General features: G+C 63.1%; 35 protein-coding genes (1 of these 35 running past the window's edge). 14 read left to right on the forward strand and 21 right to left on the reverse strand.

Annotation, left to right across the window (positions count from 1 at the left end):
* Positions 1 to 364: 364 nt before the first annotated feature.
* On the forward strand, positions 365 to 2,500 hold the full coding sequence (locus FV139_RS04555) for a winged helix-turn-helix domain-containing protein (RefSeq protein ID WP_187276401.1): 2,136 nt from the start codon (positions 365 to 367) through the stop codon (positions 2,498 to 2,500).
* Between the two features lie 29 nt (positions 2,501 to 2,529).
* The gene (locus FV139_RS04560) at positions 2,530 to 3,126 is read left to right on the forward strand and encodes a DUF2238 domain-containing protein (RefSeq protein ID WP_268939932.1); all 597 of its coding nucleotides are present in this window, start codon (positions 2,530 to 2,532) and stop codon (positions 3,124 to 3,126) included.
* A gap of 30 nt (positions 3,127 to 3,156) precedes the next feature.
* On the opposite strand, the gene FV139_RS04565 is transcribed toward FV139_RS04560, so the two are convergent.
* The gene (locus tag FV139_RS04565) at positions 3,157 to 4,836 is read right to left on the reverse strand and encodes a DUF5666 domain-containing protein (protein ID WP_148067089.1); all 1,680 of its coding nucleotides are present in this window, start codon (positions 4,834 to 4,836) and stop codon (positions 3,157 to 3,159) included.
* Between the two features lie 239 nt (positions 4,837 to 5,075).
* Here FV139_RS04565 and FV139_RS04570 point away from each other — a divergent pair, with 239 nt between their 5' ends.
* From FV139_RS04570 to FV139_RS04585, 4 genes are all read left to right on the forward strand, one after another.
* Complete coding sequence (locus FV139_RS04570; RefSeq protein ID WP_148067090.1) at positions 5,076 to 6,221, forward strand: class I SAM-dependent RNA methyltransferase; 1,146 nt, start codon at positions 5,076 to 5,078, stop codon at positions 6,219 to 6,221.
* A 446-nt stretch (positions 6,222 to 6,667) separates the two neighbouring features.
* Positions 6,668 to 7,261 carry a hypothetical protein gene (locus FV139_RS04575; RefSeq protein WP_148067091.1) on the forward strand — a complete coding sequence of 198 codons (594 nt, stop codon included), beginning with the start codon at positions 6,668 to 6,670 and terminating at the stop codon, positions 7,259 to 7,261.
* Between the two features lie 31 nt (positions 7,262 to 7,292).
* On the forward strand, positions 7,293 to 8,834 hold the full coding sequence (locus tag FV139_RS04580; RefSeq protein WP_148067092.1) for a S8 family serine peptidase: 1,542 nt from the start codon (positions 7,293 to 7,295) through the stop codon (positions 8,832 to 8,834).
* Positions 8,835 to 9,113: 279 nt separating this feature from the next.
* Complete coding sequence (locus tag FV139_RS04585) at positions 9,114 to 10,004, forward strand: metallophosphoesterase family protein (RefSeq protein ID WP_148067093.1); 891 nt, start codon at positions 9,114 to 9,116, stop codon at positions 10,002 to 10,004.
* 15 nt (positions 10,005 to 10,019) lie between these two features.
* Here the strand turns inward: FV139_RS04585 and FV139_RS04590 are convergent, their stop codons facing one another.
* Positions 10,020 to 10,517: a tellurite resistance TerB family protein gene (locus FV139_RS04590; protein WP_148067094.1), complete on the reverse strand. Its 498-nt coding sequence runs from the start codon at positions 10,515 to 10,517 to the stop codon at positions 10,020 to 10,022.
* Positions 10,518 to 10,740: 223 nt separating this feature from the next.
* Here FV139_RS04590 and FV139_RS04595 point away from each other — a divergent pair, with 223 nt between their 5' ends.
* Positions 10,741 to 11,637, forward strand: a complete 897-nt coding sequence (locus FV139_RS04595; protein ID WP_148067095.1) for an alpha/beta fold hydrolase — start codon at positions 10,741 to 10,743, stop codon at positions 11,635 to 11,637.
* A gap of 106 nt (positions 11,638 to 11,743) precedes the next feature.
* Entirely contained in the window at positions 11,744 to 12,853 is a 1,110-nt protein-coding gene (locus tag FV139_RS04600; protein WP_148067096.1) for a DUF2891 domain-containing protein, read from the forward strand.
* Between the two features lie 24 nt (positions 12,854 to 12,877).
* Here FV139_RS04600 and hemN read toward each other — a convergent pair whose 3' ends face one another.
* On the reverse strand, positions 12,878 to 14,272 hold the full coding sequence (gene hemN, locus FV139_RS04605) for an oxygen-independent coproporphyrinogen III oxidase (protein ID WP_148067097.1): 1,395 nt from the start codon (positions 14,270 to 14,272) through the stop codon (positions 12,878 to 12,880).
* 278 nt (positions 14,273 to 14,550) lie between these two features.
* On the opposite strand from hemN, the gene FV139_RS04610 reads away from it, so the two are divergent.
* Together FV139_RS04610 and FV139_RS04615 are read left to right on the forward strand one after the other, a co-directional pair.
* The gene (locus tag FV139_RS04610) at positions 14,551 to 15,414 is read left to right on the forward strand and encodes an alpha/beta hydrolase (protein WP_148067098.1); all 864 of its coding nucleotides are present in this window, start codon (positions 14,551 to 14,553) and stop codon (positions 15,412 to 15,414) included.
* Between the two features lie 16 nt (positions 15,415 to 15,430).
* On the forward strand, positions 15,431 to 16,540 hold the full coding sequence (locus tag FV139_RS04615; RefSeq protein WP_148067099.1) for a magnesium transporter: 1,110 nt from the start codon (positions 15,431 to 15,433) through the stop codon (positions 16,538 to 16,540).
* 6 nt (positions 16,541 to 16,546) lie between these two features.
* Here FV139_RS04615 and FV139_RS04620 read toward each other — a convergent pair whose 3' ends face one another.
* The 13 genes from FV139_RS04620 to FV139_RS04680 all read right to left on the reverse strand — a co-directional run bounded on the left by FV139_RS04620 (position 16,547) and on the right by FV139_RS04680 (position 44,434).
* Positions 16,547 to 17,302: a siderophore-interacting protein gene (locus FV139_RS04620; protein WP_148067100.1), complete on the reverse strand. Its 756-nt coding sequence runs from the start codon at positions 17,300 to 17,302 to the stop codon at positions 16,547 to 16,549.
* Between the two features lie 12 nt (positions 17,303 to 17,314).
* Complete coding sequence (locus FV139_RS04625) at positions 17,315 to 17,752, reverse strand: MarR family winged helix-turn-helix transcriptional regulator (RefSeq protein ID WP_148067101.1); 438 nt, start codon at positions 17,750 to 17,752, stop codon at positions 17,315 to 17,317.
* 95 nt (positions 17,753 to 17,847) lie between these two features.
* Complete coding sequence (locus tag FV139_RS04630; protein ID WP_148067102.1) at positions 17,848 to 18,330, reverse strand: thermonuclease family protein; 483 nt, start codon at positions 18,328 to 18,330, stop codon at positions 17,848 to 17,850.
* A gap of 91 nt (positions 18,331 to 18,421) precedes the next feature.
* Positions 18,422 to 18,763, reverse strand: a complete 342-nt coding sequence (locus FV139_RS04635; RefSeq protein WP_148067103.1) for a zinc ribbon domain-containing protein YjdM — start codon at positions 18,761 to 18,763, stop codon at positions 18,422 to 18,424.
* 33 nt (positions 18,764 to 18,796) lie between these two features.
* The gene (locus FV139_RS04640; protein WP_148067104.1) at positions 18,797 to 19,321 is read right to left on the reverse strand and encodes a mechanosensitive ion channel family protein; all 525 of its coding nucleotides are present in this window, start codon (positions 19,319 to 19,321) and stop codon (positions 18,797 to 18,799) included.
* Positions 19,322 to 19,420: 99 nt separating this feature from the next.
* Entirely contained in the window at positions 19,421 to 20,278 is an 858-nt protein-coding gene (locus FV139_RS04645) for a PA4780 family RIO1-like protein kinase (RefSeq protein ID WP_148067105.1), read from the reverse strand.
* A gap of 92 nt (positions 20,279 to 20,370) precedes the next feature.
* Complete coding sequence (locus FV139_RS04650; protein WP_148067106.1) at positions 20,371 to 21,213, reverse strand: efflux RND transporter periplasmic adaptor subunit; 843 nt, start codon at positions 21,211 to 21,213, stop codon at positions 20,371 to 20,373.
* Positions 21,210 to 22,673, reverse strand: coding sequence for a hypothetical protein (locus tag FV139_RS04655; RefSeq protein WP_148067107.1), 1,464 nt, complete (start codon positions 22,671 to 22,673; stop codon positions 21,210 to 21,212). The genes FV139_RS04650 and FV139_RS04655 overlap by 4 nt, the downstream gene beginning before the upstream one ends.
* A 9-nt stretch (positions 22,674 to 22,682) precedes the next feature.
* Positions 22,683 to 24,719 carry a site-2 protease family protein gene (locus FV139_RS04660; protein WP_187276402.1) on the reverse strand — a complete coding sequence of 679 codons (2,037 nt, stop codon included), beginning with the start codon at positions 24,717 to 24,719 and terminating at the stop codon, positions 22,683 to 22,685.
* A gap of 100 nt (positions 24,720 to 24,819) precedes the next feature.
* Entirely contained in the window at positions 24,820 to 26,646 is a 1,827-nt protein-coding gene (locus FV139_RS04665) for an HlyD family efflux transporter periplasmic adaptor subunit (protein ID WP_148067109.1), read from the reverse strand.
* Between the two features lie 45 nt (positions 26,647 to 26,691).
* Positions 26,692 to 27,054: a DUF3467 domain-containing protein gene (locus FV139_RS04670; protein WP_148067110.1), complete on the reverse strand. Its 363-nt coding sequence runs from the start codon at positions 27,052 to 27,054 to the stop codon at positions 26,692 to 26,694.
* 89 nt (positions 27,055 to 27,143) lie between these two features.
* Positions 27,144 to 42,767 carry an LEPR-XLL domain-containing protein gene (locus FV139_RS04675; RefSeq protein ID WP_148067111.1) on the reverse strand — a complete coding sequence of 5,208 codons (15,624 nt, stop codon included), beginning with the start codon at positions 42,765 to 42,767 and terminating at the stop codon, positions 27,144 to 27,146.
* A gap of 536 nt (positions 42,768 to 43,303) precedes the next feature.
* Complete coding sequence (locus tag FV139_RS04680) at positions 43,304 to 44,434, reverse strand: glucosaminidase domain-containing protein (RefSeq protein ID WP_148067112.1); 1,131 nt, start codon at positions 44,432 to 44,434, stop codon at positions 43,304 to 43,306.
* Positions 44,435 to 44,574: 140 nt separating this feature from the next.
* Here FV139_RS04680 and FV139_RS04685 point away from each other — a divergent pair, with 140 nt between their 5' ends.
* A complete protein-coding gene (locus tag FV139_RS04685; protein WP_148067113.1) occupies positions 44,575 to 47,001 on the forward strand; it encodes an AsmA family protein in 2,427 nt (808 codons plus the stop codon).
* Here the strand turns inward: FV139_RS04685 and FV139_RS04690 are convergent.
* From FV139_RS04690 to selD, 4 genes are all read right to left on the reverse strand, one after another.
* Positions 46,940 to 47,527 carry a hypothetical protein gene (locus tag FV139_RS04690; protein WP_148067114.1) on the reverse strand — a complete coding sequence of 196 codons (588 nt, stop codon included), beginning with the start codon at positions 47,525 to 47,527 and terminating at the stop codon, positions 46,940 to 46,942. The two genes, FV139_RS04685 and FV139_RS04690, sit on opposite strands and share 62 nt — an antisense overlap.
* A gap of 67 nt (positions 47,528 to 47,594) precedes the next feature.
* Entirely contained in the window at positions 47,595 to 48,494 is a 900-nt protein-coding gene (locus tag FV139_RS04695) for an AEC family transporter (RefSeq protein ID WP_148067115.1), read from the reverse strand.
* A 21-nt stretch (positions 48,495 to 48,515) separates the two neighbouring features.
* Positions 48,516 to 49,622 (reverse strand): tRNA 2-selenouridine(34) synthase MnmH, encoded by a 1,107-nt coding sequence (mnmH, locus tag FV139_RS04700; RefSeq protein WP_148067116.1) that lies wholly within the window; start codon positions 49,620 to 49,622, stop codon positions 48,516 to 48,518.
* Positions 49,619 to 50,671: a selenide, water dikinase SelD gene (gene selD / locus FV139_RS04705; RefSeq protein WP_148067117.1), complete on the reverse strand. Its 1,053-nt coding sequence runs from the start codon at positions 50,669 to 50,671 to the stop codon at positions 49,619 to 49,621. The genes mnmH and selD overlap by 4 nt, the downstream gene beginning before the upstream one ends.
* Before the next feature lie 139 nt (positions 50,672 to 50,810).
* Here selD and tadA point away from each other — a divergent pair, with 139 nt between their 5' ends.
* Both tadA and FV139_RS04715 read left to right on the forward strand, forming a co-directional pair.
* The gene (tadA, locus tag FV139_RS04710; RefSeq protein WP_328592272.1) at positions 50,811 to 51,266 is read left to right on the forward strand and encodes a tRNA adenosine(34) deaminase TadA; all 456 of its coding nucleotides are present in this window, start codon (positions 50,811 to 50,813) and stop codon (positions 51,264 to 51,266) included.
* An 86-nt stretch (positions 51,267 to 51,352) separates the two neighbouring features.
* A complete protein-coding gene (locus FV139_RS04715) occupies positions 51,353 to 52,207 on the forward strand; it encodes a TauD/TfdA dioxygenase family protein (protein ID WP_148067118.1) in 855 nt (284 codons plus the stop codon).
* Between the two features lie 7 nt (positions 52,208 to 52,214).
* On the opposite strand, the gene mltF is transcribed toward FV139_RS04715, so the two are convergent.
* Entirely contained in the window at positions 52,215 to 53,648 is a 1,434-nt protein-coding gene (gene mltF, locus FV139_RS04720; protein WP_148067119.1) for a membrane-bound lytic murein transglycosylase MltF, read from the reverse strand.
* Between the two features lie 140 nt (positions 53,649 to 53,788).
* Between mltF and purL the strand changes: the two genes are divergently transcribed.
* A protein-coding gene (purL, locus tag FV139_RS04725) for a phosphoribosylformylglycinamidine synthase (RefSeq protein ID WP_148067120.1) crosses the window boundary here: on the forward strand, positions 53,789 to 57,671 show its 5' portion. Its footprint extends 11 nt past the window's final position; only the first 3,883 of its 3,894 coding nucleotides appear in the window; it begins with the start codon at positions 53,789 to 53,791; its stop codon lies off the right edge, out of view.

Here is a 57,671-nt window from a genome sequence, read left to right on the forward strand (position 1 = left end):
ATCGTTATTACAGCCCCATTAAACAAAAGCCCCGGTCTTACGACCAGGGCTTTTGAAGGTACTTTGTCAGCAGTCTGAGCCCGCTGACCGCGGGCTTTTTCTTTTCTCCCGGTTATCTTCCCTCCTCAAGGGCGATACGGGCCTGTCGAAGCAGAACCGTTACCTGCCTCTCATTTCAGAAATTTTAGTTTTATCAGGCAGATACAAATCGATGCAATAATGGGTGGTCTGGTCGGATGAGTGGCCAGGTGTACGGCTGTTCAGGAAATGTCACTTTTGTGCGAGCGCAATGAGCAATTCTGGCGACACAGGGGAACGCAGCGGTAGGTCGGGTAGTGCGGGGGACGCGCAGTCCGCAGATGCGGTGCAATACCGGTTCGCTGCCTGGCGTTTCAAGGCCGATACCGGTGACCTGTATGAGGGGGCCTCGGTTACCCGGCTGGAGCCCAAGGTCGCCGCCCTCCTGGCCTATTTCCTCACGCATCAACACAAGGTCATTACCCGGGAGGAGCTGGTCGCTACCGTCTGGGAAGGGCGCACCATCACTGATGACGCCATCACCCGCTGTGTATCGATCCTCCGGCAACTGCTGTCACCCGACGACAAGAACCTCTACATAGAAACGGTCGTGCGCAAGGGTTATCTGGCGCATTTCCCGCCAGCGGAGGAACAAGCGTCATCGGGACGAATCCCGAGGGTGCGACAGCGTTTCCTGTGGCTGGTAGCGCTGGCTGTATTGGCGGCCCTTGCATTGCCGGTGCTGTTCGAGCGAATGGGTAGTGGTCCCGCCCTCCCGTCGCCACCTGCCAGGTCACCCGGCCCTCCCATGGTCGCGGTGTTGCCGTTCACAGCTTCGGGCGAGGAGGGCGACAGTACTTTCTTCGCCGACGGTATCTACGAGGACCTGCTCACCCAGCTCAGCAAACTGCAGGCAGTACGGGTGATTTCCTCGACCTCCACGCGGGAGTATCGCAATGTTGCACGCAACATTCGCCGCATCGGTGAAGAGCTGGGTGCGGACGTGATTATTGAAGGCAGCGTGCAGATCGCGGGTGCCCGAATCCGCATCAACGCGCAGGTGATCGACGCCCACACCGATGAGCACTTGTGGGCCCAGGGTTACGACCGGGACCTGACACTGGCCAATGTGTTTGATATCCAGAGCGAAATCGCCAGTGCCATCGCCAGTGAAATGAAGGCCTCCCTGACCCGGCAGGATCGCCAGCAGCTGGCCTTGATACCGACCGAGAACATGGCCGCCTACCGCGCCTATCACCGGGCCATGCGCATGCGCGAGAATGACTACGGTGTGCTCGACGAGCCGCAATACCGGCAGGCGCTGGAGGAGGCTGTGGCGTTGGACCCCAATTTCACCCGCGCCCTGGCGGAACTGGTCAGCGCCCTGACCTACACCGACTTTCACGGTGACCAGCCAGCGCTGACATTGCAGGCGGAGCAGGCCCTGGATCAACTGCAGAAAGTGGCGCCGGGCTCGGCGGACCACCTGATCGGCCAGGCGGCCTACGTGTATTACACGCTGCGGGATTTCGATACCGCGCACGATCTTCTCACCCGGGCCCTCAGCCTCAACCCGAGTGATGTCAATGCAATGCGGTTGAAATCCTGGGTCGAGCGTCGCCAGGGGAATTTCGAAGCCTATCTTGCAACCCGATACGCCACGCGACGCCTGAACCCGCGGGACCCTGAGAGTACCGACGAGTTGCTGTCGGCGCTTATGTTGATGCACCGCTACGAACAGGCCTGGGCGGAGAGTGCAGCGACTACGCTGAACACGTTTTACATTGCCTATGTCCGCCTGTTACACCGTTTCAGCAGGGATCGGGATCTCTCCACCCTGAGGTTGTCTGTCGAACAACTCTGCCAGCAATTCCCGCAGCCGGATTGCGGCTGGGACATGTATGTGGCGAACCGTGACTATGCGGCCGCGCTCGCTACGCTCAGCGAAACGGAGGAAGACCAGGACGCTCCCAACTCCAATCAGTCGCGGCGCTGGATGTTTACTGTGTGGCTTACGGGGGATTACTCTCCCCTGGCAGACCGGCTACCTGCCTGGAAAAATAGACTGACCGATCATGTGGAGTCGGTTGATGTTTTTCACCGTTCCCCCTTCTATCTGGGCTTGGGTCTATTGGAAGCGATTACGGGCAACCCCGAGGCAGCGACCAGCTGGATTGATCACTGGGAGCGACAGGTACCGGTAGACTGGGCCGAACGGATGATGCGCCGGCATGATGTCTGCCGTGTACTTGGCATCCTCGCCGATGTGTCGAAGGTTGCGCAATGCATTCGCGATGGACTGGCCGAGGCCAGTATGGTGATGCCATTTTTCGAACCGGCTATGCCTTTCTATGATGCGGTGAGGAATGAGCCGGAATTCATGGCGCTCGTTGCAGAGATTGAGAACACCTGGCCCTCTGGGTCCGGGGCTGCTGCCGGTGAGGGGCGCATTGGTTTGACAGCCGTTGGGCCGCAGGAATGAACAGATATCACGTTCCTCTGGTACTTTGGGTGACTGTTTACCTGGCGGTGCTGATCTGGTCCGGTATTCAACCCAGGGACGGGTTTACCTGGTTTCTCGAGGTGGCGCCGGCTCTCGCAGGTGGCGTTCTGCTCGCGGCGACCCGACGGAGTTTCCCCCTGACGCCACTACTTTACGTGCTTGTGCTGCTGCACTGCATCGTGCTGATGGTGGGTGGCCACTACACCTATGCGGAGGTGCCGCTGTTCGACGGCCTGTTCGGCGCCGAACGGAATAACTACGACAAAGTGGGGCACTTTTTCCAGGGTTTCGTGCCGGCAATCCTCGCGCGGGAGATCCTGATCCGCAAAGCGGTGGTCAACGGGGCTGCGTGGCGTAATGTCTATATCGTCAGTGTCTGCCTCGCCTTCAGCGCCTTTTACGAACTCATCGAGTGGTGGGTTGCACTGGGAGTAGGTAGCGACGCCGAGTCCTTTCTGGGTACCCAGGGTTACGAGTGGGATACCCAGTCGGACATGTTCCTGGCGCTGTCGGGCGCCGTGTCCGCGCTACTTCTCCTTTCACACTGGCACGATCGGCAACTCGATGAACTCGCCAAACCTACTGGAAAGCAAACGTCACGTTAGTCAGGTCTGCGGGGCCGGGGCCACGTTTGTTCAATCTTCCAACTCGATTCTGGCATTCCTGAGGGAACCTGCGCCGTCCCAGGTTGCATCCTCCGCGCTGACGACCGCCCCTTCGACCAGGCGCTGAAAGAAAGTTGCCCTGTCGATCAGTACGCCACTGCGATTGCGGAAGGCGCGTGCCGTATCAGTATCGATCCGAATCCCCAGAATACTGAAGCCGTTGCCATCGATGTCGCTTGCCGGGCCGCGCAGGCGAACGTCTCCTGCGTCGGGGTCACCGCGTTCGCGTAGTTGCTCGGCCACGACCCAGCCGGTTCCATCGAGGAATCCGCGTACCTCTACCTGGCGGCTGGAAAGTGTGTCCAGTATGCCGTCTTCGTCCTCGGTCACTGCTGTCACCAATAGTCGGATACCCAGCAGAGAAATCTGTCCACCGCTGGATTCCAGCGGTGCTTCTATCCGCACCCGGCTACCCTTGAACTTGATTTCCCTGGCAGTTAATACGCTGTTCACCGCGTCGAAAGTTCCTTCAGCTTCCAGTCTCGCCCCGGGAATGATGTCGCTGCGTGTGCCGAAGCGGAAGCGGGTATTGGACTTCAGGACCACCAACTGGCCATTGAACTCGAACCGTTCCGCGCTGATGACCCGGTTTACCACCCCCTCAAACTCTCCGGCCAACACGCTCGCGATGGGGTTGGCGGGACTCGGCAAGCCGCCGCCCTGACACTCGATGTCGGAGAGTGTGGCAAGCGCCTGGCCGGGCTGAAACCCGGGGTCTCGGGCAAAGCGGGCCTCTACCTGATCGCCAATCGCCAGGGGGCCGCTACAATCGCGGGGGGCAATGTCGCCCAGCAGGATCTCCTGACTACCGATGTTGAACGTCCCGGTGCCTACACCCGTTACCGTACCGGTGAGCTTCCAGACCGGGATGCCACCAGCCTTGCGCTGAATGCGCGTTGCATTGATTTCATTGTTGCCGCCTCGGAAACCGTGCACTTCCAGTTCGTCGCCTACAACCAGTGCGTTGAGTTGCCCGCCCGGGAGGTCTGCAAGTACGGTATCGCCCGTGCTGATAACCAGCTGTGCCAGCACGCGAAGCGGATTAACGCTGGTAATGGGCCCCTTCACTTCCGAGATGGCATCGACAGTGAGCGCAGTACCCGTGGCCAGGTTGTTGGTGGTGTCGTCTCCGCTGGTATAGTGCAGCACCATGCCCAGGGCGAGGTCGCTGGCGCTGGGGTTGTCGTCTCCATCCAGTCGTATTCGCGTGTTATCGTCGAGCGCAAGGTGGGTCTGTTCGTTAATGATCAGGCTGCCAAACCCGGTGAGTGTGCCACGGCCAAGCCCGGCCACTTCGCTTTCCCCCTGCGGCCAGAACTTCGGCTCTAGGTAAAACTCCTGGTCCGAAGCGAGAATGGCCAACAGGTTATCGTTGCCGGGGAACCCTGTTGTCGCAAGGCGGCAGTCGGACTGGCTGCCGCCACAGAGCCCCCGCGGAAACTGCCGCCAGCGCCACTGCAGTCCAGCTTCCGCTTCGACCCTGAACGTTTTGTCAAAATCGGTATCGGTAACGTCAATAGTGCAGGTCTCTCCCGCTTCGCAGGCGAAGTCTCCCGACAGTGACACTACACGACCACCTTCAGGGACGGACACAACTACCTTGCAGGCACCCAGAAACGCGAAGATCGAAAGTAGAATGAGCAGACGCATCGCACTGAACCTCACTCAATAGCGGCATTAACCATACTGATTGTGGGGAAATACAGCCTGACCTGTGGGCCCGTGCCAACTTATCGTTGGCCGTGCGCCACCAATTCAGGGTGTAGTCCTGTCGTGATAGCTTTGGCTGTTGATTGGCCGGGACGTTGTGAACGGGTGTCTTTCGACAGTCGGGGTAGTCAGAGTGTGTCGAGGATAATGATCTTGGCAGCGATACTGGAGGAACATTGATGTCACTGAGACAAGGTGCTGTATTCACCGCAACCGTCCGCGATCTCGGCAGCAATGGCGACGCGGTGATCGAACACAGTAGCGGTCGGGTCGTGTTCGTGCCGGGCGCATGGATCGGTGAAACGGTGACGGTCAAGGTCACGGAGCTAAAGAGCCGTTTCGCCCGTGGCCAGTTGCTCGCTGTGGATGAACCCTCGAGCGAGCGCCGGCAGCCCCCGTGCCAGTACCACGGTCAGGGTGCCGTGCAGTGTGGCGGTTGCCCCTGGCAATTCATGAGCTATGCGGCACAGTGTGCGGCCAAGCAACGTCGGGTTGAAGCGGAGCTCGCACGCGCAGGGATCGAGTCGGCGCTGGTGCATCCGCTGCTTCCCAGCAGCCTGGAGTTTGGATACCGCAATCGCGCCCAGTTGCGCACCGATGGGCGGCAACTGGGCTTTCTCGCCTCGGGTGGGCAGAAGCTGGTCGATATCGAACACTGCCCTGTTCTCGACCCGGCGACCGCGGCCCATCTGCAAGCACTGCGCGGCCGTCTTCCAGAGCGGCAGTGGCGGCCGTCCCGTCGCGGTAAGTGGACCCGGATCGATATCGATGCCGAGCTGGGTACCAGTCTTAACCAGCGCCTGCCCTTCCGCCAGGGTAATGACGGCCAGAACCGGCAGATGCAGGACTGGTTGCGTTCCCGGCTGGCGAGCCAGCCCCGGGAACGCAAGGTTATCGAGCTGTTTGCGGGTTCAGGCAACTTCACAGCGGTGCTGGCGGAGATGGGCTTTGTCGATATCGTGGCAGTGGAGGGGGTGGGCGAGGCCACCGAAGCGCTGGAGGGCCGCAAGCTTCCAGGTGTTGATGTGCTCACCAGGGACCTGTTCGCGGCTGACGCTTACCCCCAACTGATGCGGCTGCACGGCGACGCTGAAATACTGGTGCTGGATCCTCCGCGAGACGGATTGCAGGGGGCGGATTCCCTGTTCGGTGCCCGCAACCAACCGAGCCATGTGTTCTACATCTCTTGCGATCTTGCAACGTTCTGCCGGGACGCGCGGGTAATGATGGAGAGAGGGTTTGCTCCGGTCGAGGTGCAGCCGCTGGACCTGTTTCCACAAACACCCCATGTGGAATTGCTTGCGCATTTCTGTTGTGACCTCTGACAGGCCAGTGCCTTAACTTCGACGCCCTCGTGCGGCATTACCGTGGTTCGTCTCCGAAACCGCATACCTCTGCAGTGGTTGACCCTGCGGATAACCTTCTATGTGGGGGGGGGGGTGGTTTGGGGAGAGGGTTACAAGCCGATTTGAAAATATGGCGCTCGGCGCCACGTTGAAAACTACACCAGAATTTCGATCGAGTAAATCAATCAGGCGACATTTGGGCAAAAAAGTTTCAAAAAAAACTTGTTGTCGCCACTTCGATACGTACACTCCTACCCGCTTTTGAGGGGCAAAAAGGCTTGCAGAGTCGCAATGACGTATGCGCACAGCTTCTCTGAAACAAAAACTCATGGAAAAAATGCCGGTTCCAGAAGAAATTCATAACAAGTGCGTAACTTCTTCGATGATCGGTAAACAATGAAAATTCTGAAATTTGGAGCATCATCTTGAGACTTACACCTATGAAAAAGGGCCTGCTAGTGGTGGCAGGCTCCCTGGCCATGACCGGCTGCGTAAAAATGGACGGCACCGTCAGTGGCGGCGGCACCATGCATTCACTCGGCGGTAAGGGGAAAGCTGTATTTACCGTCAATGCGCAGCGCTGCGATGACAAGCCGGTCAAGGGGCATGTCAATTTCCGCGACGAAACGGCGATCGACTGGCAGGAGAAGGGCGGCGTTGCGTTCAAGGCGGACGTCATTGGCGCTGGACTGTGTGGCCCGGACATCGGCGACCCTGCCGACGATCCGCTGCTGGTATGTCAACAGGCCTGCGAAACGGGCATGTATCAGGTGGACTTCGAGTACGACTCCACTAACCCCCTGAATCCCGGTCCGGGTACCGGGTTTGCCTGCATGACGGATTTGGGCGAAGGCATCAACGGCTACAAAAAAATGCATGGCCTGGTCAACGTGATCGCGATTAATGCCGGCCCCTACCTCGGCTATGTCAATGGCGGTGTGGTGAGCGGCAATATCCAGACCAAGGAATGCCCGGGCGCCAAGAACGACGACACCGAAGCGACCGACGAGAACGCCTGAACGGCCACCCAATCAGTAGATAGGTAAATACATGAAGAAACAAGCTACCCTAATTGCCGCGGCCATGAGTGCGGCTATCAGCCTGCCTGCCATATCCGCAGATTCCATGCGTCTGGTCATTGAATACCAGAACGGTCAGGGCGACGCTGTTAAAGCGGCTCTGGCAGAGCGCGGCATCGACGTACTTCGCGATCTGGCGGATTATGACAGCCTGGCGCTCAACCTGACCAAGGAGCAGTTCGCCGATCTGCGCTCCGTAGCGGGCATTGCAGAAGCCTACCCGGACGTGCCTCGCAAGCTGCTCAGCACCGGTGAACTGGGCGAGATCTCCCCCTACGGCATCGCCATGACCCAAGCCAACAAACTGTCCTACAACGGCGGCACCAAGGTGTGCATCATCGACTCCGGCTATGACTATGGCCACCCGGATCTGCCAGCGGCCAACGTCTTTGGTGAGATGGGTCTCTCCGGTCCCTGGAATGAGGACGACCACTCGCACGGTACTCACGTCGCCGGAACGATCGCGGCCGTCGGTAACGGCGAGGGTGTGGTCGGCGTCAACTCGGACGCAAACATGAATTTGCACATCGTGCGGGTGTTCGATGCTGACGGTGGTTTCGCTTACGCCTCAGACCTGGTCGGTGCGGTGAATGATTGTGCCGCGGCCGGCGCCAATGTCATCTCCATGAGCCTCGGCGGCGGAATCCAGAGCCCGATTGAAGAGCGCGCCATGGATCGGGCGACTCGTGACGGCATCCTCATCATCGCTGCTGCGGGTAATGACGAGAACGCCGCTCACTCCTACCCCGCCTCCTACGACAGCGTCATGTCGGTGGCGGCCATCGATAGCGGAAACAACCACGCCTACTTCTCCCAGCGCACCGCGCAGGTTGAAATTGCCGGTCCCGGCGTCAACACCCTGTCCACTGTGCCCCGCGGCATGGGTACCGGTGGCGTAGGTCAGGTTAGTCAGGCTGAAAACGCCTTCGAAGCGGCCCCGGCAGTGGGCTCCGCTACTGGCAGTATTACTGCGCTGGTGACGGATTGCGGCCTGGGTACAGAGGCCTGCGCAGATGCCGCTGGCAAGATCTGCCTGATTGAGCGCGGTGAAATCGCCTTTGGTGAGAAAGTAGCCAATTGTGAAGCCGGCGGCGGTGTCGGCACTATCCTTTACAACAACGTTCCCGGTAGCTTTGGTGCTGATCTGGGTGGTGACACTGCGCTGGTTGCGGTATCTCTCAGCCAGGCCGAAGGTGAGGCAATGGTGGCAGGTATGGAAGCCAACATCACCATTCAGCCTATGGCGGACTATGACTACAAGTCCGGCACTTCCATGGCCACCCCGCACGTCTCCGGCATTGCGGCCCTGGTGTGGAGCCACTTCCCTGAGTGCAGCGGTACCGGCATTCGTCTGGCCCTGCGTGAAACTGCAAAGGACCTCGGCCCGGATGGCTACGACTACCAGTTTGGCTGGGGTCTGGTGCAGGCGAAGGATGCCTATGACTACATTGCCGCCAACGGCTGCAAAAGCCCCAAAGGTAAGATTCACGGGGGTGACGGCAGCGCGCGTTGAGCAGTTGTTGGACTAGTCGTTGTGAAGTGCAAGTGCAGTACCAACCATAAAATGCAATAGCAACGACCATTGATTGAAGCGGCCCTCCGGGGCCGTTTTTTTTGTGTGGGTGGGATCTTTTCAGCAGCTTCGCGTCAATACCTTGACTGTCATCTACACTCTTGGGGGCGGCGGAGCGTCAGGTCGCATGATAATTGCAACTCAGGTGTGCGGGGCGCCGATGGCGAGCCGGTCGGCCGGGAACGCTGGCCATGCACCAGTGAATGGGGAACAGCAGAAATGAGCCACCACCTTCGGGTCGACCGCAACGGCGTACGCCTGGGCATTGTCGGTGACCTTCACACCCACTGGGATCAGGTGGACGTGCACCAGTTGGCAGGCTGCGACTACGACCTGCTGTATTTTGTCGGTGACCTCGGTGGCGGCCTGCCCGACAGCACCCTGCGCATCGCGCGGTCGATCGCCCAGTTGAGCTGTCCCACCCTGGTGATGCCGGGCAACAACGACACCGTGGATATCAATGAACTGGCGGCAGAACTCGCGCTGCAACAGGGGGCGCGGCAATTGCTGGCGCTGGGCCGGGATGACACAGGCCCTCCTGATATTCGCCTGTGCGGCTACAGCCATCACCTGATCGAGGCGGTGGATTTCGCGGTGAGCCTGATTGCCGCGCGACCCCACAGCATGGGCGGTCCGACCCTCAGCTTCCCCGACTACATGGCCGATACTTACGGCATCGACAGTCTCGAGCAGTCGACTGAGCGGCTCTGCGCGCTGGTGGATGAGGCGGAGGCAGAGCATCTCGTTTTTCTGGCCCACAACGGGCCGCTGGGCTTCGGTGAGGCGCCGGATGCCATGTGGGGCAACGATTTCAAACCGGGGGGCGGTGATTGGGGGGACGTGGATCTCAGCCGCGCCATCGACCACGCCCGGGCGCGGGGAAAATCCGTACTCGCCGTTGTGGCAGGGCACATGCACCTGCGCACCAAGCAGGGTGCAGAGCGCCCATGGCTGGCCGATGTCGACGGCACCGTGTATATCAACGCCGCCAGGGTGCCGCGGATATTTTCCGGCAAGGATGACGTCTACCGCCATCACGTGTCGATGACCCTCGGCCCCGGGGGCGTGGCAGTGGAAGAGGTCCTGTTGCCGGAATACGGTGACGGCTAGACTGTGGTGGTGAAGCTAGAGGTCGCCCAAAATGGCGCTGGCGCGCCGGCTCGAGACGCCGTACCACTCGGCTACGCTGGCCACCAGCTCCTGCTCGCTGGGCTGGACCTGCTCGTCCGCCAGGGCAACCACCGCGGCCAGGGTGAAAGCGGTTTCACGGTCGGTGCTGTCGCCGCAAAGCTGCGCCCCGAGGGCTTGCAGGCAGACCTCCACACCGCCGGTGGCCACATTGTGCCGGCAGCGAGCCAGTAACTCATCGAGCTCGGATTGCTCCAGGTAGCCCTGTGCCAGCAGGTCGATAGCGCCGCGAATCACGTCCTTTTCCGCCGGGTCCTCGCGTCCGTCGGCCAGCATCATCAGGAACATCGTCTCCACGAACGGGGCTATGCGCGCTGCGGTCGCTTCCCGCTGGGCGGCGACAGGCGCCGCGGTAACCGTAGTAGGCAGGCGGCCTCTCTCTACCAGCGCATCGCGCAGTCGACGTATGGTCTGGGTGTCGATATGAAAGCTCAAGCTCGCTCCTGGGGCAATGGCGCGTTACCGGCATCGTGCCCCATTGTGACCTGAAATCTTTCCCCATGAAACGGGCGTCATCAAATGATCGTCGTGAAATGGTCGCCAGGAATCCGGCCTGGTGGGCCCGCGAGTGCAAAGGCGGCAGCATCGGCAGAGTCTTGCAGACGGGGCCTGACATGAATAACTATAGGCAAAACGGACTCACCCTCGGGAGGCAACTGTGCCGCGAGCTATCGCCAATGGCGTCGAACTGGAATACGAGCGTTACGGTAACCCCGAACATGAGACGGTACTGCTGATACAGGGCCTGGGCGCGCAGCTCGTGCACTGGCCGATGGCCCTGGTGGAGCTGCTGGTGGAGCGCGGCTTCCAGGTGGTCAGGTTCGACAACCGGGACATCGGGTTGTCGCAGAAGCTCAGTCACCTGCCGGTGCCGAATGGGCGGCGTTTGCTGTTCAGGACGATGCTCCGGCTGCCCTACCGCCCTCCGTACCGCCTGGATGATATGGCGGCCGACAGCGTCGGCTTGCTCGACGCACTGGAAATCGACGCCGCACACATCGTCGGTGCGTCCATGGGGGGGATGATTGCCCAGCTTGTCGCCTCGCACTATCCGGAGCGGGCCCTGTCGTTGACCTCCATCATGTCCACCACGGGCAACCCGCGGTTGCCCCGCCCAACCCGCGCGGCAGCGGCTGCCCTGGTGGCGCCGCGGCCAGACCCGGCGGATCATGAAGCGGTGGTGGCGCGCGGCCTGAAGTTGGCGAGGGCCATCGGCAGCCCGGCCTACCCGGCGGACCCTGAAGTCCTGCGCCAGGCCTCATTGGCAGTGGCCGCGCGCAGCTACCAGTCCGAAGGCCCGGGGCGCCAGCTGGCCGCCTCCCTCGCCGCCGGTGATCGCCGCCGTCACCTGCGGCGCCTCATGCTGCCGGTGACCGTGCTGCACGGCAAGGACGACCCGCTGATCCGTGTGGCCTGTGGTGTCGATACCGCGCGCAATATCCCGGGGGCCGAGCTGCGGGTCATTCCCGGCATGGGACACGATTTTCCCGAGGCCCTGATGCCGGAGTTTGCCGACGCCATCGAGGCGGCTGCCAGGCGCAGCCAGGCGCACTAGGATCGCGCTGTCCCGCGCCGGTCCACGCCGCCAGTTTTCCCTGTCCGTGGTATAGTCCCCGCCCGCGGCGGTGGCCGGAATATTGACCAGCTGACAAGGGGAAATCATGGAATACCTGCCGAGACGATGGCTACTGAGCCTGTTGCTCCTGGCGCTGTCTGCGCTGGCCCGGGGGGCGCCGGATGTCCCGCTGCCAGAGGCCCGACCCGGCGTTGCCGAAGATCGCTTTGCCACCCTGGCGCTGTCCTGCATTCATCGCCCTTATCCCACCAAGATTGCCCATGTGCTGCAGTCCGCGGCCGACGCCCTGCCACCACAGCAGATGACACCGGCGTTCTACGGCTGCTTCGACTGGCACTCCTCGGTGCACGGGCACTGGCTGCTGGTGAGGATTCTGAACACCGACCCCGAGTCACCCTTTCGCGGCGCCATCGAAACCGCCCTTGGCCAGAGCCTGACCGCCGACAACCTGCGCGGTGAACTCGCCTACTACCGGGGGGAGGGGCGCAAGAGCTTCGAGCGTCCCTACGGCATTGCCTGGTTCCTGCAGCTGGTGGTGGAGCTGGAGCAGAGCCCGCATCCGCTGGCGCCGCGCTGGCGAGCCAATCTACAGCCGCTGGAAGCGGCCATTGTGGCGCAGATCAAGAGCTGGCTGGGTAACCTGCAATACCCGGTGCGCGTGGGTACCCACAACCAGAGCGCCTTCGCTTTCACCCTGATGCTCGACTATGCGCGCGTTGTCGCAGACGTGGAACTGGAGGACGCGCTCACCCGCAAGGCCCTGGCCTTTCACCTCGAGGACAGGGCCTGTCCCCTGAACTACGAACCGTCCGGGGAGGATTTTCTCTCGCCCTGCCTGGAAGTTGCGGATCTCATGCGCCGGATCATGACGCCGGAGCGCTTTGCAAAGTGGCTGGAAGACTTCCTCCCGCAGCTGCCCACCACGGAAGTGGACGACTGGCTGGAGCCGGGCATTGTGACCGACCCGACCGACGGCAAGCTGGCGCACCTGCACGGTCTCAACCTGTCGCGGGCGTGGGCGCTGGAGGGTGTCGCCGGGGCGTTACCAGCAGCCGACAAGCGGCGGCCCGCCCTGCTGGCCAGTGCGCGACTGCACCGTGCCCGCGGCCTGGCGGCGGTGTCTGCTGAACACTATGAGGGCAGCCACTGGCTGGGGAGCTTTGCGACCTACCTGACCACCGGGCGCGGGCTGTGAGGGCCCGCGCGCCCTGGGCGGAACTCAGATAATGCGGGAGTAGCGCGGCTGCGCAGTGGCGCCGGGAACCGCAAGGTAGGCATCGAAGGTCATGCAGATGCGCCGGATCAGCAACCGGCCGCTATCGGTGACGCGCAGCCCCTGCTCCTCTCGCTGTAGCAGGCCGTCCGCCATCAGAGGTTCCAGCGCCGCCAGCTCTGCTGCGAAGTGGCGCTCGAACTCGATGCCGAAACTGCGATTGAAGGTGTCGAAATCCAGCTCGAAATGGCAGATCAACTGATTGATGACGGCGCGCCGCAGCTGGTCTTCCGCCGACAGCACTACGCCGCGGCAAGCCGGGTCCTGACCCTGCTCCAGGGAGTGGCCGTAGCGTACGATGTCCTTGTGGTTCTGTACGTAGACGTTATCGATAGCGCTGATGGACGATAGTCCGAAGGCCAGCAGGTCGCAGTCTCCATGGGTGGTGTAACCCTGGAAATTGCGGTGCAGGTAGCCCTCTGCCTGGGCCTGGGCCAGCCGATCGTCCGGCCGGGCGAAGTGATCCATGCCGATGTGCACGTAACCGGCTTCCAGCAGGGTGTCGATGGCGCTATGGAACATGGCCAGTTTCTCCGCGGGTGAGGGCAGGGCCTCCTCGGGAATCTGGCGCTGGCTCTTGAACAGTTGCGGCATGTGCGCGTAGTTGAACAGTGACAGCCGATCCGGGGCCAGAGCGATGACTTCCTGCAGGGTGCCGGCCAGGGTGGCTTCACTCTGGTGCGGCAGGCCGTAGATCAGGTCCATGTTCAGCGAGTGGAAACCCAGCCGGCGGGCCTCGTCACACAGGGCGCGGACCTCGGTCACACTGTTGAAGCGGTTGACCGCCTTCTGCACACGCGGGTCGAAATCCTGGATGCCCATACTGAGCCGGTTGAAACCCACCTCGCGCAGTGTGGCCAGCCGTTCCGGCGCCAGTCTCCCCGGGTGAACTTCAATCGCGTAGTCGCCGCTGTCGTCCTCCAGCAGCGAGAAACACTCCCGGGTCACATGCATCAGCTCGCGGATCTCGGCGTCGCTGAGAAACGTCGGGGTGCCCCCGCCCCAGTGCAGCTGCTGCACCGGACGGGCGGTGTGGAACTGCCAGGCCCGCAGCGACAACTCTCGCTTGAGCAACTCGAGATAGGGGCGCGCCCGGCGCTTGTTGGCGGTGACAATCTTGTTACAGCCACAGTAGAAGCAGATCGTGTCGCAGAACGGGATGTGGAAATACAGTGATAGAGGCCTGCCGCTGGCGTTGCTGCGGGCAATGGCAGAGTCCAGTTCGGCTTGCCCGAAGCGCTCCTGGAAAGCTGTCGCGGTGGGGTAGGAGGTGTACCGGGGGCCCGCCATGTCATAGCGTTCAATCATGGCCTGGTTCCAGGTGGTATTGGCAGCGCGCATCAGCTGTGACTCCGTAGCATGGGCTGGTGTTAGCTTCCATTGTAAGGCGCCCCCGACTCCGGGCCTTGATGTGGATCAAACCGTGTGCGGATTTCGCGGGAGTTGGGGACGGGGTATTTATGGCGGCCTGTTGCCGTCACGGTGGTGCTATAGTGGTAGTGCCCGTGGAAATTCACCGGTGTGAGGGGGCCAACCGCGCGGATGGCAAATCCCGTCACTTTTTATGTCGCTTTTGGCTTTTCGTCTTTCGCCCGCAAAGGAGCCTCCAGATCAACCCCATGCGCGTACTGACTTCGCTGACGCCGGCCCTGCTGACCAGCTTTCTGCTAACCGGTTGTGACGCGCTGGGCGCGTTCAATTTTGTCCAGGCCGGCGGTATTTCTCCCAGCTATGCGGATGTTGCCTACGGCGCCGGCGAGCGCCAGACCCTCGACCTGTACCTGCCCAAGGAGAATGGTACTCCGGCACCGCTCCTAGTCTGGTTCTATGGCGGCGCCTGGGACTCGGGCGACAAGGAACAGTATGCCTTTGTGGCGAGACGCTTCACCGCCATGGGCTACGCCGTTGCCATACCCAATTACCGCCTCGTGCCCGAGGTGCGCTTTCCCGCGTTCCTGGACGACGCTGCTGCGGCATTGGCACGCTTACGCAGCCTGATACGCGAGCAGCCTGGAAAAATCAGCACCCAGCCCATGGTGCTGGCCGGCCACTCCGCGGGCGCCTATATCGCGGTGCAGGTCGTTGCCGGGCCGGACTATCTGGCAAAGGTGGGGCTGGGGCCCGAGGATGTAGCCGGGATCATCGGCCTGTCGGGGCCCTATGACTTCTATCCCTACAAGGTCGATTCTTCCCGCGCCGCTTTTGGCGATACTCCCGCCCGCCAGAGCCAACCGGTAGAGCAGGAGCTTTCCCGTATGCCGCCCCTGCTGCTGATCAGCGGCAACGCGGACGAAACCGTCCGTCCGCGCAATTCCATCCGCTTGTCGGAGAAGGCGCCGCAGGCCCGCTTGCAACTGGTGGATGGGCTCGGCCATGCGGGGACCTTGCTGGCGCTGGGCCGTTTTATCACCTCAAACAAGGCAGTGCTGGAGCCTCTGGAGCAATTCCTGGTGACCGTTTCCTCCCCGGCACCACAATCGTGAGCGATGGAGCAAGACCATGGACAATAACGAACGGCGACTCCCGGTGGATGACGACGAGGAGATTTACGACGTCGAACTGACTGACGCTGACCTGACCTCGTTCGATCAGCCCGGCCCCCATACGGATCAGGCCCTGGCAAGTCTTGGTGACAGCGCTTTGACGATTGAATCGCTGCTGGTACCGCCGATCGGGGTTCTGCGCAGCGAGACCACGGTGGCGGGGGCCCTGGATCACCTGGTACATGCCCAGCCGGTAACCGGCATTACCTACCTCTACGTGGTGGACGACCGGGACCGACTGCTCGGCGTGGTCGCCATGCGTGACCTGCTGCTCGCCAGGCCGGGGCAGTTCCTCGACGAAATCATGACGCCGGAACCGGTCATCATGTCCCTGGATACCCCTCTGGTCGAAGCCATTCAGCTGGCGCTCAAACACCGCCACCGACTCTATCCGGTGGTGGACGAGGATGGGCGCCTGGAGGGCCTGGTTTACGGCTGGCGCCTGTTCGACTGCATGGCGCGTGAGATCAGCGGCCAGGTGGGCGCCGTGGTCGGTGTGGACAGGGAGGAGCGTGCGGCGACACCGGTACTCACTGCCTTTCGCATGCGCCATCCCTGGCTGCAGGTCAATCTGCTGACCGCTTTCGCCGCCGCCTTCGTGGTGGGTCTGTTCGAAAACACCATTACCCAGATTGTCGCCCTTGCCGCGTTCCTGCCGGTGCTGGCGGGCCAGAGCGGCAACACCGGCTGCCAGGCGCTGGCCATTACCTTGCGGGGCCTGACCCTGGGCGAACTGAAGGATTTTCCCGTGTCGCAGTTACTGCGTAAGGAAATTACCCTCGGGGCCATGAACGGTTTCTTTGTTGGTATCGTCGCGGCGGTAGCGATGTTCCTCTATGCCAGCATGACAGGTGCCGGAGGGAGTCCGATTCTGCTGGCGCTGGTGATCCTCATCGCCATGGTCGGTGCCTGTATCGGCAGTGGTATCTTCGGTGTGGCTGTGCCCCTGACCCTGCGCCGTTTCGGTGCCGACCCGGCCATGGCCAGCAGTATCTTCCTGACCACCTTCACCGATATCCTGGGCATGGGCCTCATGCTGTTGCTGGCGACGACCATCGTGCTGTAGCAAGGGCTAAGCCGGATTCCCCTCGTCCTCGCGGGCATCGGCCTGCTTGGCGACTTTGTGCTGGTCTTCGGTACTGCCACGTTTCCAGTAACTGGAAACGTAGAGGTGGCTCTTCGCCACGCCGCGCTCCTGCTTGAGATAGCGTCGCAGTTCCCGCATGTCCTGGAATTCGCAGGCTGCCCAGACAGCGGCCTGCCCGGCCAGCCAGGGCAGGTTCCTGACCCGCTGCGCCAGGCCGGTTTCCTCGCTCCCGGCGGCCGGGTTACTCACCCAGATCACCTCCATGCCCTGCGGCGCAACGAGTGGCCGCTGGTCTTCGGCGTCCACCACCTCGATGACCACGTAGCCGCGGGCGTTGTCCGGCAGTAGCTGCAAATTCACCGCAATGGCGGGCAGGGCGGTCATATCCCCTGCCAGCAGGTACCAGTCCGCCGCAGTGTTGATCAGTTTTTTCGGGCCCGGCCCACCCACCAGGATGCGGTCCCCGGGGCGCGCTTCGACGGCCCAGCGGCTGGCGGGGCCCGCCGCCTCATGGAGGGCAAAATCCACGTCGATGGCATCGCGACGTTGTCGGCTTACGGTGTAGGTCCTCATCAGGGGCGGCGCCTGGCCGGGGCGGGGAAACATCAGCTTGATGTAGGCGCTTTCCTGGTCGGTGGGAAAGTCATCGATCCCGCTGCCGCCGAGGGTGACCCGGCGCATGTGCGGTGTCAGCTGTTCGGTATCGATGACTTCGAGTGTACGGGGCGTGGGTCTGGGCATTCTGTCAGCTCTCTATTGGCAATCCGGGCGCTCAATGGCGTTCGCCATGAGATTGCTCATTTCAATGAATGAAGCCAGTTCACTGGCGTTGAGGTGTTGGGTCAACTGCTGTACGGCCTGCTCCTCGGCGCGGTCGAGCTGCGCCATGGTGACGAGCCCGCTGGCGGTGGGGCGCAGCAGCTGACTGCGGCGGTCCCGGGGATTGTCTTCACGGACCACCAGGCCGAGGCCGATCAGGTCGTTCAGGGCGCGGGTGATCTGGGCCTTGTCCCGCTGCATGCGCTGGGCAATGGATTGCGCGGTACAGCCGGGATCGTGGCAAACCCCTTTCAGTGTCCGGATGTGGGTAACCGGCAGGTCGATCCCTTCGGTCTGGATGCCTTCCCGCAGCAGGTGCCGGTAGGCGTGCATCAGCCGGTGAACGGCTTCGCTGAGAGAGGTTTTGGGCATGGCAGGGATTCGCTGAATTAGTTGACAGTAGCAACCATATTGCAATTGATTGATAGTGTCAACTAAATGTCTTGAGGTCCGGCCCCGGACCTGGCTCAGCGGCGAATGACGTTATCGACCGGAAAGCCCCAGATGCCGATGCCGCGATTGCGGGCAATTTTTTCCAGGGTCTGGTACTCGAAGGGGGCATCCGGCAGGGCGACGGCCCAGCCCCGTTCCAGCAGGTAGGCCGACAGGTCCTCCCCCTCGTCGAAGGAGGTGGCGTTGACCCGGCACCAGCCCACCAGGCTGCGGTCCGCGTTGCGCGAGAGGATCTCGCAGCGCACAAAGCCGTTGATCTTGAATTCCAGGGCAATATAGGCCCGGGAGCCGCAGACCGGGGGATTGACGTACTGCTTGCAGGTGCGGCCGGTATCGGGGATATGAATACCGGTGAGATGAATGCGATAGCCGTCGATTCTCAGGGTGCCGTCTTCATTGACCCTTGCGTAGCTGGAGATTTCCCTGGCCTGCAGGCCGGGCGAGGTCAGCAGCGCGGTAACAACGAGCAACAAGGTGAATAGCCGGCAGGATCTCATGGCGCCTCCGTCTGGGATCGCTTTGTGAACAGCTTAGTCCAGAACAGAATTACCGGAGAGGGGCTGCCCGGCCGCAGCCCCGAATGAGCGCTCAGGCCTTCTTCACAAACTCCGACTTCAGCTTCATGGCGCCGATGCCATCCACTTTGCAGTCCAGGTTGTGATCGCCCTCGACCAGGCGGATGTTTTTGACCTTGGTTCCGACCTTGACTACGGAGGAACTGCCCTTGACCTTGAGGTCCTTGATCACGGTGACACTGTCACCGTCAGCGAGACGGTTGCCGTTGGCGTCGAGCACCACGAGCCCGTCATCGGTCCCGGCTTCCGCTGCATTCTGGCTCCACTCGTGGCCGCATTCGGGGCAGACGTACTGGTCCCGGTCTTCGTAGGTGTACTGCCCCTGGCATTTGGGGCACGCGGGTAGGTCGCTCATGGGGTCATCCTTTGAGGTAGATAGTGCATCGGGTTATTCGGGGTGTCGCGGGGCAACTTTCTGGGGGAAGTCCGTGTTGCCCCGGTCCAGCTTGATGACCGGTTTTTGCAGGATCAGGTTGTTGGGGTAGGTGATCAGGTTGCCCTCTGCGGTCCGGATCAGCACGTGGAACAGGCTGATCTCCTCCACCGTGCCGGACAGGTCGAAATCGGCATCGGTCACCTTGATCTCATCGCCGACCCGGTAGGGGAAGCCGAAGAAGATGACCATGCTGGCGGTGATGTTGGACAGGATCGACCACTGGGCGAACAGGGCCACACCGATCACCGCAAAGGCCGAGGACAGGAACAGGGACACCTGCCCGTAGCCAAAGCCCAGGGTGAGACAGAGCACGATCACGAAGGCGACAAACAGCAGGATGCGGGAGGTCTTCTCAAGGTACTTGATACGCACTTCCGCTACCTCCTTGCTCCGGCCCAGGCGGCGGATGCTTGCGGAGACCGCGCGGGTGCAGAACAGGTAGGCGACGACGCAGATGGCCAGGGATAACCACTTCATGGCGAACAGGATCCTTATCCGGGGGTATTCAGCAGGGGCGCATTGTAGCGTGAGCGCGGGGAGAGTGCTGCAACTGCAGGATGCGCGTGACCGAGGGTCTCAGTCGTCGCTCTCTTCAGCCCGCAGGCGGGCCTGGCGGGCCTCCTCCTCTGCCAGGGCAGCGCGGATTTCGAGCATGACCGCGTCGACGTCGGGGGTACTGGTATCCTGTTCGAACTGCCCGCTCAGGACATGGTCCGGGTGCAGGTCGCCCTCCTCGAACAGCGCCCAGATCTCGTCGGCGTAGTGACTGTCGCGCAGCTCCGGGGCGAACTCGGCGTAGTATTCGGTGATGTTGTTGACGTCCCGCTCGAGCATGGCCCGGGCATTGTTGTTGGACGCGGCGTCCACCGCCTGGGGCAGGTCGATAATCACCGGGCCCTCTTCATTGACCAGCACATTGAATTCCGACAGGTCGCCGTGAACCAGGCCCTCACAGAGCATGCGCATCACGTAGTGCATCATCAGGGTGTGGTCTTCCCGGGCCTGTTCCGGGTCCATGGCCACGTCATTCAGGCGCGGGGCGATATCCCCGTCCTCGTCGGTGATCAGCTCCATCAGCAGGACACCGTCGGTACAGCCATAGGGTTGGGGGACCCTCACTCCGGCCCGGGCCAGGCGATACAGCGCGTCTACCTCGGCGTTGTGCCAGGTGGCCTCCTGCTGCTGGCGCCCGAACCGGGACCCCTTTTCCATGGCCCTGGCCCGTCGGCTGTTGCGCACTTTGCGGCCCTCGGTGTACTGGGCCGCCTTTTTGAAGCTGCGTTGGTGGACGTCCTTGTAGATCTTGGCGCAGCGCAGCTTCGAGCCGCAGCGCACCACGTAGACGTCGGCCTCCTTGCCACTCATCAGGGGGCGGATGACCTCGTCGATGAGGCCGTCCTCAAGGAGGGGTAGCAGGCGTTTGGGGGTTTTCATGGGTCTGGGGCGATCTCGAACGGCGAAGCGGCCATTTTACTGCATTTCCCCGTAGTCCCGCTCAGGCTTTGGCTCCGGCTCGGTGGCTCCTGCTATTGCGGGACACTGGCCGCGGTTTCCAGCCCGTCGCTGAACTCCACCGTGCAGCGCACGCCCCCGGGCAGGGCAAAGTCCTGGTTGGGCAGCTCAAGGCGGATTCCGAAGGTGCGACTGGCGGCGTCAAAGACCTGGTCAACGACGGTAACCTCGGCTCTGTACTCGCCGCCGATCGGCGCCTCGGGCCGCACGATCGCTCTGTCACCTTTGGTTATGCGACCGTACGATGCTACCGGGACGTACACTTCGACAAAGAGCGGGTCGGTCGCCGCCAGACGCATCAAGGTGCTTTGTTCATGCACGTATTCCCCCGGGGACATCACGACATCAACGACAATACCATCCACCGGTGACTTTATCGTGCGACGGGTCAGCTGTGCCCGGGCGCGATCGTACTCGGCCTGCGCAATTGACCGCTCGAGCTTTGCAGTCTCCACCGCCAGGCGAGCCAGCTGGTGTTCGATATCCGCCTCCTCGTACAGGCTTGCGGACACGGACTGGTTGTCTCGCAGGGACTCGAGTCGCTTCCACTCCCGGTCGCGATAGCCTGCCTGGACCTGGCTGGAGCGCAGGGCCGTGTCCGACTCCGCGCGCACGCGGGCCAGTTCGGCGTTCATCGCTTCCATCTCACTGTCGAGTACGGCCAGTGCCTGCCCGCGAGTGACGATATCCCCCCGTCGGGCCAGCACCGCTTCCAGTACCCCATCCTGGTGGGAGCCGAGTTCCACAGTTGAATTGGGGTTGATCACGCAGTCCAGAGCTTCGTCCTGGGCGGTAACGCCGGCCGCGCAAGCGGTAGCGAGGAGCAGGGTCGTCAGTTGCAGCAGTGGTCGAGTCATTCGGGTCTTCCAGAAAATGCGGTCAGGGAGCCGACCTGTTGATCGAGTCGCAGCATGGATGCCCGCAGGCGTTCACCGCGGCGGCGAGTCTGCCGTTGACGCCAGCGCGTCACCAGGCTGCGGGCATGGGGGGCTAGGGTCGGGACCCGGGCGCAGATGGCGGCCAGTATTCGCTGGTCCCGGTCACTGAGGCCAGGCAAGCGGGTGCCAGTGCTGGCCACGGGTGGGTCGAGCGGGAAGCCTGCGAGACCGTAGATCCGCCACAACTCGTCCCGAATCGGGCCCATGTCGCCGTCGATGGCTGCGAGCCGCTGGTAGCGGCGAAAAAAGCGCTGCGCCGTCAGGCGGGCTCTCACCGCGGTTCTGCCGCTCACTGGCAAACCCTCGCGGCACTGCAGGAGCTGGATCAGGCCTTCAGGTGGGGCGGTGCCACGCGGGAGCTCGATGTTGCCCTCCGCCACCCGGTACTGGCGGCCCGCTCCCATCGCCAGCGCTTGCAGCTCCAGTGCCACGTCGGCCTCACGGCGCACCCGGTTGCACCAACTACCGTCTGACCCGGCGCAGAGGGACTCCAGTCGCAACCGTCCTGCGCCAGTCAATTCCATAGCCCCGCCGGCACTATGGCAATAGTCTGTGCCGTGCTCGAGTTGTCTGGCCAGTACGAGAGCGGTGTCCGCCCAGGATTTTTCCTGTGCAGCAGGGCTCGGCTCCCCGAGGAAAAGGGGTTCGCAGGCCTGCTCTACCAGTACCTCGCGGGCGCCGACGATAATCCCCGTGGGCAAGCCCCGCATGCGCAGCCTTGCCATGGAATCGATACCGGCAAGCCGGCCCAGCCTGCGGCCTATCTCGCCGCGGTTGCCATCGGCGTGTACACGATCGTTCAGGTAGTCTCGCAGGGCCTCACGTGCACTCAAGACCGTGACCGGAGCGAGATAGGCTGCCCTGCGCTCTGCAACCGGGGTCAGGGCGGTGACAAGACCCACTGGCCATACCGGCCGGGCTGGTATGCCATCGCCGTAAGCGATTTGCCTGGCGCTTAGCTCTGCACGCAAGCGCTGGCTGGCGTCATCCCCCGCAGTCACGATGTGCACACGTTCGCCGCTGAGCGTGAGGGCCTCGCAGATGGCGTTCAGCAGGGCTTGCTGGCTCGCACCGGGAGAGCGCTGCACCAGCATGCCCCGGGCCAGTGCGAGGGTGCCAATCAGCAGGTCGTCCTGGCTGCCATCTGCCTGGCGCTGACGGTACCATCGCGCCACCGCCTTGCCGGTCCAGTCGTAACCCTCCTCCGGGATGTGGCCCGTGGTGGGCGTGTCCGGGGATGCCGCTCGGCTGATCCGCAGTGCTTCTCTGCGCACGCGGTAGTGCTGCCAGCGCATGGGCAGGCGCAACAGGCTGCGTTCCAGGCGGAGTTTCCACCTGAAACCGGGGTCGGGACGTTCGGGGTATTCCAGTCTATCCATCGCAGGGGCCTAGACGCTAAGCTGCCGGAGGAACAGGCGGCGCCCGCCGCGATAGAGCCGCCAGCCGAGAGGCTCCCACCGGTGGACGAACTTGACCATCACCCGCATCCCCAGTTTGGAAACTGGCCAGGCCTGCAGGGGCTCCAGTTCCAGATTGTACACCCCGTCCAGTACCCGGCGCTGTTCCGGGTCCGCGGGGTCCAGCAGGAATCGCCCGCCACCGAGCGTACTCAGGGCGGGGCTTGGCAGGGTGTCGGTCAACGAGGGGATTTCTCGCGAGACCCGGGCGCTCACCACCGGCGCCATCCGTTCAACAAGTCGGATCTCCACCGCCCGGGTGTCATTACGCACCTGCTCGATAGCATCCTGGCTCACGACGACCCGCACCACCGGGGCCGAGAACTCAGCGACATAACCCAGGGTACTGCCGCGCTCGATGTAGGTGCCGGGCAGGTCGGCAACAGCGGGTAGTGCCAGTGTGCCCGCCCTGCCGGCCATCACCTCCAGGTTGGCGCGATTCTGCTCCGCCAGGCCAAGGTCGGCGCGGGCCTGCCGGAGTTGTTCCTCGATTATCCGGGCGCTCACGCGGTCCCGGATGTCCTGTTCCGCGTGGCGCAGTTCGAGCTCGTTCACACTGGCCTGGTGTACTGCCACCTCCTTGTCGAGGAAGGGGTCGGACAGCTTGATCAGCACCGTTCCCTGCTCGACGGGGGAGGCGGGAGCGCTGACCACGCTTTCCACAACGCCCCTCGCCTTGCTGCGGACCGCGCCATCGCCCGGGACCCAGACAATGCCCTCGCTGATGGTGTTATAGGGCAGCGGAACCAGGAGCAATGTCACCGCCACCAGGCCCAGTGCTCCCAGCGCAGCGCCGATGGCCCGGGTGCGGCGTCCCCTGAGTTCACTGGCGCTGAACAGGTACAGGCACTGCCTGGCCAGCGGTAGGCCGAGCATGAGCAGGGCGGACCAGATGGCCAGCACCACCCCGATGACAAAATAGCGGGAAGCCACGAACAGGATGATGGCCGCCATGATGAACAAGCGGTAGATAAAGGAGCAAATGGCGTAGACCAGCATCCAGCGCGCCTCGCCCGGACTGTTGGCAGGAGCCTGGGCTTCATCGACCCCCAGCAGTTTGCGTTTCACCAGCCAGGCGACATGGCGATTCGAGCGCGGGCCCAGGTTGGGTATCTCCAGGAGGTCCTGGAGTACAAAGTAACCGTCGAAGCGCAGCAGGGGGTTGCCGTTGAACAGCAGGGTCGATACGCCGCCAATCAACATCACGTTGTAGGCGCAGGCCCTGACCAAGCCGTCTTCCACTGCCACCCACACCAGCAGGGCGATACAGGCCAGCAACACCTCCACCAGGATGCCGGCAGCGCCGACCAGCGCGCGTTGCCATTTGTTCTGGTAGGCGCTGGCAGCCGAGGCATCGACATAGGGAACAGGCATGAACACCAGGAACATCACGCCAATTTCATGCACCTCACCTCCCCAGCGCTTCAGGGCGTAGCCGTGCCCCAGTTCGTGGAGTGTTTTCACCGCAGGATAAACCAGCAGCAGGATGAGCAGATTTTCGGCCGTCAGTACCCTGTCGCTCATATTGTGTGTGAGCTCCGCCCAGTGTTCACCGACCAGCGCCAGTGAATACAGCAGCAGGCACCCGTAAGCCAGGGCGGCCCAGGGGGTGAACAGGAATCGAAGCCAGGGCAGGGTGGCGCTCAGGAAGCGGTCGGGATCCAGCAGCGGTACCCTGACGGCCAGGGGATTGAGAAAGCGCAGGATGTTCTTGCGTCGGCGCTGGCTCTGGCCGCGATCGGTCTGTTCGCTGACATCGGGGGGCACGTCCCCCAGCAGCACATCGCTGCTGTACAGGGTAATCAGCAGTCGGGTGATGTCGGCTTTCTCGATGCGCTCGTCCGGGAAGGCCTCGCAGGCCCTGTTCCAGATCTCTTCAACCGTGCGCTTCCCGTCCATCAGGGAGATCATGTAGTACGCCGAGGGCGAGCACAGGTGGTAGCGGCCGGAAGTCCGGTCCTGCAACACGTAGCCTAACTGGCCCCGGTAGTGTTGCCTGTAAATCCGGGCATGGCGCCTGAGTCTGGGCCGGAAAGGGGCCGTTCTGTACCAGGAGCCCGCTTCCATCTCAGGGGCTCCACTTCCAGATAAACAGGCGCAGCCAGTCCACCAGTTTTTCGCTCCAGATCCGGATGACCAGGCGGTCCTCTACCCGGGTCTTGGCGATCCCCTCCATGCCGGGACGTAATTGGGGGACTTCCCTGTCCAGAACCGCTTCCACTCTGAAAAAATTGTGTCCTTCGGCCTGCTCGGACATCGAGGTGACCAGGGTGACAGCGTATTCCAGGGTCTGGTCCGGCATCGCCGCCAGCCGCAGGGCGCCGTGCTGCCCCACCTCCAGGTCCATCACATCACCCTCGTCGACCCTCAGGATCACGCGGTGATCCTCGAGGGGGGCGAGGCGGAACAACTCCTCCCCCCGGCGCACTGCGGCCCCCACTTTCTGGCTGAGGTCTCCTGCCACGAGCACCCCTGCAAACGGGGCCCTGATGCGGGTGCGTTCAAGCTGCAGGTCCAGCAACTGGATCTGTGCTTCCGCCTGGGCCAGTTCGGCGCGGATGATGTTGGCCGCGGCCCGCTCCTGGCCTGCGAGCGCCTGGTCGTATTCCGCCATGCCCTGGTTGCGCTTGGTGCTCCAGCGAATGCGCTCCAGCGCGAGGTCCTGGTCATCCAGGGTTGCAATCAGCTGACCCGCGTCGACGACCTCGCCGGCCCGGGCCAACTGGCTGCCGATATAGCCGTCGAAGGGCGCGATAATCGCACGTTGCACCAGGCCTTCGACAACGGCGGGAGAAGTAACACGATAGTCTCCCGTCACCACAGTAAACGCGCCGACCAGCAGCAACGCCGCCGCCGTAGCGAGTTTGCGCCCGATATGATGTGGCCCCACCAGGCGCTCCAGCTGGATACGGCCGCTGTCCAGTGCTTTACGCCAGAGCGGCCGATCGTCTCGCCGGCGCAGCTCCAGCAGTGGGCCCAGCACGCTCATGGCCGCGTCCACCAGTTCCACCTCTTCCTCGCGGAACCGGGCCTCACCGGTTCTCTCCAGTGTGATGGCACCGATGACGGTGCCGTCGGCCTTCAGTGGTACGGTCAGGGCGCTACCCGCACGGTGACTTTCCAGGAGGTCCTGGTGCGCCCTGCAAATACGGTGTTCCCAGTCCCTGGGGGGAGGGACGAGAATGACCGCGTCCTGGTCGATGGCTTCTTCCATTGCGCCCTGCAGGCTCTGGACAAAGCCCATGCGCTCACCGAACTGGGCACTGTGGGACAGGGCCTGCAGCTGGATTCTACGGGATTGGAGAAAGCCGATGCTGACCGGGTCGCAGTCCAGGCGCGTGGCGAGTTCAGAGACCAGCGCGTGGCAGGCGCTGTCGAAACTGCGTTGCTCCAGGCCCAGGCCAATCAGGTCGAAGGCCAGGATGGTGCGCGATTTCTGACGTTCGTCTTCGCCGCCCTGCTGGCGCCGCAGCAGGCATTCCAGCCAGGCCGTTCCCCAGCGCAGGCGCCACAGCAGGGGACGGCTATCGGTGTCGCTGCCCTCGACGAGAACAGCAACCGCGCCGCAGAGGTCACCATCAAGTTCCAGGGGCACCGCCAGGCAGCGCCGGGGTTGTTCGATCGCCACTGGTCGACGCTCCTGCAGGCAGCGCTGGGCGGTGGCGGCCAGGTGGGGAGGCGTGGAGTCGGACTCCGGCCAGCTGGCGAAAGGTGCGAAGGGTCCTCCCGGTTCACCCAGCACCACCACTGCTGAGTGAGTGCCGGGAAGGTACTGGCACTGCAGGGCAAGCCAGGCGCTGACAAAGGCCTCCGGCGCCGCCGCCGTGCGGAACTGCTGCCACAGCGTCTGCTCGAGGAAGGTGACGTTGGCGTCGGCACGGGTGTGCTCGGTCATCGTCCTTCAATGCCCCCTTGTGCGCCTGCCAGGCCGGTCAGAGCGCTAGCCCACCTGGCCCTGGTCTTTGCTGGTGCCATTCACACCGCCCCCGGGAGTGATATTGAGGGCGCCGAAACGCTTTTCGTACTGGGTCAGTACGGCACCGAGAAGAATCCACAAACGCTTTGCAGCGTAGGGGCTGAGCACAATGCGGTTGTTGAGCTTTACATGAAACTCCCGGGTTTCGCTGGCTTTCCAGGTCTCGTTGGTGCCGAAGAACAGGTTGACCTCTTCCCGCGTGCTGGTGGCGTTGACCACGTTGGCGTGAGAGCTGACCATCGCGGAGTCATCCCAGTCGACGATGGGTGTCGCCGGCTGGCTCGCTTCCACTTCTTCAACGTTTTCTGCCCGAGTTTCTTCTACCATGTGGTGCTCCTTCCCTTGGGGTATTGCACAGTAAAGCGGCGGTCGGGAAATCTCCCTCCGCCGCAACAGCTTGTTTGTTGCATTAGCCTCTACGTTATCTGCAACTGCCTGCCGCTAAACACGGCCTTGTTATGCCATTGAATCAGGCCTGCGCTGGTTGCCGGGGCGCCCGCATCAGGCGCGGTTGTATCGAGGAGCAGCACGTCCTCTGCGTCCATCGTAACCGGCTCCAGGTATTCCCCGCTGTCCTCGTCAAATACCTGGATGTCTGGCTCTTCCGCCGTACTGAAGCGCTCCCCCGTCCCCAGGGCATTGGCCATGAAGGCAATGCCCGAATCGTGCTCGAGACCCACAGCGTGGCCGTACTCGTGCAGCAGCGTGCTGATGAGGTCTATCTGTTCCTCTGCGGCACCGACACCGGTGTACCAGCCGTGACCGGCTGCATTGTGGTCGAGCACGATGCGCTCGCCCTCAAAGCGCGCAAGCTGGTTGCCGGGAAGGTCATCGACAACGATAGCCAGTGCTGCGAGTGCCTCCATGTCGACCCCGGGCACACCCTCCATCTGTGTAATGGCCTGCTGTGCTGCGGTATCGATGGTCGCAGTGGTGAGCGATCTCGCTGATTCGGCGTCGTCTGCAATGCCGGAGGCCATTAGCGCCGACGCCGCGTAGGCAGGATCGTCGCCGCGGACCAGGAAGTCCGAGAAATGGCTGGAACCCTGCAGGCTGAGCACACCGAACTGGCCGTCATTGAGGATACTGTTGTAGGAGTGGGTGGCGATGGCTGTGCCATCCAGGCTTATGCTGGCGGTACTGCCGAACATGGTGACTGTCAGTTGGTAATCGACGCCGGGTTCCAGGTCGACCGGGGCCGCTGCTTCGACTCGCCACTGGCCATCGAGGAAGTAGCCGATGATCACCTCGTCGTTTGCTACATCCAGGGCGGCGAACTTGAATTCGTCCTTGCTGAAATAGTCGAAGACGAAGCCGCCCTGGTTTTCGGTATTGAGGGTGCCCAGCAACTCCAGGCGGGTAAACGCGGCCACGTCCACGCTGTCTACCGCCACTGCGGGCAGGTGCCCACCGTCACCGTGCAACTGGCCGCCATCGGTGCCCCAGCCCCCGCGCTGGGCGGTGAAGGGATTGCTGTTGGCGCCGGTAAAGTTGGTGCTGTAGGTGAAAGTCCATTGTGGGGGCAGCGTCTGCACCTGGAAATCGTCAAAGCGTGCTATTGCGTTATCGGTGCCGAGGCCCAGCATACTGTTGTTGTTGAGGGCTTCGCCGAAGTCGAAGGAGGCATTGATGCCCTGGTCGACATAGGCGGTGGCCCGGGTACCGAACAGCACCACCGTAAGGTCAAAGTCCTGGTTGGCTCTGAGCTGTACGTTCACCTGGGTGTCGATCACCCAGCCGCTAGCGTCACGGTGGCCGATTTGCAGCTTGTTGGTCGCCAGGTCCGCGCCGGCAAACTTGAAGTCTTCCGGGCCCCGGTAGTCGAAGATGACATAGCCATTGGACTTGAAGCCGGCCTTGTCCTTGTCGGCGTTGATCGTCACCAGCACTTCGGTATACATCGGCTGCTGTGTACCCAGCGGGTAGAGGCCAACCACCTCGCCACCCTGGGCTGCCGGGCTTGCCTCCAGCATGCCGCTGGACAGGTTCAGGTTGCCGACATCGGCCGCCAGGGGGACGGCCGCAGCGGCATCGTTGAACAGTTCGCGTCGCATGATCTCGCGCTTGCCCTGCAGGTTACCCGGTTGCGGGTCGTTGGGAGCGCCGGTCTGGTCCTGCCAGTCGTAGTCGGTCTGGCGCACCATGCCCAGCTCGCCGTAGGGCTCGAAGGCCCGCAGCGGGTCCGGGTCGTCAGTGCGGACGTCGTCGCGTTTCTGGTCGACAAACAACTGGGCGTCCACGGTGTTGTTGAGCAGGGCGGGGTCGACCCGCGCATCGATACCGTCGCTGGCGGACAGGGAATAGAGGAACTCGGGTACCTGGGGCTGCAGGGTACGGCTGATGTGGAAGGCGCCGAAGGGGCTGAAGGGCACGATGTAGCTGTTGTATTCCCCCACCCAGTCGATGGCCCGATCCGCCCCGGTATTGAGGATCATCACGTCGCGACCAGCGCCGGAGTACACGATGTCGGCGTAGGCCTGGTACTCATCCGCATCCTTGTTGTCCAGCGGGTCGGGCTCCGGGTCATGGGGGCCTACCCGGCCGGTAAACCCGGAATCGTGATTGTCGTCCATGTTCAGCAGGTCGAAGCCGCGGCCGCCGTACATGTGGTCGCGGCCGGTGCCGCCGACGATCCAGTCATTGCCGAGGTCGCCGAAGATCCGGTCGGCGCCATCACTGGCCAGGACCTCGTCATCGCCCTCGTACACGGGGCCATCGGGCCCTTCGGTTTCATCGAAGTTGAGTAGGAAGTCAATCGGGTTGGCGATGCCGGAGAGGGTCGCCAGCGGCGCGATATCACCCGCCAGCGCGTCGAAGTCAAACATCAGCTTGCGGCGCGGATTGAACTCGTCGTACCAGGCGAACTCGTCGCGAGTGCGGGCACGCTGGCCATTTTCCTCGAGAATTTCCTTGCCTTCAAAGCGTAGGATGTCACCGGGGTTATAGGGCGCGAAGGCAAACCAGAAAGGATTATCGGTGAGCAGGTCCGCGACATCACTGATGCCCTCGGGGGTGTTCGGGGGTGAACTCTGCATGGCCTGCAGGAAGGTGTTGAGCGCATCGAAGCCACCGCTGACCTCCCCGCTGTAGTAGGTGGGCAGCGCCTCGGCGCCTGAGACTGCATCGTCGCCGTCACCACTGTGGATGAAGTCGTTCTGCAGGCCGCCAAAGATGATGTCGTTAAAGCGAATGCTGGCGTCAAACTCGCCCCTATTCTGGCCGTCGAGATCGTCGGTCCTGAAGGCGAACAACTCCACTCCCTTGACCAGTTCGTTTTCCACGTTGATGACCGCCCGCTGGATATTGCCGGGCGAACTGATCACCGCATTCAGCGAATTGGGATCGGGTTGCTCGTTGTTCTTGAGATTGGTCTGCTCGGCACTGCGCGCGGCGATGCCGTACAGGGACTCGTCGTAGGTGTCGCTGTTGCGGCGGGTGAGGATAAGGCCATCGTCGCCGACGATACCGTCGATACCGGTACCGCCGAGCAGGAAGTCATTGCCGATCTCACCGTAGAGGTCATCGTGTTCGCTGTTACCGAAGATGACATCGTCGCCGGTCATGCCGTGGACGATATCGTCGCCGCTTTCGCCGTAGATGAGGTCACCCTCACCCCGGGCGGAGGGCAGGAAGCCCAGCGTTTCACGTTCGCCTCCCTGGTCGCTATAGCCGTAGCCGTAGTCGCCGAGGTTGACCGCCCGAACCCTGATGGTGATTTCGCCGTTCGCCGCGCCGTAACCATCGTCCTGGAAGCCATAGGCGACCACCGCATCGCGGTCGTAGTTGAACACCGCATAGCCGAGCTGGTTGCCTTCCAGCACCGGGTCGGTGTCGGCGACCACGATGCGGAAGATATCGCCGTTGTCGCCGAGGATGGTATCGGCGTCGGTGGCGTGGCGCTCGGCCTCGGGTACGAGGGTGTCGGCGCCGATGTCGTTGGCCCCGCTGAAGTCCGCACTGCGGGAGAGCAACGCGGGGTTGCCCGCGCCGCCGTAGATCATGTCGGCGCCGTCCGGGCGCAGGACGTTGGCGTCGGCCAGGTCGTGGATGGGGTCATTGTCCCCCAGGCCAAACAGCATGGAGCTGCCGCCGATCAGGTCGTCCTGGCCGAGGTTGCCGTAGATCCGGTCGTTGCCGCCGTTACCCTCGATGTAATCGTCGCCGTCGTCGAGGGATTCGAACACGTCGAAACGCAGGGTGAATCCCTGGTCATTGCCCGGGTTGAGGTCGACCCGCTGGGTGAAACTGCGCAGGTCGAAGGAGGGCTCGGCGTCCTGGGCCGGATTGTAGATATCGAAATCGCCGGGTTGCTTGAGCTCGCCCAGAGCGACAAGACCATCGCCCTGGATGATGTCATCACCCAGCTGGCCAAACAGTTCATCGTCTTGGGCGGCGCCGGCCATTACGTCATTGCCGAAGGGGCGGGGATCTTCCCAGTTGCTGGCGGCGTCGGTCTCGATCTGCTCGGAATGATCGAGCAGGATGACCGTCCGCACCAGGTCCATGTCCTGGTGGGGCTGGAAAGTACCCGTCACGTCGGCGCTAAAGCCCACATCGATGTCGGCCAGGTTATCCACGTTATCGCTTTCGAGACGATACAGCAGGCCGTTGGCCGTCATCCGGAAGCGCGGGCTGTCGGTATCGTCCTGGCGGATGACGATGGCATTGTCCCCGGCTAGTACGTCGTCATCCTCGCCGCCATCGAGAATGTCGTTGAGTTCGTTGACATCCGCAGGGTTCAGGTCCGCCAGTTCTGTTGGCGTAATGGCCAGGCGATCCACCGCCGGCATATCGTCCAGTTCGTCGTCGCCACCGGACACGTTGTGCCCACCGATCAGGTCATCGTCTCCGGTGCCGCCCAGCAGGATGTCGTCGTCCTGGCCACCGATCAGGATGTCGTTCGCCGCATTGCCCCAGATGACATCCTCGAAATCATTGTGGCCCCCATCTCCCGACAGATCGGCGCCGTCGGCTTCACTGGTGAAGATCGAGAAGAAGTGGTTGTTTACGAAGAACTGGTCCAGGCTCGGCAGGGTGGGGTAGAGCTTGCCATGGTCGCCGAACAGCAGGTCAGCGCCGTCCGGGCCGTCCACCCCGTCGGGCAGGGCCTCGTCAGTGTCACCGTAGAGATTGTCGTTACCAGTGCCCCCCATCAGCACGTCACCGGCAGCCGCGCTGCTGTTGCCATTGCCGTAGATCACGTCGTTGCCGCCGTTGGTCGGGGCGATGACCTGGATGCGGTCCAGGGTCGACAGGTCGGGCGTCACGGCGTCGTCGAGGCTAACGACGCTGCCGCCCAGGTGATCCTGCACGTCGGCGCGACCGGCGATACCATCCGCAGGCAGTGACCAGTCCAGCCGGCCGTTGTCACCGAGCAGGATGTCCTCGCCGGCGCGAGCGGTTGCCAGGGCCAGCAAATCGGCACTGGTTTCACCAAAGATGAGGTCGTCGAACATGCCGCCGATGACCACGTCATCACCGTCGTTGCCGTGCAGGGTGTCAGACCCACCTTCGGCGAACGACTTGCTGCGCAACAGGACAGCCTGTTCGAAGCGGAGATACTTCTGCCCGCCGTCACCGAGAATCTGGTCGGCCCCCGGGTTCGGCGCCATGGTCAGGCCATCGGCTCCGAGGTAGAAGTCACCGTGCACCAGGTCATCGCCGGAACCGCCCATGGCCACGTCGCCGGTGGCCAGGGACGTGTTGTCGTTGCCGTAGATCTGGTCGTTGCCGCCGAGGATACCGGTGGCGAGGGTTTCTATCAGGTCAACGGTCAGTGGATCACCGTCACCGCTCGCGGTGAAGCTGCCGGAAATGACGGCGAGATCGGCATCCGAGGCGACATCAAGGCGCACCCGGCCCTCGTCCCCGACCAGGGTGTCGTCCCCTGCGGTGGTGACCAGGTCGGCCACAGTGTACCCGACAGGAAGCCAGGCCTCGCCGTGCAGTTCATCGCCCCCGACACCGCCGAGGATGATGTCGCTGAAATCATTGCCCTGGATGTGGTCGGCGCCTCCCTGGGCGTTGCTGGCATCGGTGGTTTCAATGCGGGTGACCAGATTGTTCACCAGGTCGATCTCACCCTGGTCGCCCACCAGGATGTCTTCGCCACCCAGTTGTCCGTAAAGGTCGGCAACGCCACTTTCGTCGGTTATCTCGTCGTTGTCACCGAACATGCGGTCCGCGCCGGTGCCGCCGAAGGCGGTATCACTGCCTGCATTGCCAAAGATATGATCCACGCCGCCCACCAGCGGTGTACCCGCGGCGGTTTCGATCCGGTCCAGGGTCAGCCGGTCAGTATCCGGGCCGAAGGTGTAGTCCAGCAGGCCGTTGTCACCGAGGATGATGTCGTTCCCATCCATAGTCGGAGCCGGCGTTTGGGCATCGCCGTAGAGGTGATCGATGCCGCCGTCGTTGACCCCGCCCAGGATGACGTCAGCGCCCGAGTTGCCGCTCATCACGTCGGCGCCACCGGAGCCCTCGGCAATGTCGGTGGTGGTGATCAGGTCGATCGCCGTGCCCTGTACCAGCCGTCTACCTTCCGTGCCGGCGAGGAAGATGTCGCCGTTATCGCCCAGCATGACGTCGTCAAGGTCATTGACCCCGGAAGAGGCGCTGGCATTGTCACCGTAGATGAAGTCGCCGGCTTCTCCCCCCAGAAGGACATCGGCATGGGCGTCACCGGAGATGATGTCCACGCCTCCCAGACCGTCGTTATAGCTGCGGATCAGGTCGATGGAGCTTACGTCGCCATCCGGCGGGCCGTTCAGCGGGTTGTTGTCACCGTCGGCGCTCCAGTTGTAGTTCAGATGGATCAGGCCGTTGTCACCGAGAATGACATCCTCCCCGACACTGCCGGTGAGCACGTCGACGCTGCCGTTGACACCACCGAGAATAATGTCATCGCCCACCTGACCGTAGGCGGTATCGGCGCCGCCACTGCTGTTGGCGGTATCAGTGGTCTGGATGTAAGCCAGTTTGCCGAAATTGCCCGGATCGATCGTGCCGACGTAGACCAGTTCGCCGTTGTCGCCGAGGATGATGTCTTCGTCACTGACCTCGGCATCGGTGGGGCCTCGTCCCGGACCGTGTCCGCCAGCGAGCAGGAAGGGGTTGCCCATGACGTTGGTGGTGGGGTCGTCGCCGTTGTTGTCACCGTCGCTGCCGCGACCGCCGATGATCACGTCATTGCCATTGTCGCCAAAGAGGGTGTCTCGATAACTGCCCGCGGGATCACTGGCGAATACGGAGGCAATACGCTGCAGACGCCGCTGGTGGAATTCCACCACGCCGCCGTCGCCGATCAGGATGTCCTCGCCGTCGGGATTCGAGGTGGCCGGGTCATTGGTGTTGGCGGTCGCGGCCCGCGGGTCCACGTCGCCTCCGCCAAGATCATCGCCACCGCCGCCGAGAATGATGTCACCGGCTTCGCCACCGGAGAGGATGTCATTGCCATCGCCCGCCACGACGTCGGTGAGGATGAGGTCGAGGCTGCCGCTGATATCGTCGGCACCCGCCTTGTAGGGCGCTGCCAGGGCGGCGCTGCCGTTGCCGACCACGAGGTCAGTCCCGGGAGACACCCCGTCGAATTTCACCACAATGCCGTCATCGCCGAACATGATATCGGCGCCCACACCGCCCACCACGAGGTCGTCCTCGGTGCCCCCGAACATGATGTCCGGCTCGCCCTGGCCGTGGAGTTCGTCATTGTCGGCGTCGCCGAACATGATGTCGCGGCCGCGGCTGCCGGTCATGTAGTCGTTGCCGCCATCGCCGTGCATGGTGTCGTCGCCGAAACCGCCGGACATCACATCGCTGTCGTCGCCGCCGGACATGATGTCGTCCTGCTCGTTGCCGAACAGCACATCGTCACCGGCTTCCCCGTTGATGATGTCGAAGCCCTTGCCGCCCACCACATGGTCGTTGCCGCTGCCACCGTCGATGGTGTCGTTGGCCGCGCCGCCAAAGATGATGTCGTTGTCGTCGCCGCCGTCGATAGTATCGTCCGCGCCGGCACCGAGGTCGGTGCCGGTGAACTTGCTGGTGAGGTCGAGCAGGATGGCCTGGATCTTGTCGTCGGTGCTGACCGCGGGGTCGTCATCCAGCGGGTCGTTGGGTACGAAGGGGGTGAGGTTGAAAGAAGATACGTCGAGGTGGCCACCGGTCTGGTCAAAGCCGAAACGCACGCCATCACCGATAATCACATCGTTGCCGGCGTCACCTGACAGAGTGTCGAGCCCGCCGCCGCCGATGATGATGTCGTCCTGGTCGCCGCCGCTGATCATGTCATTCCCGTCCAGCAGGGTGACCCTCGCGCCAATGCTCTTGTCGGTGTCTACACCGTCCCAGTAGGTGCCGTCGTCGCCGAACAGCACGTCATAGCCGGCGCCGCCCTCAATCTCGTCATCGCCCAGTTCGCCGTAGATTTCATCGTCCAGGTGGCTGCCCACCAGGCGGTCGTTACCGCTGCCCCCTCTGATGACGGCTCCAGCGCCAGTCGAGGCGGCCGCTCCCCCGGGTATGAACTCGATGACGTCATCCCCGACACCCCCCTGCAGGTTGAAGGTGATAGGGGTGGGGGATTCATGGAAGTCGGTGAAGATCATGCTGTCGTTGCCCTGGCCACCGAGACCAACAATGTGCGTGAAATTCCCGCTGTAGGTCTGCCAGTTGTTGACGCCCATGGACGGCGCACGAACGCGGATATCGCCACCCTGGTAGTCGATCTCGAAGCTCTCGTTCCCGTCACTGGTATCCCCGTTCAGGCGGTCGATGGCATTGGGGCCCATGTTCAGCATGAGGGTGCCATTCTCGAGATCGGTAGCAAGTATGGGCGGGCGGTCAAAGGGAATGTCGAAATTGAAGACGGGTTCAGGCCCATAGATGTTGCCACCGGTCTCGAACTCGACGATGCCGAAATCAATGACCAGGTACCAGAACAGTTCCGCCAGCAGGGCACCCTGCAGGTCGAAGATCACCAGCGGGTTGTTGGAGGTGTTGAGGGTGTTGAGGATTTCGCTGATGTGTACGGCGCCGTCGTTGTTGGGGTCGTACCAGTCCCAGCCGATCCGCGCGGTTATACCGCCCCCCACGCCGCCACTGGCAATGCCAAGGTTCAGTTCTGCGGCGGCGGTGAGGGTCATTTCGAGGAAGATTTCCTCGATGTCTGTCCCGGTGGTGACCAGGCCGTCCTCGCCAGCCTCGCGGTCCCCGAAGAAGAATCCGTCGAAGATGAGACCGGGGTTGGTGAAGTCAGACTTGGCAAAGCGATCGAGACCGTAGGTGTCAAAGCCGAAACTGAAGTCGGCACCCACATAGAAGCCAAAACCAACCGAAGCCCCGAGTGGGCCGAATATGGTGAAGAACTGTTCGTAGTCAAAGCCGACCCCAAGCCGCGGTATGTCCACCTGCACGAGGGTCACTGGCTGCTGGATCAACAGGCCCAGCAGGCTGGCCGGATTGTCCAGGAAGGGGAAGGAGAACAGTGAACCGGGATCACCGATGGACAGGTCCGTCGTGAATGCCGCCTTGGTGCTCGATTCGGGCAGCGCGTTGATGGCGTCATTGAAGCTGTTGATGGCAGAACCCGCATTGCTGATGAAGGTCTGGGCATCGCCGATCACGTCGTCAATCTTGGCATCGACGTCGAACAAGGCATCGCCCAGCATGGGGTTGTCGTCATCAAAGAAGCTCAGGTTGCCTATCGACAACAATACGGCTTCATCACTGGCCTGGATGCTGTCGAACAGGTTAAAGAGGGGCTCGAGGTCTTCGATGAAATCGAGGAACGCCTGTGATTCATTTTCGCCCAGCGCGCTCGCTAAGGAGAGCAGGGTCACCGGAGGTGCCCCAACCAGTTCGGTCAGGGCACTGAGAATAGGGATGGGTTCGTCCAGGGTGTCGGTGATTTCAGCCAGCGGACCAAGGAAACGGTCGATCTCCTTGAACATCTCTCCGAGGAACCCGCCGAGGAAGCTGGTCAGGTCGACTTTCACATCGCCAAAGTCGATCAGCTCCAGACCGGCAGCAACGGCGTTATCCACCAGCCCCTGCGGTGTCAGCGACCAGTCCATGACAAAGTCAGTGACCAGGCGCGGGAACACCACGTCCAGGTCCTTGACCCCTACCTGCAGTTCCAGGTCCAGCAGGTGATCGTTCCCGTCGAGGGCGCCGCCACCGATCATGGTGTCGAAGCCGAGGTTGCCGATATCGGAAATCGGCAACAGGTCGCCGCCGGCGGTGTTGGAGAGGTCAATGTCGAAATCGAACTGCAGGCCGCTGCCCCTGTTCTCTACGATGAGTTCCAGAAAGCCGAGTTCGCCGCGGAACAGGTCGCTCTCGGGCAGGTCCACCCGCACGTCTACGTCCAGTTCCTTGCCGCCGCCCTGGTTGAGAATGACAAAGGCGCCGTCTGCCTGGTTTACACCGAGGCCGATGTTGATGGCCCAGGCCAGTTCCACCGCCAGCGGCATGTCGACTTCCATGCCCAGCAGGGGCACTCCCACGTCGAAGCCGAGGTCGAAGGGGACGGAGTAGGTGTCTCCCAGGCTCAGGTTCCAGCGCACCTCGTCATCGAAGATGTCATCGATATCGTTGGCCAGTTCCTGGGCGGTGGCGACGATGTCGAGGCCGATGCCGGTGAAGAAGTTTTCTATGAACTGGGTGACGTCACTGACTTCGATGTCGTTGGTGTTCGCGATCAACTGACGGAACTTGGTGATGAACTGATCGCGGAAATTCTCGATGAAGCGCGCCCCGTCAGCCAGGTTGTCGCCGATGATGGGGATGCCGATACTGGTGGCCTGATCCAGCAGGTCCTGCACGGTCTCGAAGAACAGGTCCGCCAGATCGGTGAGCAGCAGCAGGTTGTCGAGGGGAGCGAACTCATCGAGGCCGGCCACAAAGTCATCCACCAGGCCGGTCAGTTCATCCAGGGCGGCGCCGGGCAGCAGGCCGTTGTCGAGCAGGCTCTGGGCGTCGTCGATGATGCTGTTGCCGGAAGCGGTGATCTCTCCGAGGAAACCGGTCAGCCCGCCGTCCACGTCAAACAGCGGAACGCTGATAGTGTAATCCTGGGTGTCGATTTTGGAGATGAAGTCACCGAAGGTCACGGCATCCAGCGACTTGATCCCGCTGGGGCCGAAGTTCAGGCCCCCGAGGTCGAAGTCCAGCTCGATGTCCACCAGGGCATCCATCACCTGCACCGGCATCTGTCCCACCTGGGCGAGGAACACCGAGCCGACACCGTCGCCGCTGTCGTTGGTTGCGCCCTCGCCGACAATGGTGAGGTCGCCGTCAAAGCCGCCCTCGGGGTTGAACAGCTGCACGTCGCCCGGATTGTCGAGATTGATGCCGATCCTGAAGCCCCAGCCGAGGTTGCCGTCGGCGCGCAGCACTTTCGAGCTGGTGAGGTTGGGGATGCCGTCGCCGAGATCAACGTCAAGCCCCAGGGTGGTGCTGACGGACTCCGTGATGTCGAAATCCAGGGTCAGGTAGGGGGTACCGTTGACGGTCTGGACGTCGATGTCCAGGCCGCCGGTGCTTTCGTCAAGGCCAAAGGCCCCGCGCAGGGCGCTGGCCATGCCCTGCAGGGTCAGCGTCGGGGCATCGACAAGGTTGCCGTTGTCGTCGAGGAATTCCGCCTGCTCCTCCAGTACGCTGGCGGCGCTGGCCACGGCGCGGTCGACGCCATCCCGCAGGCCCAGCAGGTCGCTGAAGGAGCGATTGACGATGGGGATGACCTGGCTCAGTACCGGGTAGGCCAGTTCCAGTTCCGCCACCAGGTCGCGCAGGCCCTGCAGGGCGTTCAGCAGGTCGCTGTAGCTCATGTCGATGTAATCAGACAGGGTGCCAACGGTGTCAAGGCTGGCGAGCAGGTCACTGCTGTCGATCAATGGCGCGATCGGGTCCGGACTTGCATTGGGGTTGCCGAATCCGGTGAGGTGGAGGTCGATAACCCCCGACAGGCCGTTGAGTGCCGATGTCAGGTTCATCGCAAAACCGGGTTCGTCAAAGCCGTCCTGTACCCGTACGTCCATGGTCAGGTCGCCGAAATATGCCTCCTGGCTCAGGGCGCCGACGACGCCACCGGAACGCGGTGGAGCGTCATCGATCTCGGTGACATGAAAGAATTCTGCAGTGTTGACAAAGTTGCCGGTCACCCCGAATAGCAGCAGGCTGCCGACATTGCCGGGTGCGTCGACGTCCAGTACATAGGCGGTACCGCCGGAGCCGGCGATAATCCGGTTGCCCGCGGCTACGCTGGCGAACTGCGGGCCGCTGCCGTTGTACTCCAGTCGGTCGAGCTTGCTGACCAGCGGATCGGTGACCACCTCCAGCGCGGGCTGGTTGCCGGCATAGGTATCCTGGATGTCTTCCTGGATGGCCTCGAGGGTGACCTGGCTGCCCGGGGCGCCACCCTCCGCCTGCAATTGGGCACTGAACTGGGCGCCCAGGGTGCCGTCCACGCCGATGTCCAGTCCGACAAGGCCCAGCATGGCGGTCCCGGCCACTCCATTGGTGGGTAGTTCCGCGATGAACGCGCCCTGGAGGATGGCATCGCGCACGAAGAACCGCGCTTCCAGATGATCGAGCTCCTCGTCCAGCTGGGGGGTCAGGTCGAAACCGTAGGTGGCGGCGAAGGCGGTGCGGGCCTCGATCGTGACAAACTGGTCTTCCTCTGTCACGGTGTTGAGACTGATGGGGTTCCCTACGCCTACCGGAGTGAGATTGAACTCGCCGAAGGGGGCGAGGTCGACGTTGAAGTCGAAGTTGGCGCTGAAGCCTTCCACCGCCGGTGTCTCGGGGTCGTCCACGCCAACCGAGACGCGCCGCGACGACATGATGTTGATGTCGAAGGTCAGTTCGTTGCTGGCCGGGTCGTAGGTCGGGTTGATGCCACCGGCATTTTCGAAACCGACCACATCGCCGGTAAACAGGGGGAGCGACAGGATTTCCGACAACCGCACCGCCATTTCCTGCGCCGTGCTAAAGGAGGGAAACGTCTCGAACGCGCTGCTGTCGGGTATCGGGCGACGCTCCAGCAGTCGGTCGCTGCCGTCCTCGGTGCCGCTATCGTTGAAGATGCCATCGGCGCCGTTATCGTAAATCAGGCTGTTCTTGATCATGTCCTCAAAGACCACCAGGTCCTTGAGTGTGGCATCGGTAAACGGAATCCCGTAGTTGGCGAAAGCTCCGTTCTGCATCAGTGAATCGAGGGCGGCCCCCAACTCACCGAGCATGCCGATAAAGGCACCGGGGCCAATTTCATTGAACTGCAGTGCCTCGGCGAAATTGATCAGCTGCAGTGTGCCATCCGGAATCGGGTTGGGAATGGCGGCACCGTCTCCGGAGAGAGGGTTGACGGTGTAGTCCAGGTAGAACCGGTTGACGGGAATTTGTTGGTCGTCCTCGTCCAGTATGGGCTGGTCCATGTCATTGAGCAGGATCGGGACGAGTTCCACCAGGCTGGAGGTGAAAGGGTTGATGTTGCCGACGATGGCCATGTCCTGCGGATCGTAGTCGCTGTTGCTGCCGGCTTCCCGCAGACCCTCCTTGACTTCCACGGGCAGATTGAAGGTCAGGCTGGCGTTGTCGCCGGATGTCTCGAACTCGACGTCCGGAATGCCGGAGCTGCCGTTGAGTTCCAGGCCCCGCAAGCCGGCGTCGAAGGTGAGGGTCTGGGAAATCTCCAGTGATTCCCCGCCCGCCGCGGTCAGACGAATGTTGCCGGTGTCTTCATCGGCGGTGACGTTACCCAGGCCGGCGGCGCCCAGGGCATTGTTGAGGTCGAACAGCAGGTCGTCGAGGTTCTGGTTGCCGGTTTCGACAGCCAGTTCCAGTACGCTGGCATCGTCCGCCACCAGCACAATGCTGCCGCCGACCTCCAAGGCGGATACCGCGAGACCGGCGGTGGAGAGTGCAGCATCGATAGCTGTCGCAAGTTCGGCGCCAGTCGTGCGGGCATCGTCGGCAGCGACGTCGATGGTGGTCGGGCTGCCGTTGACGATCAGGGTAAAGCGGGCGCCGTCAAAGGTGTTGTCGAGAACATCATTGAAGCTGGCGTTGCCCACGGGGTTGTCTGCGGTCAGGGCCAGGAAACTCGCCTGGCCTGCGCTGAAACCGAGCCCCATTTCGGTGGTGTCATCCGCGCTCAGTATCTCGATGGCGGTCACCCCGGCTGCTGCCTCAAGGCTGAACACACCCGCGGATTCGGTTGCCGTCACCAGGCTTCCCAGTCCCGCCGCGGCGATAGCGTCGTTCAGGTCCGCCAGGAGGTCGCCCGGGCTGGCATTGGGGTCAGGCAACAGGGCGCTCTCCAGCACGCTCACAGCCTGGGTCGTCTGGGTGCCGTCCGACTCGGTGACACGGAGTTCGAAATTGGCCTCCATGTCACCGCCCGCGTCCAGGGTACCCGTACCGTTGGCCGCATTCTGGGCCACCAGGGGATTGACGACGGTGGTAGTCTGGTTCGCTCCGAAACCGATATCCTCGCGCTCGGCGCCCGGGAAACGCAGTGTAACCAGGCGCGGCAATGCGCCGCCTACCGAGAGCAGGAAGCTAACGTTGTCTCCGAATTCATTGCTCGCCGGCGATCCTGTGGCCAGCAGGGGTGTTTCCAGCGCCAGGCTTTCAGTATCGAAGCCGAGCGCTCCGGGGTCAGTGGCGACGAGGCTGAACATCAACTCATCGCTGCCGCCCAGGCTGGCTTCCACGATGTCCTCGAGCCCGGCAGCAACCAGAGCTGTCTGCACATCCATCAGAAGGTCGCTGGTACTGCCGTTGTTGCCATCATCGACCACCAGTACATCCGCGCTGAAGCCGACCTGCCCAACTCGCAGTACAAATCCGGCATCGTGGGGCAGGTCCGGGGCTGGCAGCGGGTTGGCAGCGGTGACCGTGCCGCTGGCTGATTCGACACCGTACTGGCCCGTTTCAAAGCCGAGGACGGCAGGTGTGTTGGGGTCGATCAGTTCGGTCAGGACCTGCCCCTGCAGGTCAATCTCGCCACCCACCACCCGGGCCCCGAGGAAACCGATATTCAGGTTGAAGTCCTTGTTGTTGTCACTGGCGGCGACCAGGAACTGGAGGTCTTCGGTGTGGCGCAGGAAAAAGTCCTCTGCCCCCAGTTCCAGTTCACTCTGGCCGCCGGTGTAGACGCCAAACTCGAATCCGAAGCTAAGGTTCGCGGCCACGGGCAGGGTGACCGGCTCCGGTGCAAGGGCGTTTCCTTCGAAGGCCAGCAGCAATAGATCGTCTGCCTCCAGACCCAGGTCGATGGGCATCTGGTCCCGGGTAATGGTCAGCGAGAAGGCCAGGGAAAAGGCCATTTCCGCGTCGGGCTCTTCCGTAAGATCCGTGGCGCTGATGAGGTCGAAACTCAGCGTGTGCTGGCCACCCAGGGCAGTGAGCTCGACATCGAATCCCTGCAGGGGTCCGAGGCCGTCGTTGACCAGGGCGTCGACGAAGTCTTCGGCGGTCTGCCCGCCACCGGCTATCACGGCCAGTTCATTCTGCAGTGGCGTGAAGAGCAGGGCGTCCAGCAGTTCTGCCGTGTCGACGAACCCGTCATTGCTGGTGTCCCAGTTAGCGAGGATGGCCTCGTCATCGTCATCGGTGAAGAGGGCCTGGTCGACCACACCATCCTGGTTGGTGTCGACGTACAGGCCAAACAGGTCGCTGACTGCCGGCGCTTCGTACTCGATGTTTTCGTCATCCCCGTCGGAATGCAGGAGGAAGGGGATGCGCTGGGAGAGATCGGCCTCGGTGGCAAAGAAATCCGTCAGGCGTGCCTCGAACAGGTCAAAGCCGTCGCCCATGGCGTCTGCGGCGGCGGGCATGAAGTCTGCGCTCAACAGCAGCCGCGGTTCCAGTGGTTCGATGAGGCTCGCTTCATAGCCCGCCCGAAACCGTCGCCACACCGGAGAATGGCGGTGTCGCGCTGCGGGGCGAAACAGGGAGGGGCCCGGTCGGGAGCGCGGAGCCCACTGGCCGAAGGCGAGCTGGGAATCGGTCTCTGAGCGAAGAAATGGATAGGCCATGGCATTGCTCCCTGCAGTCTGCAGACCTGTACTCCGTGATCCCGTTGGGCAACAGAGGCGCGCCCCGTCCGTTGGGGTCCCGGATTTTTTTCACAGAATGGGAACTGAAACTAGCACCGCGACATTACCTGTCAACGCGGCTCAGTGCAGGGAAAATGAATGTAAGGACTAGCTATTGTGCATTTTTTATCACCCGGGTGGGCTAATATAGCGAATATTCACTAGCGATTGCGGCGGCAATTCCTCCCGGATTTTATGCCGGCTGGACAGCGTTGACCTGAGCACTTCCCGTTAAGTGCCTGATATCAGGAAGGTTCAGCCGGCCAGGGGGAGGTGGCGGCAGGGAGCGAGGTCGCATTTTACAGTCAGGTGACGGGAGCACTGACGCCGGGTTTCATATGCCAAAAAAATATAGATATTCTTGCGACAACACCGGGGATTTCAGCGCGATCCACCCCCGGCATCATTGAACTGTCACATCATTTACCGGCAGGACCCCACAGCGTGGAAGGCTGGGTGCCTCGGTGCTCGAGAATCTATTCCAGGCGCATACGTTCCAGAATCTCCTGCATCTCGCCACTGGCGCGCATGGCCTCGATGCCGTCCCGCGTCTGCTGCGCGGCCTCTTCGCTCTCCTCGGTGAGCAGGAAACGGATTGGTTCGTCCCGCAGTACGGCGTGGTCGGCAATGTACAGGTGGTTGTGACGGATCATTCCCTTGAGGGAGTCCACGTACTCTGCCCCTCGCTCCGAGTAGCTCAGCAATCCGTCGGCCAGGACCAGCGAATCCAGCGGTTTACCCTCGGCGCGCAGTTGGGCCCGCAGGTGCCGGAAGTCCTCGTAGGCTGGGTGTGTCATCAGGTTGATGAAGTAGCCGCGCACACTGTCGAATGGCCATTCAAAGGCCTTGATCTGGTGGTTACCTTTGCTCGCGCGCTGCTCCTTCGGCTTGATGCCGTCGTCTTTATAGGTCCACTGCCCAAACAGCGAATGGCCCTCGACGGCGAAGCGGGAAGTGCCATAGCCACTTTCATAGGCCGCCTGGCCAAGCGCGAGGCCGGGTGGAACCTCATCCAGACGGTAAAGCAGGCTCTCGATCATCGCCTCCAGCTCAGGGGTATTGCTCTCCAGCGCCTCCATGTATTCCCGGGTTTCACCGGGCAGCAAACCGGCAAGCCGCTGCAGCAGGGCGAGACTCTCCGGAGATACCTTGCCCTGCGTGTCCAGTTCCTTGCGGGCCTGCTCCAGGCCGCGACGGAATTCCGCCACCATGCTGTTGGCATGCATGACCAGCGGCAGCATCAGGCGGTAGAAAAAGGCTTTCTTCTGCTGGACCGGCAGTGCCTGCGATGCCTCTTGCCAGGAGGGCTTGATCCGGGTGACCAGCAAATGAGGTACCTGCAGCGGTTCGTCGTCGGTAGGGGTGCCCCACCAATTTTCCGCTTCGAGGAACTCGATGGTGCTGTCGACCCCTGCTGTCACCACGACCTCGGTCTCCGCCGCGACCAGGGACCCGGATGCCCTGGGGGGCGGTACCGGAGCGGTGCTGGTTTCTGCCGCCGAGGCAGTACCTGAATCTGAATCTACCTGTTCCGGGGCCGGGTCGCCGCAGGCCTGCAACAGGAGCAGTGGGATAGCCAGGAGGGAGCAGATCAATGTGCGGGGCATGGGCGGCTCTCTTCAGTCACTGTGATTTGGGCGTCAGTCTAGCGAACGGCTTTCCCTATCGGCAAGCCATCGGGTTTCCACTACGGCAGGTGATGGCCTAGAGTGTTCGCTAATTGCCTGTCAAAGACGACGCCCGATCGATGAAGTTATTGAAGCCCGCCCTGGTTATTTTCCTCCTTCTCTGTGCTGCTCTGGCCGGACTTCTCGCCTACCTGCACTTTGCGGATCTCAATACCTATCGGTCCCGGATAGAGGCCGCGGGCACCGAGGCCCTGGGGCGGGAACTGCGCCTTGCAGGGGACCTCGAACTGGACCTCTGGCCCCAGGTGCTGCTGGAAGCCAATGACCTTCACCTGGCCAACGCCGAGTGGGGGAGTGAGCCGGAGATGGCGCGACTGGGTCATTTCTCCCTGCGCATCGACCCGTTGTCGGTTTTCAGGGGGCCGCTGCGCATCCTTGACCTGCGCCTGGCAGATGTCGATGTGCTTATGGAAACCAGTGCCGATGGCGAGAGCAACTGGGTGTTCTCCGATACCCGGTCCACTCCTGCGCCGGCAGGCGGCTCCCGGGGTGGCGAGAGCCTGGCGATCTGGCTCGAGCAGGCGGAAGTGGAGCGGGTACGCTTTCGGCAGCGCAGTAAAGAGGGTGAGGAGGAACGTGAAGTGTCCCTCTCCTCCCTGGCCCTCGAGGCCAACCCGGAGGGCGAACTCGAGTTATCCGGGCAGGGTGAAGTGTTTACGCTGCCCCTGGCCATTGCTGGTCGTGCCGGTCCCATGCTGGTCTTCGAGCAGACTGGCGCACTGGACTACGAGTTGTCGTTCAATCTGGGTGATACCCGCCTGGCGGTCGAGGGTGAGCGCGAGGCGCCGGCTGGGGGGGCTGGCTCCCTGCACTCGCGTCTCGAAGTGTCCGGGCTCCAGGCCCTGCTTGACCACCTGGCGTTACCCCTCACGATACCCGGCCAGACCACGCTCGACCTGGTGTTGCGTGAAGCCGGCGACGGCCTCGAGGGTCATCTGGATGGCCAACTGGGTGATGTCACACTGACCGCGCAGCTGGCTGGCGATGATCGCGCGCTGTCCATTGAGGGGGTGCTGACTACCCTGCAAGGGCTCGCGAACATCGCCGGCGTGTCGGGGCTGCCCGACGTGCCCCTCGAATTTGCAACTTCCCTGGGATTCGACGACGGCCTGCAGTTGCATCAGCTGGAACTCAGTGCCGGGGATACCCGACTCGCAGCCAGCGGCAAGGTCGGCGGTAGCGAGGCCGTCACGACACTGAAGGTGGAGGCGCGGGGTGAACAGGCCGCGACCTGGCATACCGCCCTGCCAGCGCAGCCGTTCGCACTGTCGGCCCAACTCGACCTGTCCGCTGCGGAGCTGGTTGCCGACCCACTGCTACTGGAGTTGGGAGAGAGCGACCTGCAGGGCTCGGTTCGGGTGCTCACGGCTGAAGCACCCGCGGTGACGCTGGATTTACAGTCCAGGCGGATTGACCTGCCGCAGCTCACCGGTACCGAGGTTGCGGGTGCGCCAACGTCTGTCGCCGGTGGGACCGAGGCACAAGCCGGCAAGCAGGGCGCAAAGCGCAGCGCGAGTAAACAGCGCTACGTGTTCACTGATGACCCCTTACCCTTCGGTGCACTTCAGGGCAACGAGATCGATGGGCACTGGACGATCGAGGAGCTGGTTACCCCTGTCCTTGGCCTTGAGTCTGTTGATCTGGTAGCCAGCCTCCACCAGGGCAGGCTTACAGCGGACACTTCCTTCTCGGGTGCCCAGGGTGGTGTGGGGCGCAATCACCTGGAAATAGCCAGCGAAGGTGAAAGCGGTACCCTGCTGCTCAGTAATCGCCTGCGGGGACTGAGGGTCAATCTCGCCTCTGGCGAGGTGTCCCAGGCCAGCGATATTCCGCCGCTCGATCTGACGCTCGACCTCACCGCCATGGGCGCCAGTGCCAGGGCCATGGCCGAGAGTAGTGAGGGCGACATACTGCTGACCTTTGGCCGGGGACTCCTGAGCAATAACCTCATGGAGCGCTATTCGGGTGATATTCTCGCGCAACTGGTGACCGCGCTGAACCCGTTTGCACAAACCCAGACCCAGGCACAACTGCAGTGCGTTGTGGTGGGGGTCGACATTGAGGAGGGGTTGGCGCAAATCGATCCAGTGCTGCTGCAGTCTGCCAAGTTGCAGGTGGTTGCCGGTGGTACGCTGGACCTGAACACCGAGAAGCTCAATATCGAGTTCAATACCCGGCCGCGCTCCGGGGTGGGGGTGAGTGCGGATATGTTCGTGACCCCCTTCGTGTCACTGGAGGGAACGCTGTCCAGGCCGGGGGTCGGAATGAACGAAACCAGTACCCTGCTCACGGCAGGAGCAGCCATGGCGACGGGCGGCATGTCGATTCTGTGGAAGGGGATGCTGGACCGTGCTTCCGGTGCGCTGGACCAGTGCAAGACCACACTGCAGGAGTACCAGCATCCGGCGCTGGAGGATGGGGCGCCTATTCGGCCGCCGGCATCGCCGATGCCAGGGCTTTCAATGCGGCTTTCTCCTCATCACTGAGCGGCACCGGTTCACAGCGCGGGTCGGTTTTCTGGATGGCCCGCAGCATGGTCGGGGTCAGGGGGATCGGGTCGCAGCCGTGGCCCTGCTCGCACACCAGGTCCCACTGCGGTTCGGCCTTGACGTGGCAGGCGAAACAGTTGCCGCCGAAGCGGTTCACCACGTCGACAAAGCCCCGGGCGGTGATCTTCGAGCCTTCCGGGCTGACTTCCAGTTCAAAAAACTCCCAGTCGTTGGTCGCCGGTGAAAAACCGGTTTCGCGCTTCACCATGACTTCGGTGGGCACCAGCTGGACCACTGAACCTTCCGGGTAGCGGCCTCCCTCCGGGGAGTTGGCGACCTGCAGGGTGGCGTCCAGGTTGCCGGCCAGGTTGTCGACGAAGAAACCCCGGACCGGGGTCATATCGCGAATGCAGTCGAACGTCTCGGCGCTGATCTCATCCCCACTGAAGGCGGAGGCGGACACCGTCAGGCCCGCTGCCACAAGCAATACGTTGAGGCCTGTTGTCTGTCTGGTCTGTTGCATGGCCGAGCTCCTTTCGTTCAGTTTATCCAAACCCTTACGCGGGAGGAGAGCTCCCGGATCACCCGGCCTACAATACCAGCATCAGGGCCAGGGGCAGCATGAAAACCGTGGCCAGGTTGCCAATAAGTACGATGGCCGCCACCCGCTCCGGGTCCTGGTGGTAGCGTTCCGCGAACAGGAAATTCATCACCGCCGGTGGCAGTGCGCCAAACACCAGCAGCATCGCAGTGTCGCGCTCGTTGAGTCCCAGTAATCCCGCCAGCACCCAGGCCAGGCCGATGCCCACTACCGGCCGGACGAGCGCACCGACCAGCGGCGCACCCAGGTCGGTAAAGCGCACATGGCGCATGCGGACACCCAGCGCAAACAGCAGCAGGGGTACCGCCACATTGCCCAGTAATTGCAGGGCCGTGACCACCGGCTCCCAGACCGGAATCCGCAGCACTGCGATGGTGATGCCCACCGCCACACTGATCAGGGTCGGGTTGCGCCACAGGCGCAGCAGGCTGGCGTGGCTGTCGAGCATGTGCACGCCCACCGAAAAATGCAGCACGTTGGACACCGTATACAGAATGACCGCCGCGGGGAGGGCGCTCTCACCCCAGGTGAGCACGGCCAGGGGAATGCCGATGTTGGCGGAGTTGTTGAACATCATCGGTGGGACAAAGGTGCGCCAGGGGAGCCGAAGCCAGCGCGCCACCGGAAAAGCGAGTGCGCCACAGAGCAGCAGGAGGATGGCGGCGGCCCCTGCCAGGCCAATGTAGCGCTCCGGTTCGAAGTTGCGACTGGCCATGGCCCCCAGGATCAGGGCCGGAACGAAAATGTCCATGTTGATCCGGTTGGCAACCTTCATCTCCGGGTTGTGGCGCAGGCCGTAGAAGTAGCCCACCAGCACGATGGCGACGATGGGGAACAGGATGCCCAGGATGCGGGCCACGATCCCGCTATCGAATGACAGTTCTAGCATCAGGTGAAATAACCGCTGGAGTTAATGGGGGAGCCCGGGCAGGGCGCGAAGGTAGTCCCGCACGGCGGCGGACGGACCGCGAAACACGATGAGTTCTTGCTTCTGGCTGAGCTGGTAATCGTACATCGGGTCGTAGTAATCGCGCAGCAGGATGCGAATCCACTCGCGATGCAGGCCGCTCTCTCCGGCCGCCTGTTCCTCCAGTGCCTGCAGCAGAATGCGCTCCAGTTCCCGGTGGCGGGCTCCACCCAGCCGGCGTTGCAGCCGGGCCAGTGAGTCCTGCAGATCGGTCGCGTAGGCGGAGAAGCCCTCCTCTGGCCCCAACTCCGCCTGCCACTCATCGAGCTTGTCGAGAATATAGTGGCGATAGCTGTGTTCTACCCTGGCCTCGAGATCCTGTTCCACCAGTACCCGCGGTGCAGAGGCCATCAGCGTGCGCAGGGTATGGGGCAGGGCGCAGCGACCGATCAGCAGGCTCTCATCCTCGAGCAGTATGGGCCGGCCCGGGAGACTGTAATCCAGGCGCAGCAGGTCGATGGCGAGGCGGTTCTCGAAGTCGATCTGGGAGGGCTGCCCACCGGGGCGCCTGCCGAAGCTGCTGCCCCGGTGGTGGGCCAGGCCTTCCAGGTCGATGCTGCCTGGAAGGCCATTTAGCAGGTCGGTCTTGCCGCAACCGGTGCGTCCCGCAATCACAACCAGTGGCGCGGCCGCCAACACCCGCTCGGTGGTATCGATGAGGAAGCGGCGCATGGCCTTGTAGCCGCCGAGCACGCGGGGGTATTCGATTCCGGAATCCTGCAGCCACTGCTGTACGGTCTGGCTGCGCAGCCCGCCGCGCCAGCAGAACAGGTAGCCATCGGGATGGGCCCGGGCGAAGTCCAGCCACTGCTGCAGTCGCGCCTCCCGGGTGGCACCGCTGACCAGCTGGTGTCCGAGCTCGATGGCGGCCTGCTGGCCTTCGCGTTTGTAACAGGTGCCGACCCGGGCGCGTTCGGCGTCGGTCATCAGCGGCAGGCTGGCGGTGTGGGGGAACGAGCCCTTTTCGTATTCCGCCGGAGCGCGGGTATCGAACATCGGCGTGTCCCGCAGGAACAGGTTGGCGTAATCGTCCGTGTCCGCTCGACTCACGGGCGAACCTCGATGCGATGGGGGTGCTGCTGTTCCACCAACTCGCCGATACAGCCACTGTGCACACCGTGTTGCTGTAGTAGCGCTTCCAGCGCTGGCGCCTGCTCCGGGCGCACCGCAATCAGCAGGCCGCCGCTGGTCTGGGGGTCGCACAGCAGCGCCCGCTGGTTGTCGCTCAAGGGCGCCAGCCGGTGGCCGTAGGCCTCGAAGTTACGGCCGGTCCCACCCGGCAGGCAGCCGGCCTCGATATAAGCCCGTACCGGCTCCAGTACGGGAATGGCCGACTCCTGCAGTACTGCGTTGACCCCGCTGCCCTCGCAGACTTCCAGCAGGTGCCCCATCAGGCCGAACCCGGTGACATCGGTCACCGCCTCGACACCCTCGATATCCGAGACCGCCGCGCCAACCGCATTCAGGGTGCACATGACATCGCGGGCGAGCGACGTGTGTTCCGGCTGCAGTTTTTTCTGCTTCTGGGCCGTAGTCAGGATGCCGATGCCCAGGGGCTTGGTGAGATAGAGCCGGCAACCGGCCGTCGCGCTGTCGTTGCGCTGCAGGCGGCTTTTGTTCACCAGTCCGGTCACAGCCAGACCAAACACGGGTTCCGGGGAATCGATGCTGTGGCCACCGGCCAGGCTGATGCCCGCGTCGGCGCAAACCTGCCGGCCGCCGTCCACTACCAGGCGGGCGATGTCCGGGCCGAGCACATTCACCGGCCAGCCCAGGATCGCAACGGCCATCAGTGGCCGGCCGCCCATGGCGTAAATGTCGCTGATGGCATTGGTGGCGGCGATGCGGCCAAAGTCGAAGGGGTCGTCGACGATGGGCATGAAGAAGTCAGTGGTGCTGAGAATCACCTGGCCATCACCCAGGTCGTAGGCGGCGGCGTCGTCGCGACTGCCGTTGCCCACCAGCAGCCTGTTGTCGTCGGGGAGGCTGAGGTTTGACGCGAGAATGCTGTCGAGGACCTTGGGGGAGATCTTGCAGCCGCATCCCGCCCCGTGGCTGTACTCGGTCAGGCGAATGGCTGAGGTGGGTTCTGGGTTCATGGATCTCCTCCCGGGCTTGAAGCCCGTGATGATACGTGAATGGCCGGGGCGGGCCCAGTGATGGGCGCTCGCGCGAGGTACCTCGGGCAGGGCCGATTCAGTACACTGTGCACTGTGACTTGCAAAAGGAAGATGATCCGTGGATCTGGCGGAAGACGAACAGTGGATGCGCCGCGCCCTGGCCCTGGCTGACCGCGCCGAACTGGAGGGCGAAGTGCCCATCGGTGCGGTGGTGGTACGTGACGGCCAGTTGCTTGGCGAGGGCTGGAACTCGGTCATCAGCTACGCCGACCCCTCCGCCCACGCAGAAATGGTCGCCCTGCGCGACGCCGCCAAGGTGGTGGGTAACTACCGCCTGCCCGGCGCTACGCTGTACGTCACCCTCGAACCCTGCACCATGTGCGCAGGCGCCCTGATCCACGCCCGTATCGAGCGCCTGGTGTTCGCCGCCCGGGAACCGCGTGCGGGTGTGGTCTGCAGTACCTGCTGCCTGCTGGATGAACCGCGTTACAACCACCGGGTGAACTGGCAGGAGGGGGTGCTGGCGGAGGACAGCAGTCAAAGGTTGCGGGCGTTCTTCCGCGCCAGGCGATAAGTTCCGTTGCCATCTGCACCCGGGTCGATTCACCTGGCCGTCGCACGCTGATACAGTCCGGGTGTCAAACTGACAGGAAAACCGGGATGCCAATAATAATCACTCCAACCGGCCAGGCCTGTGGCGCTGTCGTCACTGGCCTGGACCTCAGCCAACCCCTTTCACCGCAGACCGTGGCGGAACTGCGCCAGGCCTGGCTCAAGCACCTGGTGTTGAGCTTTCCCGAGCAGCGGCTTGCGGACGACGATCTCGAGCGTTTTACCCTGTATTTCGGGCCCTTCGGCCAGGATCCCTTCATCAAGCCCATCGCCGGGCGCGAACACGTGATCGCCATTCGCCGGGATGCCGGTGAAACGTCCAGTTTGTTCGCCGAGAGCTGGCATTCCGATTGGAGCTTCCAGCGCACGCCTCCGGCGGGCACCTGCCTGTACGGGATCACCATCCCGCCCCACGGCGGTGACACCCTGTTTGCCAATCAGCAACTGGCCTGGCGCGAGATGCCAAGGGAACTGCGGCAGCGGATAGAGGGCCTCACCGCCATTCACTCGGCGATGGGTGGCTATGCACCGGATGGCCTATACGGTGAGCAGGACAAGGCGGCGGGGCGTAGTATGGCCATCGAACCTTCAGATGCAGCGCGGGATACCTGCCTCCACCCGCTGGTCAGGCCGCATCCGGAAACCGGCGAGATGGGCCTGTTCAGTTGTCTTGGCTACATTGTCGGTATTGACGGTATGGCGCAGGACGAGGCCATTGCCCTGCTCGGTGAGCTACATGGCTGGCAGACCCGGGAGGAATTCATCTATCGGCATGCCTGGCAGCCGGGGACCCTGGTGATGTGGGACAACCGCTCGGTGTTGCACTGCGCTACCGGGGGCTACGAGGGCTATGACCGGCTCCTGCACCGGACTACTATCGGCGCTGCGGCGGTAGCTGCCTGAAAGGTGGTCAGAGTGCCCGCAGGGCCGTCCGGCTCAATACCGGAGGCAGGTACTGCTGCACATCCTGCGGCGGTGCCAGCTGGTCCACGGGGCTCGCCTGCCACTGCAGGATACTGTAGTAGTGGCGGATATTCTGGACATAACTGACCGCCTCCAGACCGCGGGCGTAACCGTAGCGCGTGGTGCGGTAGTACTGCCGCTTCTGTAGCAGGGGCAGGCGCTCCATCACATCGCTCCACAAGTCCGGGTCGGCCCCCTGGCGGTCGGTCAGCACCCGGGCGTCCTCGAGGTGGGCCATGCCGATGTTGTAGGCCGCCAGCGCCAGCCAGGTGCGGTCCGGCTCGGTGATGTCTTCGGGCAGGCGGCGGCGGATGTCCTTCAGGTAACGGGCTCCGCCACGCAGGCTCTGGCGAGGGTCGGTGCGATCCTTCACGCCCATTTCGCGGGCGGTGGGCCGGGTCAGCATCATCAGGCCGCGCACGCCGGTGGGGGAGGTGGCCTTGGGGTCCCAGTGGGATTCCTGGTAGGCGATGGCGGCCAGCAGATGCCAGTCCAACTGGTACTCCTCCGCTACCTGGCGAATCATTTCCTCGTAGCGGGGCAGGGTGCTCTCCATGTTGCGGGCAAAGGTGTGCGAACCAATCCGTGACAGCACCGCCGCGTGGCCGAAATGCTGCTCCCTCATGCGGGCCAGTTCGCCGCTGTCGCGCAGCTCGGCAAAGAAGGCGTTGACGGCAGACCGCAACTGTTCCCCCTGTTGCCCCGGGGGCAGGTACCAGACCATTTCCTGCTCGTTGCCCAGCTCGAAAGCGGTAGCCAGCCGCGGATACAGGCTCTGTTGCACGCGGAATTCGTTGGAGTCGACGATGGCGAATTGGGCCTCGCCACTGGCCACCTTCTCCAGTAACTCCATGGAGTCCGCCTCCTCGATTTCCTGCCAGCTCAGTTCGGGAAAGCCGGTGAGCTTCAGCGCTCTGAGCGACTCGGCGTGGCTGCTGTCGCGCAGCACCAGGATCTCGCTGGCGCCGATGTCGGCCAGGCTGGCGGGGCGCCGGTTGCCGGTCTTGTAGATGACAGTCGGGGTGAGGGATGCATAGGGCGCCGAGTGACCGAATTCGTCGCCGCGCAGGGCGGTGAGGCTGAGGCCGGCGGCGGCGATATCCACCTCGCCCCGTCGCAGGCGGGTGAACAGGGCGTCCAGGCTGAAGGCCGGGTGCATTTTCAGTTCCACGCCCAGGTATTCCGAGAAGCGTTCCGCCAGGTCGTACTCAAAACCCGCGGCGCCGTTCTTGTCGAGGTAATAGGTGGTGGGACTGTTGCGGCTGACCACCCACAGCTCGCCCCGTTCCTCGATGGCAGAGAGGCGGTCGCCATTGCTGCAACCCGCTGCCAGCAGCAGCGGGAGGAGGATACAGCAGAGTCTGGCGGATACAGCGCGCATCGGGGCATTCTAGCTGTGGGGCGGGTATCCCGGACAGTGACTATTACCGTGGTCACGGGGGGGAATATCGGTTAACGGGGCGGTGCCAATACAGTACAATGGCGCCCTTTCCGAACCCCTCCATTGGAGCCGTCCCCAGCATGTTGATCCTGCGTGGTGCCCCGGCCCTGTCCGCTTTCCGGCGTGACAAGCTGGCGGCCAGACTTTCTGCCATCCACCCCGAGCTGCAACTCCTGCACAGCGAGTACCTGCATTTTGCCCACCTGGCGAGCCCCCTCGATGACGGGCGGGAGGCCATTCTCGGCAAACTGCTGGAGTACGGGCCGGTGGCGGACAAGGCTGAAGCCCCCCCGGCCGACGCGCAGTTGATTCTGGCGGTGCCGCGCCCCGGTACCATCTCGCCCTGGTCCAGCAAGGCCACTGACATCGCCCACAACTGCGGCCTGTCGGAAGTGCGCCGCCTGGAACGGGGTGTCGCTTACTACCTGGGTGTGCCGGCCGATCTGTCGGCGGAAGACCGCGAGGCGGTTGCCGCCCTGCTGCACGACCGCATGACCGAGGCTGTGCTGGATGACCCCGAAGCCGCCCAGGCCCTGTTCCGGGAAGCGGAGCCGGCGCCGTTTGGCTCGGTGGACGTGCTGGCCGGTGGTCGCGAAGCGCTGGTTGCTGCCGACCGGGACCTGGGCCTGGCGCTGGCCGACGACGAGATCGATTACCTGGTGGACAGTTTTTCCGGACTCGGCCGCAACCCCTCGGACGTCGAGCTGATGATGTTTGCCCAGGCCAACTCGGAGCACTGCCGGCACAAGATCTTCAACGCCAGCTGGAGCATTGATGGTGAGGAGCAGGAGCACTCCCTGTTCGCCATGATCCGCAACACCTACCGCTGCGGGGGCGAAAACGTCCTGTCGGCGTACTCCGACAACGCGGCCGTTGTCGTTGGCCACAAGGCGGGGCGTTTCTACCCCGATCCCGACAGCTGCCACTACCGCTTCAGCCAGGAAAACATCCACCTGCTGATGAAGGTGGAGACCCACAACCACCCCACAGCCATTGCGCCCTTCCCGGGGGCCGGTACCGGCTCCGGTGGCGAGATTCGCGATGAGGGCGCCGTCGGGCGCGGCTCCAAGCCCAAGGTGGGCCTGACCGGATTTTCCGTCTCCAACCTGAATATCCCCAACTACGGCCAGCCCTGGGAACAGCCCTACGGCAAGCCGGGCCGGATCGTGTCCGCGCTGGACATCATGATCGAGGGTCCGATTGGCGGCGCCGCCTTCAACAACGAGTTCGGTCGTCCCAATCTCTGCGGCTACTTCCGCAGCTATGAGTGCCGGGTGAACGGTCCGGATGGAGAGGAAGTCCGCGGTTACCACAAGCCCATCATGATCGCCGGCGGCTACGGCAATATCCGCGAGGACCACGTTGAAAAAGGCCAGTTCAAGGCCGGCGCCAAGCTGATTGTGCTGGGCGGCCCCGCCATGCTGATCGGCCTGGGCGGTGGTGCCGCGTCCTCCATGGCCAGCGGCGCCAGCGCCGAGGACCTGGACTTCGCCTCGGTGCAGCGCCAGAACCCGGAAATGGAACGCCGCTGCCAGGAGGTGATCGACCGCTGCTGGCAGTTGGGTGAGAACAACCCCATTGCGTTTATCCACGACGTCGGTGCCGGCGGCCTGTCCAATGCCCTGCCGGAACTGGCCAAGGACGGCGGCTGCGGCGGCCGCTTCGAACTGCGTGCCGTACCCAACGACGAGCCGGGCATGTCTCCGGTGGAGATCTGGTGTAACGAATCCCAGGAGCGTTACGTGATGGCCGTCGAACCGGCCAACCTGGCGCGCTTCGAGGCCATCTGCGAGCGCGAGCGCTGTCCCTTTGCGGTGGTGGGGGAAGCCACCGAAGAACAGTTGCTGGAGCTGGGCGACAGCCACTTCGGTAACAAGCCGGTGGACCTGCCCATGTCCATCCTGTTCGGCAAGCCACCGCGCATGCACCGGGAGGTTACCCGGCAGAGTGTGGAGCAGTCGTCCCTGTCGATCAGTGCCAGTGTCAGCGAGGCGACAGAACGGGTGCTGCAGTTGCCGGCGGTGGCCTCCAAGCACTTCCTGATCACCATCGGCGACCGCACCGTGACCGGTATGGTGTCCCGGGACCAGATGGTGGGCCCCTGGCAGGTACCGGTGGCCGACTGCGCGGTAACCACCGTGGCCTACGACAGCGTGGCCGGTGAGGCCATGTCCATGGGAGAGCGCACCCCGCTGGCTCTGGTGAGTGGCCCGGCCTCCGGGCGCATGGCCATCGCCGAGGCCATCACCAACATCTGCGCCGCGCCGATCGCCGCCCTCAACGACATCAAGCTGTCCGCCAACTGGATGTGCGCCGCCGGGCACGGTCGCGAGGACGAGGTGCTCTACGACACGGTGCGCGCGGTAGGCATGGAGCTGTGCCCGGAACTCGGCATTACGATTCCGGTGGGCAAGGACTCCATGTCCATGCGCACCACCTGGAATGACAGCGGCGAAGACAAGTCGGTGACCGCGCCGATGTCCCTGATTATCTCCGCCTTTGCCCCGGTCACCGATGTGCGCAAGGTGGTGACCCCGGCCCTGCAGGTGCGCGACGACGCCACCCTGACACTGATCGACCTCGGCCGCGGCGCCAACCGCCTCGGCGGTTCCGCCCTGGCCCAGGTCTACGGCCAGCTGGGCGATACGGTGGCCGACCTGGACAGCGCCGCCGATCTCAAGGCCCTGTTCACCCTGGTGCAGGAGCAACTTGCCGCCGACACCCTGCTGGCCTACCACGACCGCTCCGACGGCGGCTTGCTCGCAACCCTGCTGGAAATGGCCTTTGCCGGCCACTGCGGCCTGGATGTCGACCTCGACAGCCTGCCCGGAGACGACCTGGCCAAGCTGTTTGCCGAGGAAGCCGGTGCCGTACTGCAGGTGGCCGATGCTGATCTGCCCGGTCTGCTCGACCGCGCTGCCGAACTGGGTCTGGGCGATTGCCTGTGGACACTGGGCCGGGCCGCGGAAGGCGAGGGCGTCATTCTGCGCGCCGGCGACGAGGTGTTGCTCGATGACAGCCGCGCCCGACTGCAGGCCCTGTGGAGCCGGACCAGTTACGAGATCCAGTCCCTACGGGACAACCCCGACTGTGCGCGGGAAGAATTCGAGCGCATCACCGCGGAAGATCCGGGGCTGTCCGCCCACCTCAGTTATGACCCGGCGGATGATGTTGCCGCGCCCTTTATCAACACCGGTGCCCGGCCGGAAGTGGCGATCCTGCGGGAGCAGGGCGTAAACGGCCACGTGGAAATGGCTGCGGCTTTCCACCGGGCTGGCTTTGCACCGGTCGACGTGCACATGAGCGACATCCTGTCCGGCCGCCGCGATCTCGCCGGCTTTAAGGGCCTGGTGGCCTGTGGCGGCTTCTCCTACGGCGACGTGCTCGGCGCCGGCGAGGGCTGGGCCAAGAGCGTCCTGTTCAACCCCGCGGTGCGGGAGGAATTCAGCCGCTTCTTCCAGCGTGACGACAGCTTTACCCTGGGTGTCTGTAACGGTTGCCAGATGGTTTCCACCCTGAAGGAGCTGATCCCGGGCGCGGGCCACTGGCCGCGCTTTGTGCGCAACCGTTCCGAGCAGTTCGAGGCGCGCTACGCCCTGGTTCGGGTCGAGGAGTCACCTTCGGTGCTCCTGTCCGGCATGGCGGGCTCACACCTGCCCATTGCGGTTGCCCACGGCGAGGGCCGCGTCGAGTTTGCCGACGCCGCTGCCCAGCAGGCCTGCGACGCCAGCGGCACGGTGGCCATGCGTTACCTGGAGAATGACCTTTCCATTGCCGAGCGTTACCCGGCCAACCCCAACGGCTCACCGCTGGGTATCACCGGCCTCACCAGCGAGGACGGTCGCGCCACTATCATGATGCCGCACCCGGAGCGGGTATTCCGCAGTGTTCAGTGCTCCTGGGCACCCGCTGAATGGGGTGAAGATGCCGGCTGGTTGCGCCTGTTCCGCAATGCGCGGGCCT

The organism is Parahaliea maris (genome assembly GCF_008064665.1).
In the GTDB taxonomy this organism is placed as follows: Bacteria; Pseudomonadota; Gammaproteobacteria; order Pseudomonadales; family Halieaceae; genus Parahaliea; species Parahaliea maris.

Excerpts from the sequence above, each read along its gene's own strand:
- FV139_RS04565 (WP_148067089.1), bottom strand. The coding sequence starts at position 4,836 with ATGCGTCTGCTCATTCTACTTTCGATCTTCGCGTTTCTGGGTGCCTGC.
- FV139_RS04570 (WP_148067090.1), top strand. The coding sequence starts at position 5,076 with ATGTCACTGAGACAAGGTGCTGTATTCACCGCAACCGTCCGCGATCTC.
- FV139_RS04580 (WP_148067092.1), top strand. The coding sequence starts at position 7,293 with ATGAAGAAACAAGCTACCCTAATTGCCGCGGCCATGAGTGCGGCTATC.
- FV139_RS04585 (WP_148067093.1), top strand. The coding sequence starts at position 9,114 with ATGAGCCACCACCTTCGGGTCGACCGCAACGGCGTACGCCTGGGCATT.
- FV139_RS04600 (WP_148067096.1), top strand. The coding sequence starts at position 11,744 with ATGGAATACCTGCCGAGACGATGGCTACTGAGCCTGTTGCTCCTGGCG.
- hemN (WP_148067097.1), bottom strand. The coding sequence starts at position 14,272 with ATGCGCGCTGCCAATACCACCTGGAACCAGGCCATGATTGAACGCTAT.
- FV139_RS04610 (WP_148067098.1), top strand. The coding sequence starts at position 14,551 with ATGCGCGTACTGACTTCGCTGACGCCGGCCCTGCTGACCAGCTTTCTG.
- FV139_RS04615 (WP_148067099.1), top strand. The coding sequence starts at position 15,431 with ATGGACAATAACGAACGGCGACTCCCGGTGGATGACGACGAGGAGATT.
- FV139_RS04620 (WP_148067100.1), bottom strand. The coding sequence starts at position 17,302 with ATGCCCAGACCCACGCCCCGTACACTCGAAGTCATCGATACCGAACAG.
- FV139_RS04625 (WP_148067101.1), bottom strand. The coding sequence starts at position 17,752 with ATGCCCAAAACCTCTCTCAGCGAAGCCGTTCACCGGCTGATGCACGCC.
- FV139_RS04630 (WP_148067102.1), bottom strand. The coding sequence starts at position 18,330 with ATGAGATCCTGCCGGCTATTCACCTTGTTGCTCGTTGTTACCGCGCTG.
- FV139_RS04635 (WP_148067103.1), bottom strand. The coding sequence starts at position 18,763 with ATGAGCGACCTACCCGCGTGCCCCAAATGCCAGGGGCAGTACACCTAC.
- FV139_RS04640 (WP_148067104.1), bottom strand. The coding sequence starts at position 19,321 with ATGAAGTGGTTATCCCTGGCCATCTGCGTCGTCGCCTACCTGTTCTGC.
- FV139_RS04645 (WP_148067105.1), bottom strand. The coding sequence starts at position 20,278 with ATGAAAACCCCCAAACGCCTGCTACCCCTCCTTGAGGACGGCCTCATC.
- FV139_RS04650 (WP_148067106.1), bottom strand. The coding sequence starts at position 21,213 with ATGACTCGACCACTGCTGCAACTGACGACCCTGCTCCTCGCTACCGCT.
- FV139_RS04655 (WP_148067107.1), bottom strand. The coding sequence starts at position 22,673 with ATGGATAGACTGGAATACCCCGAACGTCCCGACCCCGGTTTCAGGTGG.
- FV139_RS04665 (WP_148067109.1), bottom strand. The coding sequence starts at position 26,646 with ATGACCGAGCACACCCGTGCCGACGCCAACGTCACCTTCCTCGAGCAG.
- FV139_RS04670 (WP_148067110.1), bottom strand. The coding sequence starts at position 27,054 with ATGGTAGAAGAAACTCGGGCAGAAAACGTTGAAGAAGTGGAAGCGAGC.
- FV139_RS04675 (WP_148067111.1), bottom strand. The coding sequence starts at position 42,767 with ATGGCCTATCCATTTCTTCGCTCAGAGACCGATTCCCAGCTCGCCTTC.
- FV139_RS04680 (WP_148067112.1), bottom strand. The coding sequence starts at position 44,434 with ATGCCCCGCACATTGATCTGCTCCCTCCTGGCTATCCCACTGCTCCTG.
- FV139_RS04685 (WP_148067113.1), top strand. The coding sequence starts at position 44,575 with ATGAAGTTATTGAAGCCCGCCCTGGTTATTTTCCTCCTTCTCTGTGCT.
- FV139_RS04690 (WP_148067114.1), bottom strand. The coding sequence starts at position 47,527 with ATGCAACAGACCAGACAGACAACAGGCCTCAACGTATTGCTTGTGGCA.
- FV139_RS04695 (WP_148067115.1), bottom strand. The coding sequence starts at position 48,494 with ATGCTAGAACTGTCATTCGATAGCGGGATCGTGGCCCGCATCCTGGGC.
- selD (WP_148067117.1), bottom strand. The coding sequence starts at position 50,671 with ATGAACCCAGAACCCACCTCAGCCATTCGCCTGACCGAGTACAGCCAC.
- FV139_RS04715 (WP_148067118.1), top strand. The coding sequence starts at position 51,353 with ATGCCAATAATAATCACTCCAACCGGCCAGGCCTGTGGCGCTGTCGTC.
- mltF (WP_148067119.1), bottom strand. The coding sequence starts at position 53,648 with ATGCGCGCTGTATCCGCCAGACTCTGCTGTATCCTCCTCCCGCTGCTG.